The sequence below is a fragment of the Paraburkholderia sp. EB58 genome (assembly GCF_050436665.1).
GTDB lineage: Bacteria > Pseudomonadota > Gammaproteobacteria > Burkholderiales > Burkholderiaceae > Paraburkholderia.
Genome location: NZ_JBNDMQ010000001.1, coordinates 518,385 through 566,756 on the forward strand (window position 1 = coordinate 518,385; position 48,372 = coordinate 566,756).

Below are 48,372 nucleotides of genomic sequence, written 5' to 3' on the forward strand. Positions count from 1 at the left end.
GTTTCCAACCCACGCCCGGAACAGCCATGCTACTCATCGTTCTCGCCTACCTCGGCGGTGCCCTGACCATCCTCAGCCCGTGCATTCTGCCGGTGCTGCCGTTCGTCTTTGCGCGCGCCGATCAGCCTTTCGTACGCAGCGGCCTGCCGCTGCTCGTCGGCATGGCCCTCACGTTCGCTTTGGTAGCGACGCTTGCTGCCGTCGGCGGGGGCTGGGTCACCCAGGCCAACCAGTACGGCCGCTGGCTCGCCATCGCCCTGCTCGCTGTATTCGGCCTGACCCTCCTGTTTCCGCGCTTTGCCGACCATCTGATGCGTCCGCTGGTGAGCGCCGGGAATCGTCTGTCGAACTTTGCCCAGGCCGACGGTCAGCAGGTTCGCGCGGGGTCGTCGTTCCTGCTGGGCATCGCCACGGGTCTGCTGTGGGCGCCCTGCGCCGGTCCGATTCTCGGTCTGGTGCTCACGGGTGCCGCGCTGCGCGGCGCGAGTGTCGGCACGACGCTGCTGTTGGCCGCCTATGCCGCCGGCGCGGCAACCTCGCTCGCAGTGGCGCTGCTGATTGGCGGCCGGGTGTTCACGGCGATGAAACGCTCGCTCGGCGCGGGGGAATGGATTCGCCGAGGAATCGGCGCGGCCATGCTTGCTGGCGTGGTAGCGATTTCGTTCGGTTTAGACACGGGTGTCCTCGCAAGCGTATCGACTGTCAATACGGGTGTGATCGAACAGAAGCTGATCAACCGGTTGTCGCCACAGGCGACAGCCCTTGGCGTTCCTCCATCGGGTCGTGCAGCGGGCGATGCAACGGATAACGCCTAACGCATAGCCAGGCGTAGGTTGCCGAACCTGCCGTCTGCAGCGGCACTCCGGCGGTAGTCGCCAGTCGCGGTGGCAACCGCCGTGACAGATTGGGGAAATTGAGGCTGGTTGGCATCATCAAACTTATACGATGACCGATGCCTAGAATAATCCTCTCTGGCCCGTAGCCTCAGCAGAAACGGCGCCGAAATCATCCAAAACTAGTGGTATACCCCTCCTTCCGCCTCACCTCCTCGGCACAATCTTTCCCAATGTTATACGATGACGCATAACTGTTGAAAAAACACCAAGGAGACGCTGTGGCCCACATAGACGAAGCGGCGAGACGAGCCTCAACCCGCCCATCGCCGCATGCATCAGGTGCGCAACCGGGTGCGATCAACCCGCCGTCCGGGGCAACCCCAGCTCGCAACGAAAGCGCTACGCGTGTGCGCTGGTTGATTCTCTTCATTCTATTCGCCGTCACGACGATCAACTACGCGGACCGCGCCAGCCTGTCCATCGCCGGCAGCGCGATGCAGCACGCGCTAGGGCTGACACCGGTGACGATGGGCTATGTGTTTTCCTCCTTCGGTTGGGCCTATGTGATCGGACAACTGCCGGGCGGGCGCCTGCTCGACCGCTTCGGCACGAAACGCGTCTACGCCGTCAGCCTGTTCGCGTGGTCAATCTTCACGTTCGCGCAGGGCCTCACGGCTGGGCTGACCGCAGCGGTGGCCGTCGCAGCGATGTTCTGTTTGCGCTTCGCCATGGGCCTCGCCGAAGCGCCCGCCTTCCCTGGCAATAGCCGCCTGACGTCATCGTGGTTCCCTCGCGCCGAACGCGGCACGGCGGCCGCGATTTTCAACGCCTCGCAATACTTTGCCGCCGTGCTCTTCACGCCCATCATGGGATGGCTCGTGCATACGTTCGGCTGGCCATCCGTGTTCTATGCGATGGGCGTACTCGGCATCCTGATGACCGGCGTCTGGCTGAAGACCATTTACGCGCCGAAGGACCATCCGCGCGCGAACGCCGCCGAGTTGCGCTTTATCGAAGCGGGCGGCGCGCTGGTCGAGCTCGAAACCCGTGAAGACGGCGTCGCTGCGAAAGCAAAACAACCCGCCAAAGTCGCGCTGGGCGCATCGATTCGCGAGATGCTCGGCAGCCGGATGTTGCTCGGCATTTTCATCGCGCAGTACTGCATCAACGCCCTCACCTATTTCTTCCTTACCTGGTTTCCCATTTACCTCGTCCAGCAACGGCACATGTCGATTCTGAAGGCCGGCTTTGTGACTTCGATTCCCGCCATCTGCGGTTTTCTCGGCGGCGTATTGGGCGGCGTGATTTCGGACGCGATGCTCAAGCGAGGCTATAGCGCCAGCGTGGCGCGTAAAACACCGATCGTATTCGGCATGCTGCTGTCTACCTGCATGATTGCCTGCAACTACGTCGACTCGGAAGTGCTGGTCGTCGCCATCATGGCAGGCGCGTTTTTCGGCAAAGGCATTGGTGCGCTCGGCTGGGCAGTCGTGTCGGATACGGCGCCGGTGGAAGCCGGCGGCGTCTGCGCTTCGCTCTTCAACGCATTCGGCAACCTGTCGAGCATCACGACGCCTATCATCATCGGCTATCTCGTGCAGCGTTCGGGCTCGTTCAACTCTGCGCTGGTCTTCATTGGCGCGAACGCGGTGGTCGCCGTGCTTTGCTACGTGTTCGTGGTCGGCGATATCAAGCGCATGGTACTGACGCGCTCGCTTGCGACGAACTAAACCGGAAGGAACTCATCAACATGAAGAAACTGATTCTGTTTGTCGCGGCCGGCCTCGCCTGCTCGGGTGCATGGGCCAACGCCGCAGACGAAACGGCCGTCAACGATGCGATGAACCGGCTCAGTGCCGCCATGATCGCCGGCGACGCGCAGAAGATGAAAGACCTGACTGCCGATACACTCACGTACGGCCACTCAAACGGCCGCGTACAGGATCAGGCCGCGTTCATCGACACAATCGCCAGCGGCCAGACGCGCTACAAGCGCATCGACTTGAGCAATACTGTGACGACGGTCACGGCAGACAATGCTGTCGTGCGCGATCACTTCTCGGGCACAACGGAATCGGCCGGCAAGCTCGCTGAAGTCGATTTCGACGTGTTGTTGGTCTGGCAGAAACAGAACGGCGCGTGGAAACTGCTGGCGCGGCAGGGCTATAAGAAGTCCGTTCCCGATCCGGCTGCCCATTAGTACTGCCGCCGAAGTACTGCCGCCGACCTGATGGTTGAGGCGTGGGACTCGTTTAGCTTGGCTTATCAAAACCGGAGGCAACAGAAATGGATCTGAATTTGCGCGGTAAGGTGGCAGTGTTGACGGGTGCCAGCGTGGGCATCGGGCTGGCTGTGGCAGAGGCGTTCGCAGCCGAAGGAACCCATCTTCTGCTCGCAGCGCGCAATCAGGAGCGCCTGTCCGCGGCCGCAGAAGCGATTGCAAAGAAATTCGGCGTGACGGCCGTGCCGGTTGCTTGCGATGTGGCGACTGCAGCAGGCGTCGATAAGCTGGTCGCTGCTGCTAAAGCGAATTTCGGTGGCGCGGATATTGTCTTCAATAACGCGGGCACGGGCAGCAATGAAACGATCATGAACGCGCCGGACGAAAAATGGCTCGCGTACTGGGATCTTCATGTGATGGCTGCGGTGCGCCTTGCACGCGGCCTCGTGCCACTGATGAAAGCGCGCGGCGGTGGCACGATCCTGAATAACGCATCGATTTGCGCGACGCAGCCGCTCGGCTACGAGCCGATCTACAACGTGACGAAAGCGGCATTGATGATGTTGTCGAAGAATATGGCGAACGAGTTCATTCAGGACAATATCCGCGTGAATACGATCAATCCGGGGCTGGTGCTGACGCCGGACTGGGTCAAGACCGCCAAACAATTAACGCAGGATTCAGGCGGCGATTGGGAAGGGCATCTGCAACGGGTCGCGGACGAGCATGCGCCTATTCGAAGGTTTGCGTCCGCGGAAGAGTTGGCTAACTTTATCGTGTTTCTTTGTTCAGACAAGGCTAGCTATAGCGTCGGCGCGACCTATTTTGTCGATGGAGGGATGTTGCGCTCGGTCTAGTGGCCAGCCCGGCTCAAAGCGCATAGCGGGCCGACACAGCCGTCGGCTCTATCTGTACCGGACACCATCCTCCAATCTGTACCGTTACTGTACCGGCTTCCGTCGATAAACTGCATTAAAACGCATCGACACCGGAGCCATCATGTCCTTCGAATCCTTTGGCGCGCTGCCCGCGGGCATCCTGTTCGCGCTCGTCACCACTATCACGCCGGGCCCGAACAACACCATGTTGCTCGCCTCGGGCGTCAATTTCGGCTTTCGGCGCACGCTGCCGCACCTGTTCGGCATTAGCCTGGGCGTGGTGGTGCTGATGCTGGCGGTCGGCTTCGGTCTTGGCGAGGCGTTTCAGCGTTTTCCGGTGCTGTATACGGTGCTGGAAATCGCCAGCGTGGCCTATCTGCTGTATCTGGCGTGGAAGATCGGCACCTCGGGCGAGGTCAAATTGCGCAACGGCGAACGCCGGCCGATGAAGTTTTACGAAGCGGTCGCCTTCCAGTGGGTCAATCCGAAGGCGTGGATGATGGTACTGACCGCCGCCACGACCATTCATGTCAGCGAGAGCTTCAGCCATAACGTGCTGTTGATGGCGGTGCTGTTCTATGTGATCGGCTTTCCGTGCATCGCGCTGTGGGCCGGTTTCGGCACGGCGATGCGGCAAGTGCTCACGGATCCGAAGCGGCTGCGCATTTTCAACGTCGTGATGGCCTTGTTGCTCGTGATGACGCTGTATCCGATTGCGGTGCGGTTGCTGAGCTAGGTTACGCGTCCCCCACCCGCTCGATAAACCGCCACAACGCATCGTCCGTCGAATACGGTGCGTTGAAGCGGAACCAGGCGCTCGCCGCATCATCCGGCCTGAAATACGACCCCGGCGCGAGCCAGATGCCATGCCCGAGCGCCGCGGTCGCCACTTCGCCGGCCCGCTCAGCTTCAATCGGCAAACGCGCCCACAGAAACAACCCCGCACGCGGCCGGTGAAACAGCTCCAGCCCCAACGCATCGAGCCGCTCTTCCACCACTGCATGCGCGGCCTTGAGCCGTTCGTTCACATCCTCCACGTGACGCGCGTAGCGCCCTTCGAGCAGCACCTTGTCGACGATGCGCTCGATCGTCTCCGACGAAGTCAGCCCCACCGCCATTTTGGTGCGCGCCAGTTCGCGCAGCACGTCGCGCTCGGCCACCACATAGCCGCAGCGCAATCCCGGCGTGACCGTCTTCGAGAACCCGCCTACGTAAAGCACACGTTGCAGGCCCTCCATCGCGGCAAAGAGCGGCGCTCCCGGCGGCGCGAGTTCGCGGCTCACATCATCCTCGATCACCCACATGCGCGCCCGTTCCGCGATCTGCAGCAGACGGAAGGCCGCAGCCATGCCGAAGGTCGCACCGGTCGGATTCTGCAGCGTCGTGTTGACGAAGATTGCCTTAGGCCGGTGTGTCGCCACCAGCGTCTCCAGCGCCTCCGTATCGACGCCGGCCGGCGTGCGCGGCACGCCGTACACGACCAACCCTGCCAGCTTGAGAATCTGCAGCAGATTGCAGTAGCCGGGATCTTCGACCAGCACCACATCCCCGGCGCGCAATAGCGTCCGCACGATCAGATCGAGCCCTTGGGTCGCGCCCTGCGTGAGCAGCACGTTCGACACCTCGACCGGCAAGCCGTGCCGGTCGAGCTGACCGGCAATCCGCTCGCGCAACGGTGCAAAACCATACGGATGACCGTAGTCGCCCAAGCGCGGCCCCGGCACCCGGCTCATCGCCCGCAGCGCCTGCTGCAGGCCGCTTTCGTTGACCCATTCGTTCGGCAACCAGCCGCCGCCGGCCTTGATCGGCACCGAATGGTCGGCAAACACGTCGGACAGCAGCCAGGTGGCGGTCAGGCTGGGCGGCTGCCAGTCGGTGGCACTCGCGCGCGCGGCCTGGGCGCGCGCCGCCACCCGGTAGCCGGAACCGCGCCGGGCGACTACCAGCCCCATCGAAACCAGCCGGTTGTAGGCCTCCGTGACAGTAAACGTGCTCAGTTCGTGGCTCGACGCCAGTTGCCGTACCGATGGCAACAGCGCGCCGGCGCGTAGCGACTGCGCCTCGATAGCGCGCGCAAAGCCTTGCACGAGCTGTTCGACGAGGGTGGGCGCGGCGCGGCGGTCCCGTTCCAGTTCAAGTTCAATCATGACGGGGGACGCAATGTTGCGATGGGAGCCGGTAGGGCAAGGTGCGAAACCCTCAAGAGACCAACACAGTTGCAGCAACTTCGCCTGTACAGTTAGCAGCGCAGTGCATCAACTGTTTATGTCCGCCATTTAACCGCGGACGCTACAGTTTCGCAACGCCCCGAAGGAAGTCTCCTTGGGGGACCACTTCGAGGAGATAACCATGACTTCGCGCCCCGTCATCGACGATCTGTCGTCTTTCTGGATGCCTTTCACCGCCAACCGCCAATTCAAGGCCGCTCCGCGCCTGCTGGAATCGGCCAAGGGCATGTATTACCGCACGACGGACGGGCGCGAGGTGCTCGACGCCTGCGCCGGGCTCTGGTGTGTAAACGCCGGCCATAGCCGCGACGAGATCGTCGCTGCGATCACCCACCAGCTTTCGACGCTCGACTTCGCGCCGACCTTCCAGATGGGCCACCCGCTCGCCTTCGAAGCCGCATCGAAGGTCGCCGAATTGATGCCGGCGGGCCTTGACCGGATTTTCTTCACGAACTCGGGTTCCGAGTCGGTGGATACGGCGCTGAAGATCGCGCTGGCTTATCACCGCGCGCGGGGCGAAGGCCAGCGTACCCGTCTGATCGGTCGCGAACGTGGCTATCACGGCGTGGGCTTTGGTGGCATCTCGGTTGGCGGCATCGCCCCGAATCGCAAGACCTTCTCCGGCGCGCTGTTGCCGGCGGTCGATCATCTGCCGCACACCCATAACCTCGAACACAACGCGTTTACGAAGGGTCAGCCGGCCTGGGGGGCGCATCTGGCCGACGAACTCGAGCGCATCGTCACGCTGCACGACGCCTCGACGATCGCTGCGGTGATCGTCGAACCGGTGGCCGGCTCGACGGGCGTGCTGGTGCCGCCGCAAGGCTATCTGCAGAAGCTGCGCGAGATCTGTACCAAGCAGGGCATCCTGCTGATTTTCGACGAAGTGATTACCGGCTTTGGGCGTCTTGGCAAAGCTACGGCGAGCGAGTACTTCGGTGTCACGCCGGATCTGCTGACCATGGCAAAGGCCATCAACAACGCTGCGATTCCGATGGGCGCGGTGGCCGCCAGCCGCACGATCCACGACACCATCGTCAATGCCGGCGCGCAAGGCGCGATCGAACTGTTCCACGGCTACACGTATTCGGCGCACCCGGCCGCGGCTGCGGCTGCAGTGGCCACGCTCGATCTGTATCGCCGCGAAGACCTGTTCGGCCGTGCCGCCTCGCTCGCGCCCGCGTTCGAGACGGCGGCTCACGCGCTGCGCGATGCCAAGCATGTGAAGGACATTCGCAATCTCGGCATGGTCGCCGGGATCGAGCTCGAACCGCGCGACGGCGCACCGGGCGCGCGCGCCTATGAAGCGTTCGTCAAATGCTTCGAGGCCGGCGTGCTGGTCCGCTTCACGGGCGATATCCTCGCTTTCTCGCCGCCGCTGATCGTCAGCGAAGAGCAGATCCAGCACATCTTCAAGACCGTGCGCGACGTGCTCGCCACCATTCAGTAAATCTCCAGAGGGCGGCGGCGTGGCGCCGCTGCCCGTGGCAGGCTGCTTATCTTAAGCAGCACTCCCGACGATCGTATCGAAGTAGAGCTTCAAAAAGCCCTCCACGTCGACATCCACACACACGTCCTGTTTGGTCGAACTGTCCCAGTTCGGCGCAGGCACGCCCATGGTCTCCGGTTTCTGGATGGTCTGGCCAACCGCAATGCCTTCCACCACCACCCGCACCGCCCCACGCCGGATCTGATAAAGCTCGGGCGCCACCAGATAGGCGACCGCCGACGAATCGTGCACGTAGATTCCCTGCACGCCCGAACTGTCGATGTGAAACTGCTCGTACAGACGCGACACGTCCCAGATGAACTGACCGAGCTCGCCGCCGTGCTGACGGATGCGATCGAGGTAAGCGGTGTGCATGATGGCCTTTTGCGTCACGTCCAGCCCCACCGCGGTGACCTTCCAGGCAGCGGCAAAGACCTGATCGGCCGCATCCGGGTCTGCAGAAATATTCGCCTCTGCGCACGGGCTGACATTGCCTAACACGCCGTTTATGCCGAACGCGCCGCCCATGATGATCACCTGTTTCACCAGGTGCTGGATCTCCGGGTCTTCCTGCAACGCCAGCGCGAGATTGGTCATCGGCCCCACGGCGATGAGGTTGATCTCATGCGGGTGCTTGCGAATTTCGTCGATGATGAAGCGATGGGCTGGCCGCGCATCGAGGCGAGCCCGGCCGTCATCGGCTAGCGTGGGCAGCTCGATGTCGCCCAGGCCGTTGTGCCCGTGAATGTGCGGAATCGGTTCCGGATTCGCTCTACGCAGCGGTTTTCCTGCGCCGCGCGCGACGACCACCGTGGGGTCGGCAAACCGTTCGACGAGATAGACCGCATTACGGGTCGTGGTTTCGATCGTCGCGTTGCCGAACACGGACGTCACGCCGATCAGTTCGATCTCTGGATGACGGGTCTGGAACACCAGCGCCATCGAGTCATCGACGCCCGGGTCCGTGTCGAAAATTACCTTGTGCATGGTTGGACACTCACGTTGTATTGCAGGGGAAAGCGCCACGCGACAAGCGCGCGATCACGCGACAGCTGCGCCGCCGGGCTCCAGATAAAACGCGCCAGGCAGCAGCGCGGCGGCGCTGGTCACTTCGACATTACCGTCCAGGTTGCTCAGCACGACTTCAAGCCTCGGCGAACCCAGTTCGATCATCACCTGACGGCACGCGCCGCACGGCGCGATCGGGCCATCCGTTTTGCCGATCACAGCCAGCGTCTTGAACTGCCCCGGACGATAACCCGCTGCCACCGCGCTAAAAAACGCCGTACGTTCAGCGCAATTGCACAGGCCATACGAGGCATTCTCGACGTTGCAGCCGTGAAAGATGGTGCCGTCGTTCGTCTCGATCGCGGCGCCCACCAGAAAGCCCGAATAAGGCGCATAGGCACGCTCGCGCGCTTTACGTGCTTCGTCTATCAGTTGTTCGTGTTTCACTACTCCTCCGCATCAGGGTCAGGAATCCGCGGGCTTTTATTCGCTCCACTCGCTTACTTGATCACTCGATCAGACCGTACACGGTGGGCGGCACCGTTGTTGCGGTTGCGGCTAGCGTGAACGCTGCCTGGATCTCACCAGCCGCGTGCTGGATCGCGGACGGATCGCGAGCGTGAACCCGCGCAAGGGGCGCTCCCGCATCGACGTATTGTCCGAGTTCAACGAGGTCTGTCAAACCGACCTGATAGTCGATCCCGTCTTCGGGACGGCGTCTGCCGCCACCCAGCCCCACCACCGCCAGGCCGAGCGCCCGACAATCGATGCGCGTCACATAACCCGCGTGCGGCGCGGTAACGTCACACACAACCGGAGTGTCGCCCAGATGACGCTCGGATGCCTCGACCAGGTCCGCTGGACCGCCGAGTGCGCGCACCATCCGCGCGAAACGCTCGACAGCCGCGCCTGAATCGAGCGCGGCGTTCAGCTTGGCACGGGCTTGTGCGGGATCGGCGGCGAGGCCGCCCGACACGAGCATCTGCGCAGCGAGCGCAAGCGTGACCTCGTGCAGGCGTGCCGGACGACTACGCCCAGTGAGATAGTCGATCGCACAGCGGACCTCCAGCGCGTTGCCCGCGCATGGGGCTAACGGCTGGTTCATATCGGTCAGCACGGCCGTCGTCTTCATGCCGGCGCCGTTACCGACGTCAACGATGCTTCTCGCCAGTTCCAGCGACTTCTCGTAGGTCGGCATGAAAGCGCCCGACCCGACCTTGATATCCATCGTCAGGCCCGAAAGCCCCGCCGCGAGTTTCTTCGAGAGAATGGACGCGGTAATCAACGGCACCGATTCGACCGTCGCCGTCACGTCGCGGATCGCATAGATTCGCTTGTCCGCCGGTGCGAGCTGCGCCGTCTGGCCGATGATCGCCACGCCGACCTCGCGCACGACGCGTTGAAACGTCCCGGTCTCAGGGACGACGTTGTAGCCGGGTATGGCCGCGAGCTTGTCGAGTGTGCCGCCGGTGTGGCCGAGTCCTCGCCCTGAGATCATCGGCACGAAGCCTCCGCACGCGGCCACCATCGGGCCGAGCAGTAACGAAGTGAGATCGCCGACGCCCCCCGTCGAATGCTTGTCGATCAGCGGGCCGGGCAGATTGAAGTCCTGCCAGGCGAGCACCCGGCCCGAGTCGCGTTGCGCGAGCGTCAATGCGACACGCTCTTCCACGCTCATGTCGTTGAAGTACACCGCCATTGCAAAAGCGGCGACCTGCCCATCAGTGACGCTGCCATCAGCGACGCCCTGCACGAACTCGGCGATCTCGCTGCGGCTGAGCGGCTGCTGGTCACGCTTCTTGCGAATGATTTCCTGCATCAACGACATGATGATCGACCCAACCCCAGGTAGGAAACCGTGGCTTCATTTCAAGTTCTGCCGTTCATTGCACGCAATGCGCTCAATGCGCTTAATGAAACGACAGGAAAATGCCCGCAATCGCCGCGCTCATCAGATTCGACAGCGTGGCCGCCGCGACGACGCGCAATCCATAACGCGCCACTTCCGAACGACGCTCCGCTGCGACGGCACTAAAGCCGCCCGTAAGAATCGCGATCGAGGAGAAATTGGCAAACCCGCACAGCGCAAACGACACGATAGCCAGCGTCTTCGGATCCAGCACCTGCAGGCCGGCCGCGGTAACCGACTGCGCGCCCTTCAGGTACGGCGACAGATCGACATACGCCACGAACTCGTTGAGGATCATCTTCTCGCCGATAAAGTTACCGGCGAGCGGCGCGTCGTGCCAAGGTACACCGATCAGCCACGCCAACGGTGCAAACAGCCAGCCAAGGAGACCCTGCAGCGTGATCTGCGGATGCCCGAACAGACCGGCAATGCCGCTGACGGTCGAATTCAGCAGCGCGATCAGGCCAATGAAAGCGATCAGCATGGCGCCGACATTGATTGCGATGCGCAGGCCGATGGCCGCGCCCGATGCGGCCGCTTCGATCACGTTGGCCGATCGTCGCTCGTCGAAACTGAGCCCCTCCAGGACGACGCGGCTCGGCTCGTTGGTCGGGAAAATGACCTTGGCAAACAGCAGGCCACCCGGAATCGCCATGAACGAGGCGGCCAACAGATACTCCAGATTAACGCCAAGACCCGCATAGCCTGCCAGCACCGAACCCGCTACCGAAGCCATGCCGCTCGACATGACGGCAAACAGCTCCGCGCCGGTCATCTGCCTGACGAAGGGTTTGACGAAGGCCGGCATCTCGCTCTGACCGAGAAAAATAGTGGCCACCGCGGAACAGGCTTCGACGCGGCTCACGCCGAGCAGCTTCTCGAAGACGATGCCCAGGCCGTTGATGATCCACTTCATCACGCCGATGTGGTACAGCACCGCGATCAGCGCGGTGACGAAGATGATCATGGGCAGCACGCGCAGCGCAAACACGAAACCACCGCCGCCGAACAACGTGAACATCTTTTGGTCGACGAGACCGCCGAACATGAACGAGACACCGCGGTCGCCCATCTGCAGCACATGATTGACGCCGCGCGCGGCGGCAGCAAGGGCTGCGCTACCGAGCGGCACGAACAGCACCAGCGCGCCGATCGCCACCTGGGCGGCCAGCGCCGGAATCAGCGTGCGCAGACGAATGCCGCTTCGATTCGTCGAGAGCACATAAGCGATCAGCAACAGAAAGACAATGCCACACAGGCTACGTACGATATCCACGTTGTGCTCGCTCTATCGGAATGAGGATGATCGGGAGATTCGCCAAGCGGGCTGGCGGCACGAAGCCGGCCTCTCCAGCACGTTGGTGTATGCGGTGCGCGGCCTGTTAAGCGGCCCGATTTGGGTTCATCAGCACGCACCGTTCTGGACGGCGGCGCGGGTGAGGGGTGGTTGGATGGAATGGTGTACGTAGAGCCTGATTGACCTTACTTCGCATACCTATCTTCCTCCTCTCGTCTCTCTTGTTGGTCTTGCCGGGCACGGCGCGAGGGTGTGCTCATCGGTGCCCGTGCGTGCCCCGTATAGTGCAGCGCAAGGCGCCCCGCGTCCAGCCTTGGCGGCCGCGCGCTGAGCTTACACGTTGAGATGCCGCAATGCAGCGACGCTGGCCGTCCTCGCGTGAAGGGTCCGGTTCATGCATTGCGCATCTCAACGCCGCTACGTCACCCTGAATCCTGTCCTAGCGGTCAGGTTATAGATGACCAAAAAAATAATGTACACGGCTTTTCGCGGAGACGAAGGGTTTCAGATGCTGGCCGCATGCGAACGCATTGGCCGCACGCGTTAGGCTGGAAACAGGCACGGCTTCTGTATTTTTTACGTGCAAAGCGTCCACATTGCCCGGCGGCGCATTGTCCGGCGGGTAAACGGGCGGCGGCATTGCACCACCGCCCTCAACGCTTGACGCATGCGTCAATGATGCGAGCGTGCAGCCCGCGTATGAGCGGCCTTTTTCGCCGCTGCCGATCGGCCGGCAGCGCCCTTGGTGCTGGCGGCCTTCTTCGCCGCCGCTGAACGGCTCGCGGCCGGCCGACGCGCGGCTGCCGCCTTCGTCTGCTTCGATAACGCCGCACTGGACGCGCCCTGTCCGCTCTCGCGCTTGAGCGCCGTGGTGGCGGCACGTGCGCGCTTCGTCTTCGATTCGCTGCTGGTGCTCTTGGCAGCGGCCTTGTGCTGGCCTGCCGCGGTGTCCTTGGCGGCCTTCTTACGGGTCGCTTCGCTGGTCGTACCCTTCTTTGGCGCCTTCAGATCGACGCCGGTGCGGCGCGCCTTCGACAAACCGATAGCGATCGCCTGCTTGGCCGATCTCACGCCGTGCTTACCTGCGCGCACGCGGTCGACCTCTTCCTTGACGAATTCCCCGGCCTGGGTGCTCGCGGCTTTGCCGGCGCGCTTGTCGGCCTGGGCACGGTGGATGGTTTTCTGTTCAGGCATAACAGTCCTCCGGATTGGATGTAGGCCTCAACTTATGCAGCAACAGCTGTGCCGCAAGGAAAACAAGCCGTGCGGCATCCGCGCGGACGGCGTATGGTTATAGAAAGGGCCGGCGGTTTGTGCCCGGCCATCCGGGAGAAGCCGCATGAAGACATCCACCGTACGCGCGGGCGCCCATATTGAAGGAGTCCACTGGGTTGCCGAATATGCCGAGGACGTCCACGAGATTCGCGTGTTTCGCGAGGGGCAGGAAGTGGATGTGCACAACGCGCCGTCGACGCTGTTCGGCGACGAGGAGAACGCCGGCTCGAAAAGCTGTGCTGATCATCGCGCGGCGGAAGCGGCTGTGCTTGCGTATTTGCGGCGCTTCGTCACCGAGCACGACGCGGAGGAATAGCGAGTGGGCGAAATCGTGACGGTTTCGCCCACCCGTGGCATTAGCGCACGTTATTGACGTGCCTTTGCGCGCCTTAGGCTTATTCGGACTCAGTCAGCCGGACGCATTTTCTTCACTTCGGCGTCCGAAGGCTGCACGCTCGCGCCGTCGATATAACGGTACGACGTCATCACACCCTTGCCGTCCTTCACGCCCGTCACGCCCACATAAGCGCCCATGGTCGACTGATTGTCCTGTGCACGGTACGTAATCGGCCCGAACGGCGTCTCGACATTCAAGCCCTTGAAGGCAGCGGCGAGTTTGTCAGGATCGGTGGAACCGGCTTTCTTCAGGCCGTCCGCAATCGACATCAACGCGGAATAGCCGACCACTGAGCCGAGACGCGGATAGTCGTGATACTTCGCCTGGTACGCGTCGACGAACTTCTTGTTGGCTGCCGTATCGATCGAATACCAAGGGTAGCCGGTCACGATCCAACCCGTCGGCGCTTCGGCGCCGAGCGGGTCCAGATAATCAGGCTCGCCCGTCAGCAACGAAACCACGCTGCGATCCTTGAAGAGTCCCGTCGTATTGCCCTGGCGCACGAATTTGCCGAGATCCGCGCCGAACAGCACGTTGAAGATCGCGTCGGGCTTCGCATCGGCAATCGCCTGGGTCACCGCACCCGCATCGAGATTGCCGAGCGGCGTGGCCTGATCCGAGACGAACTCGATATCGGGCTGCGCAGCCTGCATCAGACGCTTGAAAGTCGCCACCGCCGACTGGCCGTACTCGTAGTTCGGATAGACGAGCGCCCAGCGCTTTTTATGCAGTTTGAGGGCTTCCGGCACCAGCATCGCAACCTGCATGTACGTGGACGGACGCAGACGGTACGTGTATTTGTTGCCGTCGGCCCACACGATCTTGTCGGTCAGCGGTTCAGCAGCGAGGAAGAAAACATGCTTCTGCTTGGCGTAATCGGCGAGCGCCAGGCCCGTATTCGACAGGAAGCCGCCGAACAACAACTGCACGCCCTCGCCCGTGACCAGTTCCTGCGCGACCCGCACCGTGTCGCCCGGGTTAGCGTTGTCGTCGCGCGAGACAACTTCGAGCTTCTTGCCGAGCACCCCGCCTGACGCATTCACCTCGTCGAGCGCGAGATTCCAGCCGTTCTTGTAAGGGCCGAGAAAGGCCGGCTGCGCCTTATAGCTGTTGATTTCGCCAATCTTGATCGTCTCCTGTGCCGCTGCCCCGAGTGCGGTCAACGTGAGCGTCAACGAGACGGTCAGACGTGAGATCCATCCTGCGCGTGTGGTCATGCCTTTCTCCGTTATCAGTGGGATTGCGGGAATGCGAAATCAGCGCGCGGCTCGGCGCGAATGCGCGCCACCGTCGCCTCGACGTCCTGCCACGCGGGCTTACCGCCGGCAAACTGCTGACGCAGGTACGACACCAGTTCGGTCACCTGGGCGTCGTTGAAACTGTCGCGGTACGCCGGCATCGTACCGAGTTCGGGCCGCGCAGGCGAGCCGATGCCGTCCAGAATGACGCGTATCAGGTTGTCGGGCGCCGCACTATGCAGATTCGTGTTAAGTGCGAGCGACGGATGCGCGCCGAATAGTTGCGGTCCGCTGCCGGTGTGGTGGCACGCCGCGCAGGCGCCGTCGAAGAGCCGCGCGCCGAGACTGGATGCGACCGGCGTCGCCATGCTGGCCTCTTCATATTCGCGCGCCAGGGCCTGCGGATTGGCATTCGGTCCCGCCGGATTGAGCGAGGCGAGATAGTTCGCCATGGCGCGGATATCGCTGTCGGGCAGGTGCGCGAGTTCGCTGACGACCGGCCCCATCGGTCCGGCGGCCACGCCATGCAGCGGCGCGTGGCCGAAGCGCAGATAGCTGAACAGTTCGTCTTCGGTCCACGGGACTGGCGCGTTGGAAAGCGTGGTCAAGGCTGGCGCTTCCCAGCCTTCCGCCATGCCGCCGCCGAGGAATGCTGCGCCGGTTTTCTCTGCGCCGAAAGCATTGCGCGGCGTGTGACACGCGCTGCAATGACCGAGGCCGTTGACCAGATAGGCGCCGCGATTCCATTGCGCCGTTTGCGTTGCATCCTGTGTGAAGGCATTGCGCTTCAGAAACAGGCTGTTCCACGCCGCCATCATGGGCCGCACGCTGAATGGAAACGCCAGTTTCGTTTCCGGCGGCCGGGAACGTACCGGCGTTTGCGACATCAGGTAGGCGTATAGCGCTTTCAGGTCGTCGTCAGAGACGTTCTTGAATGAGGTGTACGGGAAAGCGGGGTACAGGTGCCGTCCGTCGCGATGAATGCCCTGGCGCATGGCTCGCACGAACGCTTCGAACGACCAGTTGCCAATGCCGGTCTGCTCATCCGGCGTGATATTCGTGGTGTAGACGGTGCCGAACGGCGTATCGAGCGCGAGACCACCTGCGTTCGGCACGCCGTTGTGAGCGGTGTGGCACACGGCGCAATCGCCGAGCGAGGCGAGCAGTTTGCCGCGTGCGATCAGTTCGGGTGCAAACGCCGAAGCCAGTGGTGGCGTAATCGGTGCAATGGGTTGGGGTGCGAACGAAGCCATGCTGAGCCAGCCCGCAGCGCCTGCGGCTAATGCGCCCAGAAAACCGAAGCGCCAGCGCTTTTTCCTGCGCGCGGCTGCAGCAGCGGCCGCTTCTTGCGCCGGGCCGTCGGCGAGCGCCGCACGGATCACCTCCGGCGTAAACGGCGGACGGCGAAAACGCACGCCGGTCGCATCGAAGAGCGCGTTGGCAATCGCCGCCGCGCCCGGCAGCGAAGCCGATTCGCCGGTACCCATGGGCGGCTCGCCGTGGCGCGGCATCATCACCACTTCGATCACCGGTACCTCGCGGAACGTCAGGATCGGATAGGCGCCCCACTCCTGGCTCGTGACTTCGTTCTTGCCGAAGGTCACGCGCTCTTTCAACGCACGGCTCGTCGCCTGGATCACATTGCCGTGGATCTGGTGACGCACGCCATCCGGATTGACCATCGTGCCGGTATCCTGGCCCACCACGACCCGCGTGACGGCCATCTCGCCGCTCTTGCGGTTCACTTCAACGTCTGCCACCCAGGCGGACCATGCCGCACCGAAGCCGGGGAATTTGCTGTGTACGTAACGTGCGTATGCAAAGCCTCTGCCGCGCGCGATGTCACCCTCCTGCTCCTGTAACTCGTTTGACTCGGCTTGCGCATTTAGCGCGACGTTACGTGGCTGCCAACCGGCCTTGTCCGCCACCGCCTTGACCAGATCGATCGCGCGCGGATCGGTCAGGTGCTGCAGACGGAACTCGACAGGATCGACGCCCGCTTGCTCAGCCAGTTCGTCGATGAACGATTCGTGCGCAAACGTATTGGGCAACGCAGAGACACCGCGCAACCATGACGCCCGGACAATCGGCGGCGTGTCGTCGCAAACAATGCGCATGGTCCGGTAGTCGTAGGGCGGCACCGCCGTGCGGTCGCCCATTTCGAACACCTGCGGCTGCGGCGCGATCGCGCCGGTCAGCAGCAAGGCGAGCGTCGGCGCGTCATTCGAAGGGTAACGGGTGGCGAAATCGTAGCCCGTGAGCTGGCCGTTCGCATCCACCGCGCCGCGCACGTCCATCAGTTGCGCCGCGCCTTTCGGTTCCCAGGCGTGTTCGTCTTCACGCGATAGTTGCACGCGCACCGGTTTGCCCACTGCACGCGAGAGCAACGCCGCATCTGCGACCACATCATCGGCACAATTGCGGCCGTAACAACCCGCGGCCTCCATCCGGACCACTTCGATGCGCGCTTCGTCCAGTGCCATGAGCAACGCCAGATCGGCGCGCAGCGAATGCGGATTCTGTGTGCCGGACCAGACCTTGAGCGCGCCGTCACGGTAGTCGGCCACCGCGCACGACGGCCCGATCGACGCATGCATCTGAAACGGCCACACGTAGGTGCGATCCAGGGTGTTGCCGGCTTGTGCAAGCGCCGCGTCGACATCGCCTTCAATCACCAGATCGCGACGCTTCGACGGGTTGGCACGCAAGGCGGTCTCTACCTCCTCGCTGCTTTCAAGCGGCGGCAAACCCTCCACTGGTTTCCACTGTACGTCGAGACGTTTGGCGGCCTGCTGCGCAACCTCCTCGCGCTCGGCCACGATGCCCACAAAATCTCGGATCACGACGACTTTGACGATGCCGGGCAAGTCGCGCACCGAATCCTCGTCGACGTGCAGCAGGCTGTTGCCAATAAAGTCGCCTTGCGCCACGCCCGCATAAGGTGGACGCACCACTCGCCCATGCAGCATCCCGGGCACTCGAACGTCGTGCACGAACATCAGCTCGCCAGTGGCTTTAGCAGGAATATCGACGCGCGCCGTGCTCTTTCCGACAATCCGATAAGCCTCCGGCGGTTTGACCGGCGTATCCGTCGAAAGGGTCAACTCGATATGCCGCCCGGCGATCAGTTCCCCATAGCCGATGCCTTGCGTCGCCTCCTCGCCGCGGCGATGCACGATTCCGTCGTGTACTTCTAGCGTGTCGGCACTGACGCCAAAGCGCGCGGCCGCCTGCTGCACCAGGAACTGCCGCGCCTGCGCCGCGGCGAGACGCAGCGGCACCGCGGAGATCTGGATCGTTGCGCTCGCAATCGTCGGTCCCTGGTTCGGCACTTCAGTCGTGTGCCCGAGCACAACTGACACGCGCGTGAGCGGCACATCCAGTTCTTCCGCGACGATCTGCGCGAGCGCGGTGCCGATACCCGTTCCCAGATCGACGTGTCCGTTGAACGCCATCACGCTGCCGTCGCCGCGGACCACGAGGAAGACGTCCGCCATGGTCGGCACGAACGACGAGCGCGAGCCCGGCTGCCCGACTGCCGGCTTGACCGGCGCCTGCGGCGGCCGCACCACCATCAGCACATTCTGGGCGTCATCAAGTTGCTGCCGCGAGAGCGGTTGCCGTTCGACGCTGACGTCCGGCCCGGTCATGCGCGCTCTCCTTCATGCTCACAGCGCTGCGCCGCCAGCAATTCGGCGGCCCGGTGCACGGCGCGCACGATCTCGATATGCGTGCCGCAACGACACAGGTTGCGCGAAAGCTCACGGCGGATCGTGTCGTCGCTGGGATGAGGATCTCGGTCGAGCAGCGCTTTCGCGGTCATGATCATGCCGTTCAGGCAGTAGCCGCACTGTGCGGCCTGTTCCAGGATGAACGCCTGCTGCACCGGATGCAGCGCGGCACGTGTACCCAATCCTTCGAGCGTGGTGATTTCGTGCCCCAACGCCACCTTGGCGGTGGTCACGCACGAGCGCGTGGGAACGCCGTCGAGCAATACCGTGCACGCACCGCACTCGCCGAGCCCGCAACCGAACTTCGGCCCGTTCAGCGCCAGATCGTTACGCAGCAGATACAGCAGCGGCGTGTCGACACCGGCGCTGACGGCATGCGTCGCGCCGTTGACGTTGAGCGTGAGGTTCGCGGGGCGGTTCATGGCCGCGGCGTCGGCGGATCGTGTCGCGCGCTCAGACGACCACCGGCACTTCGGTGGCCGGCGGCGTATTGCGACTGCGCCGACAACGGATCAGGCCGTCGATCATCACCATGCCCACACCCGGAATATCGCCAAGCTGCACGCTTTCGAGCAGCGTGCTGCCGGCCGTGTGCTGCGCGCGGTCCATGAACACCAGGTCCGCAGGACGGCCCACTTCAATCAACCCCTGGCGCAGATTGCGCTGCCGTGCGGTGTTGCCGGTCGCAAAGCAGAAAGCGATTTCCGCGGGGACGTCAGCGAGACTCGAGATCAGCGCAATCATCCGCAGAATGCCGAGCGGTTGCACGCCCGAACCCGCAGGGCTGTCCGTACCGAGGATGATCCGGTGCGGGCATTTGAGTTCGATGGCATGACGTGCGGTCAACAGCGCGATCCGTTCATTACCGTTATGGACGATTTCCAGTGCACGCGTGGATTGCTCGCACAGGTCGCAGACATGGCGATAAGGCAGCGACGTATGGCCGCCGTTGATGTGGCCGATGACATCGGCATCCGCCGCGAGCACCACGTCTTTATCGATCAGTCCCGAGCCGGGAATCGACGGTCCACCCGTGTGAATCGTGCTTTGAATCCCGTACTTGCGCGCCCAGGCAACCATCTGGCCGGCTTCTTCACCGGCCTTCACGCTACCAAGACCCACTTCGCCCAGTAGCTTCACGCCCGCTTCCGACAGTTCCTTGAAGTCCTCCTCGACCATGCCCTTTTCGATCACAGGGGCACCGGCCAGCACCTTCACGCCGCCGCCGACGCCCGCACCGCGCATGCCTTCGAACGAGCGTTGCGCCGTGATCGCGAGGGCCTTCACGCCGATGATATCCTTAGGACGTCCTGGCAAATGCACTTCGCCGGCCGAAATCATCGTCGTCACGCCGCCGTTCAGATTCGATTCGATCCAGCCCATCTGGTTCTGGCGCGGCGTCCAGTCGCCGAAGACAGGATGCACGTGCGAATCGATCAGGCCAGGCGCCACCGTCGTACCTTTGCAATCGACCGTGGTGCGTGCGCCTTCGAGGTCGCAGTCTTTCTCCTTACCCACTGCGACGATCACGCCGTCGTCGATCACCAGCGTGTCGGCGTCGAGAATCGGTTTGTCGATATCGCCGGATAACAGCAGGCCGATATTCGTTATCACGACCTTGCCCGACAACCCTGTCAACGTCTCTGCTGCCATCTGCCTCTCCTTTCGCAACGACTACCCGACGCAACCGCTCGCCCGCGTCTCGCTGAGCGCAGAGCCGCGTCGCAGGAATCAGACGCTCAGATAAGCGCGCCTGACTGTTTCGTTCTTCGCGAGTTCGCCGATCGTGCCGCTAAAGCGGATCTGTCCTTTCTCGAGGACGTACGCGCGGTCGCTGACCAGCTCGGCGAAGTGCAGGTTCTGTTCGGACAACAGAATCGACAGCCCTTCGCGCTTGAGTTCGAGAATCATGTTCGCCATCTGCTCGACGATCACCGGCGCCACGCCCTCCGACGGTTCGTCAAGCAACACCAGATAAGGATTGCCCATCAGCGTGCGCGAGACCGTCAGCATCTGCTGTTCGCCGCCGCTCATTTGTCCGCCGGGACGCCTGGGCATTTCGCCGAGATTGGGGAAAAGCCGGAACAGCTTTTCTGGGGTCCATTGCGGGGCGTCCTCGCGTGGCGGTTGACGGCCTGCGTCGAGGTTCTCCATCACCGTGAGATCGGAGAACACCCGGCGGTCTTCCGGCACGAAGCCCATCCCCATACGGGCGATGCGATACGGCGGCAGCGCTGCAATGTCCGCGCCGCGAAACCGCACTTCGCCCTGGCGGCGCGGCAGCAGGCCCATCACTGCTTTCATCGTGGTCGATTTGCCCGCACCGTTGCGGCCCATCAACGCCACCACTTCGCCGCGTCCCACTTCGAGACCGACGTCGAACAGGATGTGCGCACGGCCATAGAACGCATTGAGACCGGAGACTTTCAGCATCGGCTCGCTCATTGCAACGCCCCTTGACGACCCGCCTGGCCGTCATGATGATCCAGCGCCGCATGCGCCTGAAAGGTCTTGCCGGTGCCGAAATACACTTCCTGCACGCGAGCATCGCTGCGGATCGTGTCGGCGCTGCCTTCCGCAATCAGTTTGCCGCGCGCCAGCACGATCATGCGGTCGGCGTAGGCGAACACTACGTCCATGCTGTGTTCGGTGAACAACACGCCAATTTTGTGCTCGGTGACGAGGCGCTTGGTTAGTGCCATCAGTTCGTTGCGCTCCTTCGGCGCCATGCCGGCCGTCGGTTCGTCCATCAGCAGCAGCTTCGGACGGTTCGCCATGGCGATGGCGAGTTCGACGCGCTTGACATCGCCATAGGCCAGCACGCCGCAGGCACGATGCGCGTCGGCGGCCATCCCAACCTGTTCGAGCAGGCTGAACGCTTCATCCGCGTACCACGATCCCGCCGGTTTCCACAGCCCGAACAGCTTGCGTTCACGCGACACCAGCGCCATCTGCACGTTTTCGAGCACGGTCATCGAGTTGAAGGTCGCCGCAATCTGGAACGTGCGGCCCACGCCGAGCCGCCAGATATCGCGCGGCCGCATGCCGACGAGTTCGTGATCGTCGAGCCGGATCGAACCGGACGACGGCCGCAGTTGCCCGTTGACCATGTTGAAGCAGGTGGATTTGCCTGCACCGTTTGGACCCAGCAACGCGAGCAGTTGACCGGCTTCGAGTTCGAACGACACGTCGTCGACGGCCTTAAGTCCACCGAACGATTTCGACAAGCCCGATACGCGTAGGAGGCTCATAGACCCTCCTTCATGGCCGTCGCTTGCGAGGGCGACGGTGAAGGCACATTGCGGCGATCGGTCTCGGGCGTACCGCCTGCGTGACCGTTTTTCGTACTGGAGTCGTCGTCGCCGAAGCGGTCACGGATGAAGCCCACAATGCCCTGCGGGAACGCGATCACCAGCAACAGGATGGCGAAGCCGAGCAGTGCCTGCCAGTAATCGGTCTGACGCGCGACGGTGTCCTGTAGCCATGTGAAGACCGCGGCGCCGACAATCGGCCCAGTCAAGGTCTGCAGGCCGCCGAGCAGCACCATCACGAGTCCATCGACAGAGCGGCTCACGCTGATGACCTCCGGAGAAATCGTGCCTTTAGAGAACGCGTATAAGGAACCGGCGAGCCCGCAAAACACCGAAGCAATCACAAACGATGCCCATTGCACACGCTTGACGTCGATACCGATTGCCTCGGCTCGCAAGCCGGAATCGCGAGAAGCCCGCATCGCGTAGCCAAGCGGAGAAAACAGCATGCGCCGCAACAACCAGACACACACCGCGACACACGCGAGCGTCAGGTAGTAATAGGCGACCGGCGAGGACAGCCAGTTCGACGGCCACAATCCGAGCACGCCGTTACTGCCGCCCGTCACGTCATCCCACTGGAACACCACTGACCAGACGATCTGCGCGAACGCGAGCGTCAGCATCGCCAGATAGACGCCGGACAGCCGCACGCAGAACCACCCGAATACCAGCGCCCCACCAAGCGCGAGCAGCGGCCCCAGCAAGAGCGCTGCTTCCATCGGCAGATTCAGGACTTTGAGAAAGAGCGCTGCGCCATACGCGCCGAGTCCGAAATACGCGGCATGCCCGAACGAGTGCATGCCACCCGGCCCCATGATGAAGTGCAGGCTGGTCGCAAACAACACCGCAATCAGGATTTCGACCAGCAGAATGGGCATATAAGGAAACGCGCTGGCAGCAAGCGGCGCGAGCACAAGCACGGCGAGCACCGCCACGGCCAGCCATTTCAGACGCTTGCCCGCGGGCCGCAGCGGCGCGTCCGGCGCGGCCATGCCACGTACTGCTGCGCTCGCACGACCAAGCAAGCCCCAGGGCCGCACGACGAGTACAACGGCCATCACGACAAACTCCGCCACCAGCGTGAAGCGGCTCAGCGAAAAATCGATCCCGCCAATCGACACGTGTCCAATGCCGATACACAGCGCCTTGATCTCGGCAATCAACAACGCTGCGACGAAGGCACCGGGAATGGAACCCATACCACCAACCACCACAACCACGAACGCATTGCCGATGGTCTCCAGATCGAGCGACAGATTCGCCGACATGCGCGGCCCCTGCAACGCCCCGCCCAGTCCAGCGAGAAACGCGCCCACAAAGAACACGCCGGTAAAGAGCCACGCCTGATTGATACCGAGCGCGCCGAGCATCTCGCGATCCTGCGTCGCCGCACGCACCAGCGTGCCCCAACGCGTGCGCGTGAGGCCATACCAAAGCAGCAACAGCACCAGCGGACCGATCACGATGAGGGCGATATCGTAGGTGGGCAACGCATGACCAAGCAGATTGACCGCGCCGGCCAGATGCGGCGCACGCGGCCCGAACAGCTCCTCAGGACCCCACAGCCAGAGCGCAGCGTCACGGAAGATCAGCACCAGCGCAAAGGTGGCGAGCAGATGAAACAGTTCGGGTGCCTGATAAATACGCCGCAACACGATCATTTCGACCAGCGCGCCGAGCACCGCGACGACCAGTGCGGCGGCCAGCACGGAGAGCCAGAAGCCGCCCGTCGTCTGGCCGAAGCGGCTCGCAATGCTGTAGGCAACGTAAATGCCGAACATGTAGAACGAGCCGTGCGCGAAGTTGACGATGCGCGTGACGCCGAAGATCAGCGACAGCCCCGCGGCGACGAGAAACAGCGTCGACGCGTCGGCAAGTCCGTTGATCAGTTGTACCAGCAGATTCGAAAGCATCGTAACCCTCAGCGGCGTGCAATCCATCCAATGCGCAGGACACTACCAGCGAAATTATTCAGCGCAAACCATCTTCGCCTTTGATTTCGCTAACCTGCAATCCGCCGATGCGTGGCAGCGGCCGGCCTGACGCCGTCACCGCAACCGCCACCACAATCTCGTTGGCGCGCGGCGCGTCGGAGACGCGTGCTTCGATGGCGTCGAAGTGACTGCGCACGAACGCGGCGTCCTTGTGGCCGAGCGGCACATCGATCGCCGTGCCGAGCGTGCCCATCTTCTTTGCCGATGGCACCAGCGCTGCGCCCTTCTCCACCGCGACACGCAGCGGCGCGCCGAGCTTCGGATGCAGGATAGCGGCGGCGTGCTCCAGTTCGCCCGCTTCGCCGACAATCGCGGCCTTACCGTAACTTTGCGCTTCGCCCGGCGCGATGCCCAGCGCCTCGACGCATTTCTTGCCGAGCAGCGCGCCGAGTTCTTCACCCGCGTCGATCAACGCATCCAGTTTGGGTTCGAAGCGGCCCGCATAAGGGTTTTCGATTACCGCAATGGCGACCGCGCGGCGCACCGGCGGATCGATCGTCTGCCCCATTTCAATGCGTGTTTCATCCACCTGCACTACCAGCTTGCGAAGCTTGATTGCCATTTCGCTCTCCGAGTATGGGTTCGCTGCGTTTGTGTTGATGACGCCGCGGGTTAGCGCAGGCCGTCCTTGCCGACGACGGCCTCTTTCGCGAGACCACCGACGCGCGCGTGCACACGCTGTCCGGTGCTCATCACGAGGATGTAGACCACCTCGTCCGCGGCCGGCGCGCCAGGCACGCGTACTTCGATCGCATCGAAGTGGCTGCGCACGTAGCTCGCGTTGACGTGGGTCATCGGCACGTCGAGTGCAGTGGATGGCGCCCCCACCTTCTTGGTGGAAGGCACGATCGCATTGGTCGGCACACCATTCTTCTCCAGCAATTCGCGCATCGCATAGCCGCCTGGCACATGCCACAACGCGCCATGCTCGAGTTCGCCGGCCGAGCCGACAATCGCGCCCTTGCCGTAGCTTTCGATCGCTGCATGCGGGACAGCCATCGCCGCCAGCAGCCGCTGCGCCATATCGACACCGATAGGCTTGAGCGCCTCCATGGCGTGCTGGATGTCGGCCTCATAGCGACCCGCAAACGGATTGGTCATCACGGCAGCAATCGCGCCTTTGCGCAAGGGATGCGCAGGCGCCGGACCGAACTCGTGAAAAATGTCTTCGACGTGCGTCAGCACGCGGCGTATTTCGAACACGGGGCCTCCGTTGGGTAATGGGTATCACGGGCGAGGCGCAAGCCGCTGCTACCAGCCGGCGCCGATGCGGGCCGGTCGGCCATGCCGACCACACGCACGCTGCGCTGCAGAAACAGCGCCGCGCCTTCAATTAAACCTTGTTCGTGCAGGCGGGCCGCTTCCTGAGCACCGCGCGCGAGTGCAAAGTCGATCAACGGTTGCGGCAACGGCGGTACATCGACCGTCACCAGCAGGTCGCCGAGATCGGTGTCGTCTTTCAGCGAAGAAGCTGGCTGGCGGACGATATCAGCGTGTTTCAGGTCCACGGCATTCGCGATCATCGTTGCAGCGGCGTCGCCGGCGGCGGCGGTACGGGCCAGCACAGTCACGCTGTCTGCAATGCCAAGGCTGAAACTGCGGCCACGCCAGCCGCTTGTGGCGATGCCGCGCACCGGCGACGCCGCGTCGAGCGTCAGGTTGGCATCGAGCGGAAGGCCGCTGCCAGGGCGAACGCCGTCAAATTGGGCCAGGTCGGTAAATACACCGATACGGTACCGCTGGCCCTCACTCAGATACAGCGCAATGTCGCCACCGTTATTGATGAACGCGCGCGACACGCCAGGTCGCGCGAACGCCGCGATCAGTTCATCCGCGACGCTACCCGCAACCGCGGCCATCGGCGTGATATAGCGCGCCCGGTGCGGATAGCATGCATCCCACATGCGGCTGGCAACACGACCCTCGCATGGCCGGCTCAGCGCGTCGCGTTGGACGGGTTGCCGCAGGCAACGCAGTTCCGCGACCAGTTCGTCCAGTACGCTGCTAAAGCGCTGCCAGCAGGCTTCATGCGCGGCCCGCACGGCCGCGTCCTCGCCGTCGGCGCCGATGATCAGATCGATCGGGCCGTGCTGCAAGTGCCAGCGTGTGGCGTCGAGTTGGGCGCGGGTCGCGGTCATGGCCGTCATCCCAGCATCGGCGGCATGCCGAGCGGCCATGGGTTATCGGGGTGACGCGCCAAAGTACGACGCGCGAGCGGCGCCCCTTCGACGTGATCCGGTCCATTTGCCAGCACGCTTTCCAGCGAACGCACCGCGTCGAGATGGCCGCCGAGGTCACGATATACGTCGTAGCTCATGGTGAATTCGATCGGCGCGACGATCGCAGGCGTGGGCACCGTGCCGAACGAGCGGTCGGGCATGCGCGTCACATCGACCATTACCGTAATGCCGCCACCGGGCCATACGTAAGCCGGGGCACCTCCGCAGGTCACGTTTACGAGCCGCTGTTTGATGGCGCGCGTGAGCAAGACCGGATTCTCGGTCGCGCCAGCGCGCAAGCTGCCGCCCGCGCCGCCCAGGAACAGTACCGTCGCAAGCGACGGCTCGCAGTTCTCGCCAATCCGCTCCACGGTACTCCGCACCGCCATAGGCATCTCTGCGATACGCGGCACGAGATTAGCGTCCAGTTCGTACCACTGCGCGTGCTCACCGGTGGTCGACACCATCAGAAAACGCATGCCCGGCCGCGCCACGGCGGGATCGAAGCCTTCAATGATCGCTAGCGGGTCCTGAATATCCGTGCCACCCCATCCCGTGCCGGGATTGGCGACCTGAAAATAGCGGCCTGGAGTCGATTTGCGGCCGCGAATCTTCAGACCTGAACGCGTCATGCCGAGGCACCGTCCTGCCTGATGCTCGGTGAGCACGCCGGTAATGTGATCGTCGACCACTACCACTTCGTCGACATGTCCAAACCACTGTTTAGCGAAGATGCCGATGGTGGCCGAGCCACAGCCCACCCGCATGCGCTGTTCCTCAACGCCGTCCACGATCGGCGCAGCACCGGCGCGGATCACGAGGCTCGCACCGCCGTCGATGGTCAACTCCACCGCCTGCTTGTTGCCGAGCGCGAGCATCATGTCGCAGGTCACGCGGCCTTCTTTCTTGCTGCCGCCGGTCAGATGATGCACGCCGCCGAGGCTCAGCATCTGCGAGCCGTATTCGGCCGTCGTCACGTGACCGACAATCTCGCCCTGGCAACGCACGTTGGACTGCTCCGGCCCGAGAAAGCGGTCGGTGTCGATTTTTACCTTGAAGCTGCAATAGCTGAAAATGCCCTCGGTGACGACCGTCACCATGTCGACGTCGTCGAGCTTTGAAGCGACGATGAACGGCGCGGGCTTGTAGTCAGGGTAAGTGGACGAGGCGCCCACGCCGGTGACGAACAGCTCCCGATCCTGCGCCGCCTGTCTCTGCGGTGCGGCCACCGCGGCGTCGCCGTCCGCCACGCCCGATGCACCAAATTCGATCGCAGCCGTTTCGCCAGTGCTTGCGCCAACCGCGAGCGTACGCGACACGAACACAACAGGGTCAACCCGGATCAACCGCCCGTCCGAGTTTGCGTAACGGTCGCACGCGCCGGTGCGGCCTTCGGAGATCTGACACAACACGGGACACGCATTGCATTCGATCTTGTTGCTCGCCATCCGCTCGCTGCGGGGCGCCGCTTTTTCGAGCACGGTCGGACCGGGCGTCGAGGCGGTTTCGCCATCGACGCCGTCTGCACCGAAATCGACCTTCGTATGTTCAGTCATGGTGGGGTTCCCATACGACGACATTACAATCGGCCCTACCCGGCTGACGAAATAGCCCTTGTTTCAAGGCACATTCGTGTGACACCCAACAACTCTCATTTTGAAAAATGTTGCGGTCACTCACCGTTCGTGTAGTATCCACTACACCAAACTTGATTGAAATCTACTCGATCAAAATAGACTGCGCAACGCCTTTTCCCGATTGTTCGTTTTGTTGCGGCGCGCCATTTTCCGCGCCGCGGCCCTATGCAGAAGGAGTTTCGCCGTGACTCATGTCGTGACAGAAGCCTGCATCCGCTGCCGCTATACCGACTGTGTGGACGTCTGTCCGGTGGACTGCTTCCACGCCGGACCGAACATGCTGGTGATCGACCCGGACGAATGCATCGACTGCGCGGTCTGCGTGGCCGAATGCCCCGTCAATGCAATTTACGCCGAAGAAGACCTGCCTGCAGACCAACAGGCGTTCACCGCGCTGAACGCCGAGTTAACCGGTGTGTTTCCGGTGCTGACCAAACGTGAAGAGCCGTTGCCCGACGCCGACGCATGGAAGGACGTCACGGACAAGCTGGCTCTGCTCGAGCGCTGAGCAGAGGGACGCCATGCCGCTTGCCGCGCCGCCGCCACTACCCCTGCCTCCGCTGCGAGGCACCCTGATTTCGCCCTGCCGCAGCCGCCCCAGGCTACGCGCACGGCTCATCGTTCCCCCGTTGTTCCTCACTCAACCGATTGCGGGAGAAACCCATGAACGAAGTAGTTGACCACCCCACCTCTCACAGCACGCTGGACACCCACGCCGAACCGCCATCGCCCATCGAGACCGACGCATTGATCGTCGGTGCAGGGCCGGTCGGCCTCTTTCAGGTGTTCGAACTAGGTCTGCTGGAAATCAAGGCACATGTGATCGATTCGCTGCCGGTAGTGGGCGGCCAGTGCGTCGAGCTGTATCCGGACAAGCCGATCTACGATATTCCTGCGGTGCCGATCTGCACCGGACAGGAGCTCGCGGACAATCTGCTCAAACAGATCGAGCCGTTCGGCGCAACGTTTCACCTCGGGCAGGAAGTGCAGATCGTCGAGCGTCTGGAAGACCGGCGATTTTTTGTGCGCACCAGTAAAGGCACCGAGTTCATTACCAAGACTATCTTCATCGCTGCAGGCGTCGGCTCGTTTCAGCCGCGTTCGTTGAAAGTCACCGGCATCGACAAATACCATGGCCGGCAACTGTTCTATCGGGTGCGCGATCCCGAGCTGTTCCGCGATGAAGACATCGTGATCTGCGGCGGCGGCGACTCCGCGCTGGACTGGGCGCTCAATCTCGTGGACATTGCGCAAAGCGTGATCCTCGTGCACCGGCGCGACGAATTCCGCGCCGCGCCCGCCTCAGTGGCGAAAATGCGCGCGCTATGCGATGACCTGCGCATGCAATGTCTCGTGGGCCAGGTAAGCGGCTTCGAAGACAATCACGAAGCACTCCATCGTATCAAGGTGACAGGTGGCGACGGCGTGACACGGACGCTCGAACTCGATCACCTGCTGGTGTTCTTCGGCCTTTCGCCTCAACTCGGGCCAATTGCCCAGTGGGGCCTCGAAATCGAGCGCAAACAGATTGGCGTCGATACCGAGAAGTTTGAAACCAACGTGCCCGGCATCTTCGCGGTGGGCGATATCAATACCTATCCGGGCAAGAAGAAGCTGATCCTGTCTGGCTTTCACGAAGCGGCGCTGGCGGCATTCGGCGCGGCGCCCTATATTTTCCCGGACAAGAAGATTCATATGCAGTACACAACAACCAGTACCAAACTGCACAAGGTGCTGGGAGTCGAATCGCCCGTGTTCGATTAGAGATCTGCTGGTCGGGATGCGTCCCGGCTGTATCATGACAGCGGGCCGGCAGCGAAATCGCAGGCAGATAAGCGTTGGCCCGCTGTGTTGTGAGCAGATGCACTTGAAGCTAACAGAGAGAGTCGAGGCCGCCCATGAGTCCAACCGCCGCCCGCAAGACGGGCGCTACCGGCATCCGCGCGAAGCAGGCCCAGGATACGCGAGCAAAGATTCTGAAGGCCGCCATCAAGGTGTTCGCCAAGCAAGGTTATGCGAGCGGCCGGGTCGAGAGCATTTCAAAAGCGGCACGCTCGCACGACCGGATGATTTACTACTACTTCGGCAGCAAGGAGCAGTTGTTCGTCGAAGTATTGGAGACGATCTACTCGCAGTTCAATGAAGCCGAAAGCCGGCTCGATCTGGATTTCGACGACCCCGTGCGCGGTTTGCAGCAGGTCGTCGAGTTTGTCTGGCAGTACTACCTCGATCATCCCGAGTTCGTCACGCTGCTGTCCAGCGAGAATTTGCATCAGGGCAAGCACGCAAAGAAATCGTCGAAGCTGCGCGAGATTTCCGGCTACGCGATTTCCGTGGTGCAGAAGGTGCTGGATGCGGGCAAGGCGAAAGGCGTGTTTCGTGACGGCATCGCGGCGCGCGACGTGTACATCATGATTGCCTCGCTCGGCTATTTTTATAACGCCAACCAGTACACGCTCAGCGCGTTTCTCGGCGAATCGCTAATGGAGAAGGCGGCCCTCGCGCACTGGCGCGAGGTCATGAAGGAGACCGTGTTGCGGTCGGTGTTGGCGCGTGTGCCGGTTGAAGACACCGGCACCGTGAGCGAGAGTACTTCAGTATAAGTGCGGCCGCTGCGGCGCTTACGCCGCTTCCCGCGGCAAGCCCGTATTTGCGGCCCGATGCGCAGCGGAACGCTTCACCATCAACGCCGCCGCCGCGATCAGCGAAGGCACGGCCAGCAGCGCAAAAATCGTGCTGAAGCCAATATTGGCCTGCAGCAGCAGGCCGCCGGAAAACGCCCCGAGAATGCCGCCAAACCGGCCGACGCCCAGCATCCAGGCCACGCCTGTTGCCCGGCCGCTGGTCGGATAGAACGCCGCCGCCAAGGTGGGCAACGACGACTGCGCGCCATTCATGCAAACACCTGCGATAAAGGTGATGGCCGCGAGCCAGACAAGACTGCCTGACTGCTGGCCGACCATCCACACAAACAGACCCGTCAGCACGTAAGTAATCGCAATCACGCGATGCGGCTCGAAGCGGTCCATCAGCCAGCCCACTGTGATCGAACCCACGCCGCCGCCGAACGGAAAGAGCGCGGTAACAAGCGCGGCCTGACGTACGGTAAAACCGGTATCGCGAATCAAGGTCGGCAGCCAGCTGGTCAGCATGTAGTACACCAGCAGTCCGGAGAAATAGGTAATCCACAGCATGACGGTGCCGGTTCTGAAGCGCGAAGAAAGCACCACGGATCCGCCGGTCTGCCGCTGCACGGCAGGATCTTCCGGCAACACGAAACGCACGTTATCGAACGACTCGTTTGGCGCGATGCGCCGCAGCACCGCCGCGATCCGCTCCACCGCCCAGCCGCGCAAAACCATGAAGCGGATCGATTCGGGCAGCCCGATCAACACGAAGCCCAGCACGATCGGCATCAGGCCGCCTGCGACGAACACGCTGCGCCAGCCATACTGCGGAATCAGCGCTGCCGCAACAAGACCGCCCGCCGAAGCCCCCACGGTAAAACCACAAAACATCGTATTGACGAGAAACGAGCGCTTGCGAGCCGGGGCATATTCGGAGGTCAGCGTGGTGGCGTTCGGCATTGCCGCGCCGAGACCGATGCCGGTCAAAAGGCGCAGCACCGCCAACTCGGTAACCGAACCGGCAAACGCACACGCAATGCTGAGCGCGCCAAATACCAGCACGGAGCCCACCAGCACTTTCTTGCGCCCAATGCGGTCTGCCAGCGGACCTGCAGCAAATGCGCCGATTGCGAGGCCGACCAGCGCGGCACTCATCACCGGCGACAACGCCGCCTTGGTCGCGTGCCATTCCTGCGCGAGCGAAGGCGCGACGAAGCCGATCGCGGCCGTGTCGAAGCCGTCAGTCGCGACAATCAGAAAGCACAGAATCAGTACAAACCATTGATACGGCGAGAAACGCCGTTCATCGATGAACTGTTGCACGTCAAGCGTGCGTGATGGGCCTGGCATCGTATTTGTCATGGCTGTCTCCTGTCGCCCTTTATCTTTCTGGTCTAACGCTCCGCAACGAAACACGGCGTGTCATCGAACACCGCATCACGCGTAACGTTCACGCCTTCGCGGCGGCATCATCTTCGCGGAACAGCTTGTCGGCCAGATGGAAAGCCGAATTCGCGGCCGGCACGCCGCAATAGATCGCGGTCTGCAGCAGCACTTCCTTGATCTCGTCACGCGTCACGCCATTGTTCTTCGCAGCGCGCAGATGCAAGGCGAGTTCCTCGCTGCGATTGAGCGCGACCATCAGGCCAATGGTGATCAGGCTGCGCGTGTGATGGGGCAAACCGTCGCGCGTCCAGATTTCACCCCATGCATAGCGCGTGATGAAGTTCTGGAATTCCTCGGTGATCTCGGTGCGGTTGGCCAACGACCGCTCGACGTGCCCGTCGCCCAGCACCTTGCGGCGCGTCTTCAGTCCTGCTTCATAACGTTCGTCGTCGTTCATTGTTGCTCCGTGAGGAAGTCGAGCACGGTCTTCGTAAACGTGTCTGCCTGCTCGATGTTGGAGATATGCGAGGCATCCAGTTCGACATAACGGGCGCCAGGAATCGCCGCGGCCAGTTCCTTGCCTTGCGCCGGCGTCGCCGCGACATCATGCGTACCACTGATCACCAGCGCCGGCAGCTTGATGCCAGGGGCTTCGGGACGCAGGTCCGCGGCGTCGATCGCTTCGCAGTTGCTGGCGTAGCCTTCCTTGTCCGTGTGGACGAAAACATCGCGGATCACGGAGAACATCAGCGGTTCGCGGGCGATAAATTCGCCGGTGAACCAGCGTGGCAAGACCGCTTCCGAGAGCACCAGCATGCCTTCTTTACGCGCCCGTTCGGCACGCGGCACCCACACTTCCGGCGAGCCGATGCGCGCCGCCGTGTTGCTCAGCACGACGCGCTCGAAGCGATTCGCGTGACGCGCCGCGAGAGCAACGCCGGTCAGGCCGCCCATCGACAGGCCGCAGAAATTCGCCGTGGCGATCTTCAGCGTATCCATCAGGCCCAGCACGTCACCGGTCAACTGTTCGATCGTGTAAGGCCCTTTCGGCGCCTCGGAGTGACCGTGTCCGCGTGTGTCATAACGCAAGACGCGAAACTTCTTCGACAGTGCTGCAACCTGGGGCGTCCACATGGACATGTCGCTGCCAAGCGAATTCGACAGCACGATCCACGGGGCATGTCCGTGGCGGTCGCCATCGATCCGATAGTGAAGCTCGATGCCGTTGACTGCGGCGTAGGGCATTCCTTTACTCCTCTGAGGTGGCGCGGCCAGCGCGCTCGTCATGAAGGGCCAGCACTGCGTCTACATACGCGTGCGCCTGGCCGACGTATTGAGCCGGATCGAGCAGGCGCTGCAATTGCTCGACCGAGAGATGTTGGGTGACTGCGGGATCCGCTGCGAGCACGTCGAAAAGCGTCTGCCCCGACTGCACCGCCGTTTTCGAGGCACGCTCAACCAGATGATGTGCGTCGAGCCGGCCGATGCTGTCGCCGAGCGCAAGCATCACCGATTCGCCGAGAATCAGGCCGTGAGTGACCTCGAGGTTCGCTGCGAGACGCTCGACGTTGACGTCCAGACCGCTCACGATCTGTTCTATGTTGGCAAGCGCACCGCCTGCGAGACGGGCGAGATCGGGCAACGCGTCCCATTCGGCCTGCCAGCCGCCAAGGGCGCGCTCGTGTTCCTGCACCATGCCCGACAGCACGGTGGCAACGAGGCCGGGCGCGCGCGTCGCGGCGGTCAGCACGGCCGCGCAGCCGACTGGATTGCGCTTATGCGGCATCGTCGATGAACCGCCCTTGCCCGCCGCAGCCGGTTCGGCCAGTTCGCCGAGTTCGGTTTGCATCTGCAGTGAGATATCGCGGGCAATCTTGCCGAGCGTGCCGATCAGCATACCGAACCACGAAGCGGTTTCGGCCATGCGATCGCGCTGCGTGTGCCACGGTACCGCAGGCACGGTCAGGTTCAGTTCTGCGCCTAACGCTTGCGTCACCGCCGGTGCGGCGTCGCGCAGGCTCGCGAGCGTGCCGGCTGCACCGCCGAATTGCAGCACCAGCACCCGCGTGCGCAACGCAGCGAGCCGCTCATGATGGCGCAGCAACGCGTCGAGCCACTGCGCGAACTTCAGCCCCAGCGTGATGGGCAGCGCCTGCTGCAACCAGGTGCGGCCGATCATCGGCGTGGCGCGATGCCTGCGCGCCAGCGCGACGAGCACCGTGCAGGTCGATTGCAGATGACTGTCAAGCAGATCGAAGGTGTCGCGCAGTTGCAGGACGGTCGCGGTATCGATGATGTCCTGGCTGGTTGCGCCCCAATGGACGTATTTCGATGCTTCCGCGTCCGCCGCCTTAACGCGTGCGGTCAGTTGCTTGACGAGGGGAATGGCAAGGTTGCCGCCGAGCGCGGCGTCACGCGCGAGGCTTTCGGCATCCAGTTGATCCGCATGGCAGGCCGACTCGATCGCGACCACCGCCGACTGCGGGATCACTTTGTGCGCCGCTGACGCCCGTGCAAGCGCCGCTTCGACATCAAGCATGCTTTGCAGCGTTGCGCGTGGCGACCAGATGTCGTTCATTGGCTGCGTGCCGCAGAGGAGACCGGTCAGACGGGCGCTGGCTTCGAGCATGATGGAGTCGGCAAAACGGAGAAGAAGATATCGTCCGCCTGCGCCGGTCTAAGCGCAAGCGGAGGATGGGCGGCGTCCGGCACGCTGTTTGGCGCATTAGACGCCATTGTCGCCAAACGCCACGCCAACGTCACGCGGCGCGTGCCGCCTTGGTGCCGTCGATCAGCGGTACGCCGGTCAGTTTGTGCAGCGCATCGAAGTCGATATCCGAGAAGATCTCACGCACCACGAGACCATCGGCGGTCACGTCGATCATGGCCAGATCCGTATAGATGCGATCGACGCATTCCACGCCCGTCACCGGGTAAGTGCATTCCGCGGCGATCTTGCTCTCACCCTGCTTGGTCAGGTGTTCCATCATCACGTAGACCTGCTTCGCGCCGATCGCCAGATCCATCGCCCCGCCGACCGCCGGAATCGCGTCCGGTGCGCCCGTATGCCAGTTAGCGAGATCGCCCTTGGCCGACACCTGAAACGCGCCGAGCACGCAGAAGTCGAGGTGGCCGCCGCGCATCATTGCGAACGAGTCCGCATGGTGAAAGAACGCACCGCCAGTCAACAGCGTGACGTGCTGCTTGCCGGCATTGATCAGTTCGTCGTCCTCTTCGCCTTTCGCGGGCGCCGGGCCCATGCCCAGTAAACCGTTTTCGCTGTGCAGGAAGATTTCCTTGTCCGCAGCGAGGTGGTTGGCCACCAGCGTCGGCACGCCGATGCCGAGGTTCACATACGCGCCTTCAGGGATGTCCTGGGCGACGCGCCTGGCCATTTCATCGCGAGTCAGTTTTTTCATGTCAGGTCTCCTCAGGCAGCCGTCGCAGATGCGAGCTCGGCTTGATGCGTGGCTTGCGGCACTTCAATCACACGTTGCACGAAGATGCCGGGCGTCACGATCTCTTCGGGATCGAGCTCGCCGAGCGGCACGACTTTCGATACCTGCACGATGGCAGTTTTCGCCGCGCTGGCCATGATCGGCCCGAAGTTGCGCGCCGTCTTGCGATAGACCAGATTGCCCCAGCGATCGCCTTTGAACGCCTTGACGAGCGCGAAGTCGGCGTGCAGCGGCGACTCCAGCACGTAATGCTTGCCGTCGATCAGACGCGTTTCCTTGCCCTCGGCGAGTTTCGTGCCGTAGCCGGTTGGCGTGAAGAAGCCGCCGATGCCTGCGCCGGCTGCACGAATGCGTTCAGCCAGATTGCCCTGAGGCACGAGTTCGAGCTCGATTTCACCGGCGCGGTAGAGCGCGTCGAACACGTAGGAGTCCGTCTGGCGCGGAAACGAACAGATGATCTTGCGCACCCGCTTGGCCTTGAGCAACGCGGCCAGGCCGATGTCGCCATTGCCCGCATTGTTGTTGACGATGGTGAGCTCGCGCGCGCCCTGTTCGATCAGCGCGTCGATGAGTTCGGACGGCATACCGGCCGTGCCGAAGCCGCCAATCATGACGGTCGCACCGTCGTGCACATCGGCGACCGCCGACTGAAGTGACTGGAAAATCTTGTTGATCATGTCGAATTCCCTTTGGGACGCGCCGCACCGTGCCGCTCGATCCGCATGGCGCGCCTTGCTGGCGAGCCATGCGGAACAACACGCGGGACGGTCTCCACGCCCTTGTCATGGCGCGCAGACCAGATGAGGTCAACACGCGATTGATTCGCAATTTGTTCGCTACACGAACACTGATTCGTTTAGCGAACGCACTCGCGCATTATGAAAGGCGGCCGTTCTGCTTGTCAAGGCGGGGATATCCATGATCCGCTTTTCTGCGGGGAAGTGCAGCGGAGGGAGGTTGATCTAGTTTCCCTCTTGCGGAGCGGTTCGCGTTCCGCCTATTGGATGTCCTTCCGTCTCGCCACCGCCCGCGTGCGCCTCACGCAACGGAAGATATCGGGCTAGCGCGAAATCTCACGCGCCAGGTAAATCTTCTGATTAACGAGAAGAAGTGCCTGATTTTTTATCTTGTTTAAGATAATTATTATCTCAATCAGGAATCTCCGTAGACAAACATAGCGTGCGCGCTACACGAGGAGGAGTGTCGTACGGCGACGTGCCTGCAGAACACCTATTAGTTAGGAATATTAATTTAATCAAATCCGGCATGCGGTCGGAATGTGGGTCGCGCTCGCATATCGGTCTGCAATGCCAGAACTCACATCCGTGAGAGGGATGAACGAACAATGCGAACAAAGAGACACAACGAAGGTACGCCCGGACTCTACAGGTCGATCAACAGGCTCAGCTTGCTGTGGTCAGAGAGAAGCACCCAACGCGTACTTTCCGGCAGCGTCTGCATTGCGCTTTCGCTAGCACTCACAGCGTGTGGCGGGGACAGCGGCACGGACCCGACTTCCGCTGCATCTCCCGCTGCGCAAAGCACGGCGGAGGTAGCGGCGGCGGCAAGCGCCGCGAGTTCTAGCGCCGTTACTCTGGCCACGTCGTTAAAAATGAATACGAGCAGCATTGCTCCAGACACGTCTACCGATCGCTTCATCATCAGATACAAAACAGGCAGCGCGGAACGCGTTTCTACCACAGCAGCCCAGTCGAAACTCGACAGGCTCGCGAGCGCCTTCCCCGCCAGGGCGCACCATTTACGACGTATGGGTATCGGATCGGATGTCGTCACAACAGAGCGCAAACTGAATGCTAAGGAAGCCAAGGCGTTCATGCGGGCGATCGCGTCTGACCCGAATGTTGAATATGTTGAGCCAGATACGGTGATGACGGTGAGCATGGCCCCGAACGATCCGGAATACAGCAAACAATGGGGACTCACGTCTAACCAGAAACCCGGCGTCACCACTGCGGGCATTCGGGCCGAAGGAGCGTGGGATGTTGCGAACGGATCCGGTGTCGTTATCGCGGTGGTGGATAACGGTGTAACGAGCCATAGTGACCTGAACGCAAACATCCTGCCCGGGTACGACTTCACCTCCAGCAATAGAGGTGGAACCGGCATGAATCCTGGGATCACGACCGAGAAAAACTGCAGCGTCGTCTGGCATGGCACGCACGTAGCGGGTATCGCTGCAGCGCTAACCAACAACGGTGTCGGAATCGCCGGGGTCGCGCCAGGCGCGAAGGTGGTTCCGGTGCGGGTGCTTAACGCTTGCGGAACCGGATACACGTCCGATATTGCTGATGGCATCACCTGGGCCGCTGGCGGAACCGTTCCGGGTGTTCCCGTGAACCCCTATCCGGCAAAGATCATCAACGTTAGCCTGGGTGGTCTCGGTATGTGCGAGACCACTTTCCAGAAGGCCATCGACTACGCAATCAGTCAGGGATCGATGGTCGCGGCCGCCGCAGGCAACAACTCAGTTGACGCGTCGAATTACGAACCAGCAAACTGTCGCGGCACTGTCAGTGTAGGCGGAATTAACCGCCCTGGAGCAAGATGGGTTGACTCGGACTTCGGCGCAACAGTCGATGTTGCCGCGCCGGCTGATTCAATCTGGTCCTCCTACAACAACGGGACATCGGCGCCTGGTAGCGAAAGCTACGGATATATGTCCGGCACGTCGATGGCTACGCCCGCGGTAAGTGGCGTGATGGCGCTTGCCCAGTCAGTTGCTCCCAGACCCCTGACGCCCGCGGAAATGCGGACGCTGCTTATGCAGAATGTACAGCCGTTTCCGGGCAGTGGGCCGGATCAGCCTATTGGATCAGGGATCGTTGACGCGTACGCCACGGTCATCGCTGCCAGGTCGGGAAAAATTCCAGCAGCCGCGGACTTCGAATGCTCGCAAAGCGCGCAGCTCATGCAACTCACGTGCACGGACCTCTCGACGGCACGCGGTAGTGCGCCCATCAGGTCATGGGCCTGGAATTTCGGCGATGGTCGTCCTGATACAGTCGTTACATCCTCGACCAATCCAGTCATTAACTACGACTACCCAGGAACATACACGATCACACTTACGGTGACGGATACCAGCGGGGCGGTAAGCACTGTCAAGCGTCCCGTTAGTGTGAAGCCGCTTCTCGTAACCGATCTCTCCGACAACGATTACGCCGCCCTGTATGGATTGAACTTTCCATTGGCTAAGGGCGAGGTTCAATATTTTTCGATCGTTGCTCCGGGAGCAGTACGAAGCCTGCTTGTCAACACCACATGGACGACCAGCTTTGACCTCAAATCGTCTTCGGCGAATGATGCCGCGACGCTGGAAGTCAAAGGAGGTACAGCATCCATGGTGTCACCTGATTGCTCGTCAATCATGACAGGCGGGGTGCCGGCTTCCTGTGCCGGGTTAGCAATGGCCGGTGGAGGCACCTGGTATGCAAGAGTAACAGCCAAGACGGCGGTGGATAACGCTAACATCCGCGCGTTCAACACTCCGCCCGATCAATCTCGTGGCTTATGTGGTCCGGGCACGATTCCCTGCCAGTAGCGCGTCACCTGATAACGATACCCCTGCAGTCAGTTCGGTGGCACAGGGGTATGACCAACATTTAGTAAACAGTCGGTCCGTCATAATGTCAAATGCAGATTTCAGCCGCTCAGACGTTGGCGCGATGATCGAACGCGCCGACGGCGCCTTCGCAGCGCGGCGCATGAGTGAAGCGGCGTGTCACTACCGAAAGGTGTTGACCGAAAGCCGGAACAACTTGCACGCGCTGCACCGCCTGGCTCTTGCGTGCGTGCATACAAATGCTATTGATGAAGCGAATACGCATATAGGACTTGCGTTAAAGGCCGCTCCCGAGCTTGCCGAACTATGGGAGCATGCGGGCCTGATCGCCGCATTGAAACGTGAGTATGTCCGTGCCGAAGGGTTCTATCACCAGGCCATCGATATTGCAGGGAGTACAGCAACACTGCACCGGAATCTGGCCGACTGTCTTCGACAATTGGGCCGACTTGTCGAAGCCAAGGCCCACTACGAAAAAGCTATTGATCTGGAACCTGGACTCCATCATGCGATCCGTGCGCTCGCGCGTATCAGTAAGGAACTCGGTGAGACTGACGTTGCTGCAGACTACTGGCTAAAAGCATGGACGCTCGACCCAGGAGAGCTGCAAGACGGCCTCGACATGATCGAGTCACTGATTAAAGCGCGTCGCACCAGACGGCTTGACGACGTTATCACCAAGATCAGAACCTGCTTCGCTGAGGACGCTGAGGCGCTAAAGTCACTGGCGTTCGTACTCAACACGAACGACCGCTTCAGGGAAGCGCTTAGTGTGACAAGACAGGGGCTCGCTATTGCCCCTCTTCATCCTCTTCTGCATCACAATGCCGCGCGAGCACTCAGCATATGTGGCAGGTATTCTGAAGGCTTACCGCACAGTATGGAAGCCGCGAGACTACTGCCCCATAACCCATATCTACAGTTCCAGTTCGCGGGCACGTTGCTTAGTCTGGGTAAATTCGAAGAGGGCTGGAAGCGTTACGCCTGGTTTTACGCGCTGCCGGGCAAAGCCAAGGAGATGGTTTGGCCAGATTTCCCTGATTGGAAAGGCGAACCGGTCTCCGGATGCATGTTCCTGCTTGTCGGCGAGCAGGGGCGCGGCGATGAAATCCAGTTTATCCGGTTCGCTGAGTGGCTATCCAGACAGGGCGCAATCGTTGATGTATTGGTTAGTCAGCCCATCGCGGGCATAGCGGCCAGCATGACGGGAGTGCGGGCCGTGTTCACCGCCGTACCGCCTGGCCCTTACGACTACTGGAGCCATATGCTAAGGATGCCAGAGCATATGAATCTCAATCAGTCGATGCTCCCCATTGCCATGCCGTACATCGTTGCATCGCCCGATAAGCTCGACCACTGGCAGGCTTGCATCGATGCAACTTCGCCAGCAGCCGCACGTAAGAGAAATCGACGAATTGGGGTCGTCTGGGCGGGAGGCCCGTACTTTGTCCTTAACCGTTTCCGGTCTATCCGCCTTGATGCGCTGAAGCCGCTTTTTGCAGTGCCGGGAACAACTTGGTATTCAATCCAGAAAGGGGACTGCGAGCGCGAAAGCGAAGCCTTAGGGGACCAATTCGACTTGCATACACTAGGCCCAGCTATTCGAGACTTCACCGACACGCTTGCAATACTTGAGACGCTCGACCTGCTCATTTCCGTCGACACGTCAGTTGCGCACCTTGCCGGTGCCGCGGGCTTGCCGGTGTGGACACTGCTGCACGCAGGTGCTGACTGGCGCTGGATGACAGATCGAAATGACAGCCCTTGGTATCCCTCAATGCGCCTGTTCCGCCAACGCGAACCAGGCGATTGGAATACGGTTGTCAAAGAAGTGCGCGACGCGCTGCTGGAATGGTGCGACGCGCCGGCAGGCTAGCCTCAAACGGGCGGATCCTCGGCGCTTTCCCCAATATCCACCAACGCGATTTTCGAGGTATGGTGTATACGCTTAAGCGATACTCCCCGGCCCCGCCCGCATGTCCGACCTCGACCTGAACCTGATCCCGTACCTCGTTGCGATGGAGGAAACCCGCAACGTGAGCACGCGCCGCGGAGCGCCTCGGCGTCAGCCAACCGCGCGTGAGCACGGCGCTCGGTCGGCTACGCGAGTACTTCGGCGATCAGCTCTTCGTGCGCACTTCGCGCGGCATGGAGCCGACGCCGCGGGCGCTCGCGTTGATCCCCGCAGCGCGTGAAGCGCTGACGCGTATCAAGCAAGGCATGCTCGACGCACAAGACTTCGACCCCGCCACCACTACGCATACGTTTTCGATCGCCCTCTCCGATGTCGGCGAAATCGTGTTCCTGCCACGCCTGCTACAGCTCTTCGCCGAGCGCGCGCCGCATGCGAATCTGCGCTCGGTCTCCCTGCCCCACGCCCAGATCGAACGCGGCCTCGAATCGGGCGACGTGGACCTGGCAGTGGGCTACTTCCCGGACCTATCGGGCAACAACTTCTTTCAGCAACGCCTCTTCACGCACCGCTTCATCTGTCTGATGCGCAGCGACCATCGGCTCGTACGCGAACCGCTCACGCTGGCGCAGTTCGTCGCGTCCGGTCATGCCGTGGTGCGCGCCGAAGGCCGCAGTCAGGAAGTCCTCGAGCAATTTCTCGAGAAAAAGCGCATCCGGCGCCGCGCCGTGCTGGAGACCTCGCACTTCATGAGCTTGCCGTTCATCCTCGCTCGCACGGACCTGATTGCCACGGTGCCGCACGCAATCGGCTTTGCGTACGTTTCGGAACATGCATCGATCACGCTCGTCGAACCGCCGCTCGAGTTGCCGCGCTTCGACCTCAAGCAGCACTGGCATCGCAAGTTTCATAACGATCCGCGGGCGAGCTGGCTGCGCAGCGTCATCGCCGAACTCTATAACGACGCTTTGGACGAGTGGCCAAAATAGTCCCCCGACGCTATAGCAGAGGACGGCGCACAGGCCGCAAGGCAGCCGCCACGCACGCCGCAACGCGAAACATGGAACAATGGCCGCAACCGTCCGCGGTCATATTCAACATGCGAGTTCACAGGAGCGAAGGATGAGCAGCAAGGCAAAGAAGACCAAACAAAGCGAAGCCCTGGGCCGCCCGACGCGCGATGAAGCCGAAGCCGCCGTGCGCGTGCTGCTGCGTTGGGCCGGCGACGATCCGCAACGCGAGGGTCTGCTGGACACGCCAGCGCGCGTGGTGCGCTCTTACGAGGAGTTCTTCGCGGGCTATTCGGTCGATCCGCGCGAGATCCTCGCGCGCACCTTCTCCGAAGTGGACGGCTACGACGAGATGATCGTGCTGAAAGACATCCGCTTCGAAAGCTATTGCGAGCATCACATGGTGCCGATCATCGGCCGCGCGCACGTCGCGTATCTGCCGGGTCATCGGGTGGTGGGCATTTCGAAACTGGCGCGGCTCGTCGATGCGTTCGCCAAGCGTCTGCAGATCCAGGAGAAGATGACCGTGCAGATCGCCGATACCCTCAACGAAGTGCTGCAGCCTGAGGGGGTCGGTGTCATTCTGGAAGCGTCACATCAATGTATGTCGACGCGCGGCGTACACAAAGCCGGCGTCACGATGGTCACCTCGCGCATGCTCGGCACGTTTCGCACAGATCCGTCGACCCGCCGCGAGTTTTTGTCGATCGTCGGCAATCCTGGTATCGTGGCAGTCGCGAATACCTAGGCACCTAAGCGGCAACGAGGAAGGCCGACATGCAGAACGGCAATTTTAGCCCTCCTGACTTGCACGCCACATCACGCTGAGCGACGCGGTATGCGCCACATGTGCCCTACCGTCGCAAGCAATACCGCCCCTAGCACGCACGCTACCCCGGCAAGCTGCGCGCCCGACACCGACTCGTGCAGCAGCAGCGCCGCCATCGCCACCGCGCTGACGGGCACGAGCGCGGTCATGAGCCCGGCTTCCGCGCCCGTGATCCGTGCAGCACCTGCATACCAGAGCACGAATCCACCCACCGTCGGCACCAGGGCGTAATAGACAACGCCGGCGAGCGCATCTGCGTCGAACGGCAGCCGCCACGCCTGTTCAAAACTCGCCGGTACGATCGCCACCGCAAAACCGAGCCCGCTCATCAATGCGGACAACGGCAGCGCCGCCACCGGTGTGTGCAGCTTGCGATTGAGCAGAATGAAGAGGGTCTCGCAAACAATCGCCGCAAACACTAGCGCATTACCGGTGAGCGAGCTCGCTGCACGCGGTGCGGCGAGCTCGTCGATATGTACGGTGCATACCAGTACGCCTAAAGTGGCTAAAACAATGGCGCCGATGAGCGAGGGCGCGGGCCGCTCGCCGAGCGCCAGCATCGCCACCAGCGCCGACACGGCCGGCAAGGTGCCCGCAATCACACCCGCATCCGCCGCCGATGCGAGCTTCATGCCGCTGATCAGAAACACCGTATAGCCGACGCTGCCCGCTCCTGCCTGCGCGATCAGCAGCAACACGTCACGCCGCCCAGGACGTGGCCAACGAACACCACGCACGCGCATCACCAGCACGAACACGGGAAACGCAATCGCAAAACGTAGGGCCGTTGCTGAAAACGGCGGCAGCCCCGCTGCGATCGATTTGCTGACTATCACCGTGCTGCCGACACCGATCATCGCCAGAGCGCAAAACACATAACCCACGTAGCGCGAATTCATGCAGCCGCCGTTCATGATTTGAATGAAAGGCCAGCTTAAGAGTCGCGTGGCGGGCGGTCTTGAACGAAATTGCAGCGCGCTTGGGCTGCACTTGCGCACCGCAGATCAGCACATGCAAACGAAGGACGAACCGAGAAGGTAACAAAGGCGCGCAACGGACGCGCAACGCCGCTGACCGCGACCTAACGAATCGCGCTCGCGTAGTTAGCCGGCGTCACGCCGAGCAAACGCACGAACGCGCGAGTCATATGGCTCTGGTCGGCGAATCCGGCGGCAGCCGCGGCATCGGCGAGTGTCGTGCCACGCGCGATCAGTTGACGGGCAAGCACCACACGCCGCTGCATACGATACGCATGCGGCGGCAAGCCCATCGCCTGCGCGAAACCGCGCAACAACTGAAAACGGCTCATGCCCGCCTCGGCAGCCAGTTCAGCGAGCGTCAGCGCCGCTGCGGGATCGTCGTCGATGCGGGCTTTGGCGCGCATAATCGGACCCGCTAGCGCTCGCGTCGATGCGCAGGTCAACGTGGTGTGGTGGCGCCCGAGATATCCGAGCATCTGCAGCAGCGCCGTTTCGCGCGCCAGTGCGTCCCCGCCGTCCGCCAGCGTGACGGAAACCAGGAACAGCCGCTCGAACAATGCCTTCAACAAGGGATCGTGCGCGACGGGCTGGGTCAATTCAATCTGACGAGAACCGGTGCCCACCCACTCATGGGCCAGTTCAGCCGCGGCGTCGCAGACCAGCGCAGGCTCGAAGTACAGCATGCGCCATGCGCGCCCACGCTCGTCGAGTGGGCTGCCGTCGTGAACTTCGCCAGGATTGACCATGATCGCGTCGTTCGCGCGCGCTTCCACCATGCCCCGTCCGCTGGCAGAGCGATGACCGCCACGCATGATGACCCCAAGGCCGAAGCGGTCGTGCGAATGACGTGGAAACGCACGGACCGTTTCTGCAACGGTCGCCTCTACGCCGGCGAGCGCACAGCGCGGCATCTGCACGCGGCCGGCAGCCACGGTTAGCGGCCTTGGTAGGCGAACGACGGCGACGACGTGACCATCAGCGCCGCCCTTCGTCGTTGCTACTGCTATTGCTGTTGCTATTGCTGTGGCTATCGCTTTCGCGGATCTTGCCTTGCGAGACGCTGCTGCCTGGCGGCACGCTATGGGTCAACCAGACATTTCCGCCAATCACTGAGCCGCGCCCAATCGTCACGCGTCCGAGAATCGTTGCGCCCGCGTAGATCACCACATCGTCCTCGACGACCGGATGGCGCGCATTGCCCTTGATAAGCGTGCCGTCGACATCCGCCGCAAAGCTTTTTGCCCCGAGCGTCACCGCCTGATACACGCGCACGTGCTCGCCGATGATGGCGGTCTCGCCGATCACCACACCCGTGCCGTGGTCAATGAAGAAGCTCGGTCCGATTTGCGCACCGGGGTGAATGTCGATGCCGGTTGCCGAATGGGCGATCTCGTTGATAAAGCGTGCCAGCAGCGGCACACCGAGCCGGTGCAGCGCGTGCGCGAGGCGGTGGTGCGTCATCGCCCAGACGCCCGGATAGCAAAGCAGGATTTCGGTGATGTGCTGCGCAGCCGGGTCGCCGGTAAAAGCGGCCTGAATGTCGCTCACCAGAAGCGCGCGTATACCCGGCAACTGGGTGCCGAATTCGCGCGCCACTTCAAAGGCGCGCTCGCCTAGCACCGTGTCCGAGGTTTCGCCATGTTCCGGCAGAAAGCGCAACGCGCGACGGATCTGTTCGGCGAGCAGCCGCAGCGTGCTCTCGAGCGTGTGCCCGACGTAATAGTCGACGGTCTCGTCGGTCAGGTCGGGCGCACCGTAGTGGGTCGGAAAAAGCGCGGCGCGCAGGCCAGTGACGATATTGCTGACGGCATCGCGCGACGGCAGGTCGCGAATTCCGCGCGGATGGCGGGTGCGATGCAACTGCTCGCGCGACGCGCGCAGATCAGCGACGATCTGTTCGAGGCCCCAGTTGCGGGAAGGAGAGTTTGGCATAGTGAGGACGGCGGCCGTGCGACAAGCACGCTCAGAGTGAATTGTCCCCAGAGATTACCGCGTTTTACCGCCGCTTGTGCAGCGCTGCGTCCACGCTAGCTGCGTCAGATAGTAACGCTGCTAGCGTCGATCCAGCGAACCGCCCAGTCGCGCGCGTGCGCAATTGCGGCGGCTTCGTCGGCGAAGCGGAAATCGGTAGGGAAAAACCGGTTGGCAACCAGCTCGCCGTCGCTGGAACGTGAGATGACCACGTAAGGTTGCCAAGTTCCGTCGCCCGCGCGCGCCGGCGCGCAGTTAAGCAAGTAGCCGCGATGTGTGAATGCAGCATCAAAGTGCATGTGTCACCCGCCCTCCGCCCTGACTGCCTCATATAGTGTTCGAGCAGCGCGTCGTCGTCTCCCACCGGCCACGCTGAAACGGCTTGGCAGAAGCCGTCAATTTAACCGCGCTTACTCGTCGGAGTAAGATCATACTCTGTAGAAAATACGAGTTGATTAAAAAAAATCAAAAGAATGTCATACGCGTGTGCAAGCGCGAACCGGAAGGCGTACAACTTGCCTCAGGGATCTCCGGAACAAGTTTTGCTGATACTTCAACCATGTGGCCAATCAAGAAAGCGCCGGGCCGCCCCAAGCTTTCCGCCCCGGAGGAAGTCCCCTTGGGGGATTGGTCCACCTCGGGGGGCCTGGCGCGAAGCGACAGGTTTGGGGGCACTCTATTAGGAGAATGCATGATGAACAGCAATGACACTGGCAAACCCTTAGTAACCGCGCCGAGTACGGGCAACCCGGGCAGCGCGGAGCTGCACAACGACCGCACCCACGACAGCACCGTCGACACCGATGGCAAGAACCTCGAAGCGGCGCGAATCGCGGGCCACAGTCCTATCGGACCGGACGAAGTCACCACCACCAACGCCACGCTCGTGAACAGCGTGCCGGAGGCCGGCGATGGTCTCGGCGGCTTCGATAGCCGGGTGGGCGGTAATCATCTGCTGCTTGCCCTCGAGCCAGGCTATACGGTGATCGACAAGGGGATGATCGGGCCGCAATCGGCCTACGACGAAGATCACCAGTTCGAAGAAGAGCAAACCGCAGCAAGCCGTCAGGACCGCGGGCGCATTCACTTCGCGCTCAACCACATGCGGCCCACACGCGTGATCGAACTGCAGCGCGTGAAATAAATGACGGCGTGTGGCATCGCGCATTCGCCGTTTGCTTTTCGGTTCTCTCGCCTGACTGCGAGCGGGCTCGTGCATCCCGCGCCGTTTGAATAACGGCGCAGGTTGCGCATCATCTTCGCTGCGAATCCCGATTAGAAACTGCAGGTTTAAGGACCTGCAAGCCATGCCCCCTTTTTCTCACTGCGCGGGCCATCGACAATCGAAGCCACATTTAACATTCAGAGGTCTTAGATGAAAAAGATCGTCGTAATCGGCGCAACAGGCACATTAGGCCGGGCGGTGAGCACCGAATTGAAAGCGCGTCATGAAGTCATCGAGGTCGGCGCAACGCGCGGCCAGTATCACGTCGACAGCACGGACCCAGCAAGCATCGAAAAGCTGTTCCGCGAAATCGGCAAGGTGGATGGCGTTGTCACCACCACCGGCAAAGTGCATTTCGGCCCGCTACCGGAGATGACCGTCGAGCAGTTCTGGGTCGGCCTGCGCGACAAATTGATGGGGCAGATCAACGTGGTGCTCGTGGGGCAGCAGTATGTGAACGACGGCGGCTCTTTCACATTGACGAGCGGCATCTTGACCGACGAGCCGATCCGCGAAGGCGCGAACGCCACCACCGTCAATCTGGCGCTGGAAGGTTTCATGCGCGGCGCGGCGATTGAATTGCCGCGTGGTATCCGCATCAACGTGGTGAGCCCGACCGTGCTGACTGAATCGCTAGGCGCTTACGCTCCGTATTTCCGCGGCTTCGAACCAGTGACGGCGCAGCGTGCGGCGCAGGCGTATCTGCGCAGCGTCGAAGGGGCGCAGACGGGGCGAGTGTATCGGGTCGGTGATTGAATCGGGTGGCTGGTTACGCGATGCGGATAAACCCGCAGCGCGCCGCTCTCTGGTCCTTGCTGTGTCAGACTTCTCATGGGGCAGTTAAACCGCCCCTTGATAGTCCTGTGCAACTTCAGCTTTAGTGAATCTCCGGCTCGGCTGCACTACCGCTAGTGGCCCCTCCGCCCGCCCCTTCGCGTTGCAGGAAGTCGAAGTCGCAGCCCTTGTTGGCCTGCATCACATGCACCTGATGCATCGCGCCGTAACCACGCGTGAAGCGCGGCGCCGGTTCGACCCACGCCGCCTTGCGGCGCGCCAGTTCCTCGTCCGACACCAGCACATTCAGCTTGCGTTGCGGCACATCGAGTTCGATCAGGTCGCCGTCCTGCACCAGCGCGAACGGTCCGCCAATGAACGACTCCGGCGCCACATGCAGCACGCATGCGCCATAGCTCGTGCCGCTCATGCGTGCGTCGGAGATGCGCAACATGTCGCGCACGCCCTTTTGCAGCAGCTTCTTCGGAATCGGCAACTGGCCCCACTCCGGCATTCCCGGCGCACCCACCGGACCCGCATGCTGCAGCACGATCACACAGGTTTCGTCGATGTCGAGCGCGTCATCGTCGATGCGCGCGGCCATGTCGTTGTAGTCCTTGAACACCACCGCACGGCCCGTATGCACGTGCAGCTTCGGGTCCGCTGCGCCCGGCTTGATCACCGCACCGTCGGGCGCGATATTGCCGCGCAGGACGGCGAGGCCGTTGTTCGGCAACAGCGGCGTTGCGCGGCGGCGAATCACGTCGTCATTGAAGATCTTCGCGCCTTCGAGGTTCTCGCCGATCGTGCGGCCGTTCACCGTCTTCTGCGAGCGGTCGATCAGCTCGCCAAGTTCGCCCAGCATCGCCTGCAGGCCACCCGCATAATAAAAATCTTCCATCAGGTACGAACCGGTCGGGCGGATGTTCGCCAGCACCGGCGTATG

The 48,372-nt window shown here is 62.2% G+C and carries 43 protein-coding genes and 2 pseudogenes; 16 read left to right on the plus strand and 29 right to left on the minus strand.

What is annotated here, in order from left to right; genetic code table 11:
• Positions 1-26: 26 nt before the first annotated feature.
• The 5 genes and pseudogenes from P3T40_RS02390 to P3T40_RS02410 form a co-directional block, all read left to right on the plus strand.
• Positions 27-803 (plus strand): annotated as a pseudogene (locus P3T40_RS02390) (cytochrome c biogenesis CcdA family protein); the annotation flags it as partial.
• Between the two features lie 389 nt (positions 804-1,192).
• Positions 1,193-2,566: an MFS transporter gene (locus P3T40_RS02395; protein ID WP_429266127.1), complete on the plus strand. Its 1,374-nt coding sequence runs from the start codon at positions 1,193-1,195 to the stop codon at positions 2,564-2,566.
• Between the two features lie 20 nt (positions 2,567-2,586).
• Positions 2,587-3,036 (plus strand): nuclear transport factor 2 family protein, encoded by a 450-nt coding sequence (locus tag P3T40_RS02400; RefSeq protein WP_429266068.1) that lies wholly within the window; start codon positions 2,587-2,589, stop codon positions 3,034-3,036.
• Positions 3,037-3,122: 86 nt separating this feature from the next.
• Positions 3,123-3,914, plus strand: coding sequence for an SDR family NAD(P)-dependent oxidoreductase (locus P3T40_RS02405; protein ID WP_429266069.1), 792 nt, complete (start codon positions 3,123-3,125; stop codon positions 3,912-3,914).
• Positions 3,915-4,056: 142 nt separating this feature from the next.
• Entirely contained in the window at positions 4,057-4,671 is a 615-nt protein-coding gene (locus tag P3T40_RS02410; RefSeq protein WP_429266070.1) for a LysE family translocator, read from the plus strand.
• Position 4,672: 1 nt separating this feature from the next.
• Here the strand turns inward: P3T40_RS02410 and P3T40_RS02415 are convergent, their stop codons facing one another.
• Positions 4,673-6,082: a PLP-dependent aminotransferase family protein gene (locus tag P3T40_RS02415; protein WP_429266071.1), complete on the minus strand. Its 1,410-nt coding sequence runs from the start codon at positions 6,080-6,082 to the stop codon at positions 4,673-4,675.
• Positions 6,083-6,284: 202 nt separating this feature from the next.
• On the opposite strand from P3T40_RS02415, the gene P3T40_RS02420 reads away from it, so the two are divergent.
• The gene (locus P3T40_RS02420; RefSeq protein ID WP_429266072.1) at positions 6,285-7,613 is read left to right on the plus strand and encodes an aspartate aminotransferase family protein; all 1,329 of its coding nucleotides are present in this window, start codon (positions 6,285-6,287) and stop codon (positions 7,611-7,613) included.
• Positions 7,614-7,664: 51 nt separating this feature from the next.
• On the opposite strand, the gene P3T40_RS02425 is transcribed toward P3T40_RS02420, so the two are convergent.
• The 5 genes from P3T40_RS02425 to P3T40_RS02445 form a co-directional block, all read right to left on the minus strand.
• Positions 7,665-8,639, minus strand: a complete 975-nt coding sequence (locus tag P3T40_RS02425; RefSeq protein ID WP_429266073.1) for a nucleoside hydrolase — start codon at positions 8,637-8,639, stop codon at positions 7,665-7,667.
• A 54-nt stretch (positions 8,640-8,693) separates the two neighbouring features.
• Positions 8,694-9,107: a cytidine deaminase gene (locus P3T40_RS02430; RefSeq protein WP_429266074.1), complete on the minus strand. Its 414-nt coding sequence runs from the start codon at positions 9,105-9,107 to the stop codon at positions 8,694-8,696.
• A gap of 61 nt (positions 9,108-9,168) precedes the next feature.
• Positions 9,169-10,488: a thymidine phosphorylase gene (gene deoA, locus P3T40_RS02435; protein WP_429266075.1), complete on the minus strand. Its 1,320-nt coding sequence runs from the start codon at positions 10,486-10,488 to the stop codon at positions 9,169-9,171.
• 82 nt (positions 10,489-10,570) lie between these two features.
• A complete protein-coding gene (locus tag P3T40_RS02440) occupies positions 10,571-11,845 on the minus strand; it encodes a NupC/NupG family nucleoside CNT transporter (protein WP_429266076.1) in 1,275 nt (424 codons plus the stop codon).
• Between the two features lie 693 nt (positions 11,846-12,538).
• Positions 12,539-13,060 carry a DUF6496 domain-containing protein gene (locus tag P3T40_RS02445; RefSeq protein WP_429266077.1) on the minus strand — a complete coding sequence of 174 codons (522 nt, stop codon included), beginning with the start codon at positions 13,058-13,060 and terminating at the stop codon, positions 12,539-12,541.
• Positions 13,061-13,205: 145 nt separating this feature from the next.
• On the opposite strand from P3T40_RS02445, the gene P3T40_RS02450 reads away from it, so the two are divergent.
• Positions 13,206-13,457, plus strand: coding sequence for a hypothetical protein (locus P3T40_RS02450; RefSeq protein ID WP_429266078.1), 252 nt, complete (start codon positions 13,206-13,208; stop codon positions 13,455-13,457).
• A gap of 89 nt (positions 13,458-13,546) precedes the next feature.
• On the opposite strand, the gene P3T40_RS02455 is transcribed toward P3T40_RS02450, so the two are convergent.
• The 11 genes from P3T40_RS02455 to P3T40_RS02505 all read right to left on the minus strand — a co-directional run bounded on the left by P3T40_RS02455 (position 13,547) and on the right by P3T40_RS02505 (position 27,590).
• Positions 13,547-14,755, minus strand: coding sequence for an ABC transporter substrate-binding protein (locus tag P3T40_RS02455; protein ID WP_429266079.1), 1,209 nt, complete (start codon positions 14,753-14,755; stop codon positions 13,547-13,549).
• A 14-nt stretch (positions 14,756-14,769) separates the two neighbouring features.
• Positions 14,770-18,426 (minus strand): molybdopterin cofactor-binding domain-containing protein, encoded by a 3,657-nt coding sequence (locus P3T40_RS02460; RefSeq protein WP_429266080.1) that lies wholly within the window; start codon positions 18,424-18,426, stop codon positions 14,770-14,772.
• Entirely contained in the window at positions 18,423-18,929 is a 507-nt protein-coding gene (locus P3T40_RS02465; RefSeq protein ID WP_429266081.1) for a (2Fe-2S)-binding protein, read from the minus strand. Before P3T40_RS02465 ends, P3T40_RS02460 begins: the two co-directional genes overlap by 4 nt.
• Before the next feature lie 31 nt (positions 18,930-18,960).
• Positions 18,961-20,160 (minus strand): amidohydrolase family protein, encoded by a 1,200-nt coding sequence (locus tag P3T40_RS02470; protein ID WP_429266082.1) that lies wholly within the window; start codon positions 20,158-20,160, stop codon positions 18,961-18,963.
• 78 nt (positions 20,161-20,238) lie between these two features.
• Positions 20,239-20,952 (minus strand): ABC transporter ATP-binding protein, encoded by a 714-nt coding sequence (locus tag P3T40_RS02475; RefSeq protein ID WP_429266083.1) that lies wholly within the window; start codon positions 20,950-20,952, stop codon positions 20,239-20,241.
• A complete protein-coding gene (locus P3T40_RS02480; protein ID WP_429266084.1) occupies positions 20,949-21,758 on the minus strand; it encodes an ABC transporter ATP-binding protein in 810 nt (269 codons plus the stop codon). Before P3T40_RS02480 ends, P3T40_RS02475 begins: the two co-directional genes overlap by 4 nt.
• Positions 21,755-23,734, minus strand: a complete 1,980-nt coding sequence (locus P3T40_RS02485; RefSeq protein WP_429266085.1) for an ABC transporter permease — start codon at positions 23,732-23,734, stop codon at positions 21,755-21,757. Before P3T40_RS02485 ends, P3T40_RS02480 begins: the two co-directional genes overlap by 4 nt.
• Before the next feature lie 58 nt (positions 23,735-23,792).
• Positions 23,793-24,377: an amino acid synthesis family protein gene (locus P3T40_RS02490; RefSeq protein ID WP_429266086.1), complete on the minus strand. Its 585-nt coding sequence runs from the start codon at positions 24,375-24,377 to the stop codon at positions 23,793-23,795.
• A gap of 50 nt (positions 24,378-24,427) precedes the next feature.
• On the minus strand, positions 24,428-25,018 hold the full coding sequence (locus tag P3T40_RS02495; RefSeq protein ID WP_429266087.1) for an amino acid synthesis family protein: 591 nt from the start codon (positions 25,016-25,018) through the stop codon (positions 24,428-24,430).
• Complete coding sequence (locus P3T40_RS02500; RefSeq protein WP_429266088.1) at positions 24,994-25,953, minus strand: UPF0280 family protein; 960 nt, start codon at positions 25,951-25,953, stop codon at positions 24,994-24,996. Before P3T40_RS02500 ends, P3T40_RS02495 begins: the two co-directional genes overlap by 25 nt.
• Before the next feature lie 5 nt (positions 25,954-25,958).
• Positions 25,959-27,590: a 6-hydroxynicotinate reductase gene (locus P3T40_RS02505; protein WP_429266089.1), complete on the minus strand. Its 1,632-nt coding sequence runs from the start codon at positions 27,588-27,590 to the stop codon at positions 25,959-25,961.
• A 265-nt stretch (positions 27,591-27,855) separates the two neighbouring features.
• On the opposite strand from P3T40_RS02505, the gene fdxA reads away from it, so the two are divergent.
• The 3 genes from fdxA to P3T40_RS02520 all read left to right on the plus strand — a co-directional run bounded on the left by fdxA (position 27,856) and on the right by P3T40_RS02520 (position 30,274).
• Positions 27,856-28,179 (plus strand): ferredoxin FdxA, encoded by a 324-nt coding sequence (fdxA, locus tag P3T40_RS02510; RefSeq protein WP_429266090.1) that lies wholly within the window; start codon positions 27,856-27,858, stop codon positions 28,177-28,179.
• Positions 28,180-28,334: 155 nt separating this feature from the next.
• The gene (locus tag P3T40_RS02515; protein WP_429266091.1) at positions 28,335-29,435 is read left to right on the plus strand and encodes an NAD(P)/FAD-dependent oxidoreductase; all 1,101 of its coding nucleotides are present in this window, start codon (positions 28,335-28,337) and stop codon (positions 29,433-29,435) included.
• 134 nt (positions 29,436-29,569) lie between these two features.
• Complete coding sequence (locus P3T40_RS02520; RefSeq protein ID WP_429266092.1) at positions 29,570-30,274, plus strand: TetR family transcriptional regulator; 705 nt, start codon at positions 29,570-29,572, stop codon at positions 30,272-30,274.
• An 18-nt stretch (positions 30,275-30,292) separates the two neighbouring features.
• Here P3T40_RS02520 and P3T40_RS02525 read toward each other — a convergent pair whose 3' ends face one another.
• From P3T40_RS02525 to P3T40_RS02555, 7 genes are all read right to left on the minus strand, one after another.
• Positions 30,293-31,660: an MFS transporter gene (locus tag P3T40_RS02525; RefSeq protein WP_429266093.1), complete on the minus strand. Its 1,368-nt coding sequence runs from the start codon at positions 31,658-31,660 to the stop codon at positions 30,293-30,295.
• 88 nt (positions 31,661-31,748) lie between these two features.
• A complete protein-coding gene (gene pcaC, locus P3T40_RS02530) occupies positions 31,749-32,141 on the minus strand; it encodes a 4-carboxymuconolactone decarboxylase (RefSeq protein ID WP_429266094.1) in 393 nt (130 codons plus the stop codon).
• A complete protein-coding gene (gene pcaD / locus P3T40_RS02535) occupies positions 32,138-32,929 on the minus strand; it encodes a 3-oxoadipate enol-lactonase (protein ID WP_429266095.1) in 792 nt (263 codons plus the stop codon). Before pcaD ends, pcaC begins: the two co-directional genes overlap by 4 nt.
• 4 nt (positions 32,930-32,933) lie before the next feature.
• Complete coding sequence (locus tag P3T40_RS02540) at positions 32,934-34,313, minus strand: 3-carboxy-cis,cis-muconate cycloisomerase (RefSeq protein ID WP_429266096.1); 1,380 nt, start codon at positions 34,311-34,313, stop codon at positions 32,934-32,936.
• Positions 34,314-34,443: 130 nt separating this feature from the next.
• Positions 34,444-35,103 (minus strand): 3-oxoacid CoA-transferase subunit B, encoded by a 660-nt coding sequence (locus P3T40_RS02545; protein WP_429266097.1) that lies wholly within the window; start codon positions 35,101-35,103, stop codon positions 34,444-34,446.
• A gap of 11 nt (positions 35,104-35,114) precedes the next feature.
• Positions 35,115-35,819: a 3-oxoacid CoA-transferase subunit A gene (locus P3T40_RS02550; RefSeq protein ID WP_429266098.1), complete on the minus strand. Its 705-nt coding sequence runs from the start codon at positions 35,817-35,819 to the stop codon at positions 35,115-35,117.
• Between the two features lie 706 nt (positions 35,820-36,525).
• Positions 36,526-36,771: a hypothetical protein gene (locus P3T40_RS02555; RefSeq protein ID WP_429266099.1), complete on the minus strand. Its 246-nt coding sequence runs from the start codon at positions 36,769-36,771 to the stop codon at positions 36,526-36,528.
• Here P3T40_RS02555 and P3T40_RS02560 point away from each other — a divergent pair.
• The 4 genes and pseudogenes from P3T40_RS02560 (at position 36,755) to folE (ending at position 42,395) form a co-directional block, all read left to right on the plus strand.
• Positions 36,755-38,704: a S8 family serine peptidase gene (locus P3T40_RS02560; RefSeq protein WP_429266100.1), complete on the plus strand. Its 1,950-nt coding sequence runs from the start codon at positions 36,755-36,757 to the stop codon at positions 38,702-38,704. The two genes, P3T40_RS02555 and P3T40_RS02560, sit on opposite strands and share 17 nt — an antisense overlap.
• A gap of 85 nt (positions 38,705-38,789) precedes the next feature.
• Positions 38,790-40,601, plus strand: coding sequence for a tetratricopeptide repeat protein (locus tag P3T40_RS02565; protein WP_429266101.1), 1,812 nt, complete (start codon positions 38,790-38,792; stop codon positions 40,599-40,601).
• A gap of 100 nt (positions 40,602-40,701) precedes the next feature.
• Positions 40,702-41,626 (plus strand): annotated as a pseudogene (locus P3T40_RS02570) (LysR family transcriptional regulator).
• 133 nt (positions 41,627-41,759) lie between these two features.
• Positions 41,760-42,395 (plus strand): GTP cyclohydrolase I FolE, encoded by a 636-nt coding sequence (gene folE, locus P3T40_RS02575; protein WP_429266102.1) that lies wholly within the window; start codon positions 41,760-41,762, stop codon positions 42,393-42,395.
• Positions 42,396-42,466: 71 nt separating this feature from the next.
• Here folE and P3T40_RS02580 read toward each other — a convergent pair whose 3' ends face one another.
• The 4 genes from P3T40_RS02580 to P3T40_RS02595 all read right to left on the minus strand — a co-directional run bounded on the left by P3T40_RS02580 (position 42,467) and on the right by P3T40_RS02595 (position 45,726).
• Positions 42,467-43,375 (minus strand): DMT family transporter, encoded by a 909-nt coding sequence (locus P3T40_RS02580; protein WP_429266103.1) that lies wholly within the window; start codon positions 43,373-43,375, stop codon positions 42,467-42,469.
• 182 nt (positions 43,376-43,557) lie between these two features.
• Entirely contained in the window at positions 43,558-44,367 is an 810-nt protein-coding gene (locus P3T40_RS02585) for an AraC family transcriptional regulator (protein ID WP_429266128.1), read from the minus strand.
• 64 nt (positions 44,368-44,431) lie between these two features.
• Positions 44,432-45,388 carry a serine O-acetyltransferase EpsC gene (gene epsC, locus P3T40_RS02590; RefSeq protein WP_429266104.1) on the minus strand — a complete coding sequence of 319 codons (957 nt, stop codon included), beginning with the start codon at positions 45,386-45,388 and terminating at the stop codon, positions 44,432-44,434.
• Between the two features lie 104 nt (positions 45,389-45,492).
• Positions 45,493-45,726, minus strand: a complete 234-nt coding sequence (locus P3T40_RS02595; RefSeq protein ID WP_074296310.1) for a hypothetical protein — start codon at positions 45,724-45,726, stop codon at positions 45,493-45,495.
• A gap of 392 nt (positions 45,727-46,118) precedes the next feature.
• On the opposite strand from P3T40_RS02595, the gene P3T40_RS02600 reads away from it, so the two are divergent.
• Positions 46,119-46,571 carry a DUF3005 domain-containing protein gene (locus tag P3T40_RS02600; RefSeq protein WP_429266105.1) on the plus strand — a complete coding sequence of 151 codons (453 nt, stop codon included), beginning with the start codon at positions 46,119-46,121 and terminating at the stop codon, positions 46,569-46,571.
• Between the two features lie 231 nt (positions 46,572-46,802).
• Positions 46,803-47,408, plus strand: coding sequence for a short chain dehydrogenase (locus tag P3T40_RS02605; protein WP_429266106.1), 606 nt, complete (start codon positions 46,803-46,805; stop codon positions 47,406-47,408).
• A 121-nt stretch (positions 47,409-47,529) separates the two neighbouring features.
• Here P3T40_RS02605 and P3T40_RS02610 read toward each other — a convergent pair.
• The coding region (locus P3T40_RS02610; protein WP_429266107.1) for a dihydroxy-acid dehydratase at positions 47,530-48,372 on the minus strand (843 nt) is incomplete at its 5' end.

Coding starts and splice junctions, on each gene's coding strand:
- P3T40_RS02400 (WP_429266068.1), top strand. CDS start 2,587: ATGAAGAAACTGATTCTGTTTGTCGCGGCCGGCCTCGCCTGCTCGGGT.
- P3T40_RS02405 (WP_429266069.1), top strand. CDS start 3,123: ATGGATCTGAATTTGCGCGGTAAGGTGGCAGTGTTGACGGGTGCCAGC.
- P3T40_RS02410 (WP_429266070.1), top strand. CDS start 4,057: ATGTCCTTCGAATCCTTTGGCGCGCTGCCCGCGGGCATCCTGTTCGCG.
- P3T40_RS02415 (WP_429266071.1), bottom strand. CDS start 6,082: ATGATTGAACTTGAACTGGAACGGGACCGCCGCGCCGCGCCCACCCTC.
- P3T40_RS02420 (WP_429266072.1), top strand. CDS start 6,285: ATGACTTCGCGCCCCGTCATCGACGATCTGTCGTCTTTCTGGATGCCT.
- P3T40_RS02425 (WP_429266073.1), bottom strand. CDS start 8,639: ATGCACAAGGTAATTTTCGACACGGACCCGGGCGTCGATGACTCGATG.
- deoA (WP_429266075.1), bottom strand. CDS start 10,488: ATGTCGTTGATGCAGGAAATCATTCGCAAGAAGCGTGACCAGCAGCCG.
- P3T40_RS02445 (WP_429266077.1), bottom strand. CDS start 13,060: ATGCCTGAACAGAAAACCATCCACCGTGCCCAGGCCGACAAGCGCGCC.
- P3T40_RS02450 (WP_429266078.1), top strand. CDS start 13,206: ATGAAGACATCCACCGTACGCGCGGGCGCCCATATTGAAGGAGTCCAC.
- P3T40_RS02455 (WP_429266079.1), bottom strand. CDS start 14,755: ATGACCACACGCGCAGGATGGATCTCACGTCTGACCGTCTCGTTGACG.
- P3T40_RS02460 (WP_429266080.1), bottom strand. CDS start 18,426: ATGACCGGGCCGGACGTCAGCGTCGAACGGCAACCGCTCTCGCGGCAG.
- P3T40_RS02465 (WP_429266081.1), bottom strand. CDS start 18,929: ATGAACCGCCCCGCGAACCTCACGCTCAACGTCAACGGCGCGACGCAT.
- P3T40_RS02470 (WP_429266082.1), bottom strand. CDS start 20,160: ATGGCAGCAGAGACGTTGACAGGGTTGTCGGGCAAGGTCGTGATAACG.
- P3T40_RS02475 (WP_429266083.1), bottom strand. CDS start 20,952: ATGAGCGAGCCGATGCTGAAAGTCTCCGGTCTCAATGCGTTCTATGGC.
- P3T40_RS02480 (WP_429266084.1), bottom strand. CDS start 21,758: ATGAGCCTCCTACGCGTATCGGGCTTGTCGAAATCGTTCGGTGGACTT.
- P3T40_RS02485 (WP_429266085.1), bottom strand. CDS start 23,734: ATGCTTTCGAATCTGCTGGTACAACTGATCAACGGACTTGCCGACGCG.
- P3T40_RS02490 (WP_429266086.1), bottom strand. CDS start 24,377: ATGGCAATCAAGCTTCGCAAGCTGGTAGTGCAGGTGGATGAAACACGC.
- P3T40_RS02500 (WP_429266088.1), bottom strand. CDS start 25,953: ATGACCGCGACCCGCGCCCAACTCGACGCCACACGCTGGCACTTGCAG.
- P3T40_RS02505 (WP_429266089.1), bottom strand. CDS start 27,590: ATGACTGAACATACGAAGGTCGATTTCGGTGCAGACGGCGTCGATGGC.
- P3T40_RS02515 (WP_429266091.1), top strand. CDS start 28,335: ATGAACGAAGTAGTTGACCACCCCACCTCTCACAGCACGCTGGACACC.
- P3T40_RS02520 (WP_429266092.1), top strand. CDS start 29,570: ATGAGTCCAACCGCCGCCCGCAAGACGGGCGCTACCGGCATCCGCGCG.
- P3T40_RS02525 (WP_429266093.1), bottom strand. CDS start 31,660: ATGACAAATACGATGCCAGGCCCATCACGCACGCTTGACGTGCAACAG.
- pcaC (WP_429266094.1), bottom strand. CDS start 32,141: ATGAACGACGACGAACGTTATGAAGCAGGACTGAAGACGCGCCGCAAG.
- pcaD (WP_429266095.1), bottom strand. CDS start 32,929: ATGCCCTACGCCGCAGTCAACGGCATCGAGCTTCACTATCGGATCGAT.
- P3T40_RS02540 (WP_429266096.1), bottom strand. CDS start 34,313: ATGCTCGAAGCCAGCGCCCGTCTGACCGGTCTCCTCTGCGGCACGCAG.
- P3T40_RS02545 (WP_429266097.1), bottom strand. CDS start 35,103: ATGAAAAAACTGACTCGCGATGAAATGGCCAGGCGCGTCGCCCAGGAC.
- P3T40_RS02550 (WP_429266098.1), bottom strand. CDS start 35,819: ATGATCAACAAGATTTTCCAGTCACTTCAGTCGGCGGTCGCCGATGTG.
- P3T40_RS02560 (WP_429266100.1), top strand. CDS start 36,755: ATGAATACGAGCAGCATTGCTCCAGACACGTCTACCGATCGCTTCATC.
- P3T40_RS02555 (WP_429266099.1), bottom strand. CDS start 36,771: ATGCTGCTCGTATTCATTTTTAACGACGTGGCCAGAGTAACGGCGCTA.
- P3T40_RS02565 (WP_429266101.1), top strand. CDS start 38,790: ATGTCAAATGCAGATTTCAGCCGCTCAGACGTTGGCGCGATGATCGAA.
- folE (WP_429266102.1), top strand. CDS start 41,760: ATGAGCAGCAAGGCAAAGAAGACCAAACAAAGCGAAGCCCTGGGCCGC.
- P3T40_RS02580 (WP_429266103.1), bottom strand. CDS start 43,375: ATGAATTCGCGCTACGTGGGTTATGTGTTTTGCGCTCTGGCGATGATC.
- P3T40_RS02585 (WP_429266128.1), bottom strand. CDS start 44,367: ATGCCGCGCTGTGCGCTCGCCGGCGTAGAGGCGACCGTTGCAGAAACG.
- epsC (WP_429266104.1), bottom strand. CDS start 45,388: ATGCCAAACTCTCCTTCCCGCAACTGGGGCCTCGAACAGATCGTCGCT.
- P3T40_RS02595 (WP_074296310.1), bottom strand. CDS start 45,726: ATGCACTTTGATGCTGCATTCACACATCGCGGCTACTTGCTTAACTGC.
- P3T40_RS02600 (WP_429266105.1), top strand. CDS start 46,119: ATGATGAACAGCAATGACACTGGCAAACCCTTAGTAACCGCGCCGAGT.
- P3T40_RS02605 (WP_429266106.1), top strand. CDS start 46,803: ATGAAAAAGATCGTCGTAATCGGCGCAACAGGCACATTAGGCCGGGCG.